The organism is Actinomadura sp. DC4, assembly GCF_030406325.1.
Lineage (GTDB): Bacteria > Actinomycetota > Actinomycetes > Streptosporangiales > Streptosporangiaceae > Actinoallomurus.
On record NZ_JAUEQY010000021.1, the window covers coordinates 57672 to 114887 of the forward strand.

The window sequence follows — 57216 nt, forward strand, 5'->3', positions numbered from 1 at the left end:
CGGGTCATCGCCGGACGGTTCGCGTCCGCGGGCCGGCCCAGCGCGCGGCTGCTCGTGGCCGGCGTCCCTCACCACCGCGGCACGCTCTCGGACGCGCTCATCGTGGACGACGGACGGGCCGCGCTCGAATGTGAGACGCGACAGCACTTCCCCGCCGGCGATCACGAGATCTTTCTGGCAGAAGTCCGTTCTGTCGATTATGTCGCTTTGAAGCGATCTCCGCTCATCCGTGTCGATCACCGTTACCGCTGACAGGATCGGCCGACCGGACAGTTCCGCGCTCCCATCGGCGAACGCCCGAAACCCCCTCCGACCACGTATGTCGCCCTGAATGGCGCGTGACAGCCACCATTACCCGATGTCACTTCCCTGATCCGCTGGGACAAGTTCACGAGCCATTAGTGACACTTGTCCCTAGGTTTCCCCTACCCGGCCTGCGAAGGTCTGTCTCGGAACGAACGGTCGGAATCGACCTTCTCCGAACAGCAGAGGACAGACCCGGTGGAAAAGCAGTACGAAGTGTATTGCCTGAAAGACAGGCTCTTCTACGACGTCCTTGACGGACAGGAGAGCCCGGCTTTCACCATCGTCGATGACCTGCTACCCGAGGGCTGGCAGCGAATCCAGCGTAACGAATGGATCGTCTACGTTCCCCCGGTCAGCGTGATCCCGTCCCAGGGCTGGAAGATCCACGTGTCCACCGGGCACGAGAACGCCTCTGACGTGCTGGTACGCGTCCGTGACTACTGCCTCCCCCGCGGGATCTCCTTCAAGCACCTGCGCAGCGTGAACATGCTCCTCATGCGCAATGCCAAATACTCACCGAGGGGCGCCAGCGGGAAACTCATCACCATTTACCCGCGTGATGACGCCGAGCTCGCGACCATTCTCGAGGAGCTCGGCGCCGAAATCGACGGCGAACCCGGCCCGTACGTTCTCAGCGACCTGCGCATCGGCGCCGGCCCGCTCTACGTCCGTTACGGCGGATTCACCGAGCGCTTCTGTGAGGACGAGACCGGCCGGCTCGTCGCCGCGATCGAGGACGGCGACGGACGGCTCGTCCCGGACCGCCGCGACCCGGTCTTCACGGTCCCGGCCTGGGTGACGCTGCCGGACTGCCTGGCACCGCACCTCGACGCGCGCAACGCCGTGACGATGACCGGAATCCCGTACGTCATCAAGGAGGCGCTGCACTTCTCCAACGGCGGTGGCGTGTACGCCGGTGAGGACACCCGTACGGGCCGGAAGGTGGTGCTCAAGGAGGGCCGGCCGCACGCGGGCCTGGCGGCCGACGGCGCGGACGCCGTCACGCGGGTCCGGCGTGAGCATGACATCCTCCAGCTGCTCGCCGGCATCGACGGGGTCCCCGCGGCCCTCGACTACTTCGTCGTGGGCGACCACCACTTCCTGGTCGAGGAGTTCGTCGAGGGAAAGCCGCTCAACACCTTCTTCGCCGAACGGCACCCGCTGCTGGACCCCGAGCCGGACCCGCAGGACCTGGCCGGCTACGCGGCCTGGGCGATGAAGATCTACGCCGCCACCGAGCGCATCATCCGGAAGGTGCACGCCCGCGGCGTCGCCTTCAACGACCTGCACATGTTCAACATCATGGTGGCGCCGGACGACACGGTCTCCCTGATCGACTTCGAGGCCGCGGCACCCGCGGCCGAGGAGCGCCGGCAGACGCTCGCCAACCCCGGCTTCATCGCCCCGCCGAACCGCCGGGGCACCACGATCGACCGCTACAGCCTCGCCTGTCTCAAGATCGCGCTGTTCGCCCCGTCGACCACCCTGTTCATGCTCGACCTGTCCAAGGCGGCTCACCTGGCGGAGGTGATCGCCGAGTGGTTCCCGGTGCCCGAGGGGTACCTCCAGGAGGCGGTCGACGAGATCACCCGGGGCGAGCCGGGCCGGCCACCGATCCCCCGGTTCGCTCCGGGTCAGCCCGGCTGGGAGGACGCGCGTACCGCCCTGAGCAGGGCCATCCTCACCAGCGCGACCCCGCAGCGCGACGACCGGCTGTTCCCCGGCGACATCCAGCAGTTCGGCAGCGGCGGGCTCGGCCTGGCGTTCGGCGCGGCAGGCGTCCTGTACGCCCTCGACGTCACCGGCGCCGGCGTCCTGCCGGAGCACGTGAACTGGCTGGCCGACCACGCGACCGACCCTCCACAGGGCACCGGGCTCGGCCTGTACGACGGCCTGCACGGCGCGGCGTACGGCCTCGCCCACCTGGGGCGGATCGACGCCGCCTCCAAGACCATCGACATCTGCCTCGGCGAACGCTGGGAGAAGCTCGGCGTCGACCTGCACGGCGGGCTGTCCGGCGTCGCGCTCAACCTGGACCATCTCGCCGACGCGCTGACGGCGCCCGAGCTGCGCGAGGCCGCCACGCGTGCCGCGCAGATCGTCGCGGACCACGTCCTGGCCGCCGAGGGCGTCCCGGCACGGCCCGGGCTGATGCGCGGCATGTCCGGACCGGCCCTGATGTTCATCCGGTTCTTCGAGCGCACCGGCGACACGAGCCTGCTCGCACTCGCGGCGCGCGCCATCGGACTGGACCTGGACGGGTGCGTGACCGACAAGAACGGCGCGCTGCACGTCCGCGACGGCTCGCGCGTCCTGCCCTATCTCGGACGGGGCAGCGTCGGGATCGGCATGGTCATCGACGACTACCTCGCCCACCGTGAGGACGAACGCCTCCGCGAGGCGCAGGACAAGATCCGCATTGCCGCTCTCACGCGGTACTACGCGCAGTCCGGGCTGTTCGCCGGGCGCGCCGGGATGCTGCTCCACCTCTCCCGGCAGCGCGACCCGCGGACCGCCATGCACGTACGCGACATGGCCTGGCACGCGCTCTCGTACGGCGGCGGGCTCGCCTTCCCCGGCGAGAACCTGCTGCGGATGTCGATGGACCTGGGCACCGGCACCGCCGGCGTGCTGCTGGCGCTCGGCGCGGCACTGCACGAGAGCCCGGTCCACCTGCCGTTCCTGACGGCACCAGAGCTTCCCGCGAGATCCCTCGCGGGGACGGCGACGACTCAGGCAAGGGGGTGACATGACGATGGCGCTTCTGGACATGCAGGGGATGGACACCACCCCGGGTGGCGGCGGTGGCGGCGGCGGCGAGAACAACAGCACGCTGAGCCTGCTCTGCCACAGCTCGCACAGCATCACGATCTGCCTCTGACGGGGCCGGTCCGGACCGAACTCTCACCCGACGAGGAGGTGACTTGACGATGGCGCTTCTGGACATGCAGGGGATGGACACCACCCCCGGTGGGGGCGGCGGCGGCGGCGAGAACAACAGCACGCTGAGCCTGCTCTGCCACAGCTCGCACAGCATCACGATCTGCCTCTGATGACTGCCCCGTGGCCCTGAGTGCCATGGCAGGGCCACGACAGCAAGGAGACCGATGACGGCGAGCGGGCTCGTGATTCGGACCATCCGCCACGGCGGGGTCTGGGCGAGCCTGCTCGCCGTCACCTCATTACTCCAGGCCGGGGCGGCCGTCCTCCTACCGGCGGTACTCGGCCGGGCGGTGGACGGCGTACTCGGCGGATCCACCGCCGTGACCTGGCCGGTCGCGTACGCGGGACTGGTCGCCCTGGCCATGACCGGCGACGCGCTGAGCGAGCTGTCCATCGGCGCGAGCACGGCACGGGCGACCGCACGGCTGCGGCACGGGTTCACCCGCCACGTCCTGGGCCTCGGCCCCGCGACCGGCCTGCCCGCCGGCGACCTGACGAGCCGCGCGGTCACCGCCACCGCCGACGCCGCGTACGCCCCGTCGGCCGCGATCCTGACGTTCACCGCGATCGTGCCGCCGCTCGGCGGCCTGATCGCCCTCATCCTTCTCGACCCCTGGCTCGCGCTCACCTTCGCGGTCGGCCTTCCGGTGATCGCCGCGCTGCTGCGGTCGTTCGTCCGCGACACCTCCTCGGTGGTCGCCCGGTACCTGGAGGCCCAGGGCCGGATCGCCGCCCGCCTGGTCGAGACGCTCGCCGGGAACCGTACGGTCGCCGCGGCCGGCACCGCCGAGCGCGAGACCGAGCGGGTCCTCGAACCCCTGCCCGAGCTGGCCGCGCACGGCCACACCACGTGGCGGATCCAGGCGACGATCTCCGGCCGCGGCACGCTCGCCGTCCCGCTGCTGCAGGTCGCGGTGCTCGCCGTCGCCGGCTACGAGCTGGCGCACGGCCGGCTGAGCACAGGCGGGCTGCTGGCCGCGACGCAGTACGCGGGCCTCGGCTCCGACATCGGCCCGGTGATCTCCCAGCTCGGCCGGCTGGCCCGCGCCCGCGCCGGCGCCGCCCGGCTGATCCCGGTGCTGGACCGGCCCCTGCCGGAGTACGGGCCGGCGACGCTGCCGGACGGGCCCGGGCGGCTGGAGTTCCGCGACGTGTCGGCGGCCTCGGTGCTCGGCCATCTGGACCTGGTCGTTCCCGGCGGCGGCTCGGTGGCCGTCGTCGGCCGGTCCGGGGCCGGCAAGTCGCTGCTGGCCGCGCTGGCCGGGCGGCTGGCCGACCCCGACGGCGGGCAGATCCTGCTCGACGGCGTACCGCTGGCGTCGCTGCGGCACGGCGAACTGCGGAACGCGGTCGGGTACGCCTTCGCACGTCCCGCGCTGTTCGGCGCCACTCTCGCCGACGCGATCGGCGGCAACGCCGAGCGCGCCGCGCGGTCGGCCTGCGCGGACCCCTTCATCCGGCGGCTGCCCCTGGGCTATCGCACGCCGCCGGCCGAGACGCCGATGTCAGGCGGAGAGCTGCAGCGCCTCGGCCTGGCGCGCGCCTTCGCTCACCCCGGGCGGGTACTCGTCCTGGACGACGCCACCTCCAGCCTCGACACCGTCACCGAGGTGCAGGTCGGCGATGTACTCACCCGTGACGGCCGCACCCGGTTGGTCATCGCGCACCGGGTCGGCACGGCGGCGCGCGCGGACCTGGTCGCCTGGATCGACGGCGGCCGGGTCCGCGCCTGCGCACCCCACCACGAGCTGTGGCCCGACCCCGGCTACCGCGAGGTGTTCGGTGAGTGAGAACCATCGCGTACGGGCTCGCCGCGTCCTGACCGCGGCGCTGCGCCGCAGACCGCGCGAGCTGTTGCTGTTCGGGCTCTGGTCGGCGCTGGAGGCGGCGCCGGTCCTGGTCTTCGGGCGCGCCGTCGCGGGCGCGACGGACGCGTTCCTCGCCCACCGGATCGAGACGGCGCTGGTGTGGCTGGGCATCCTGGCCGTCGCCGCGATGGCGGGCGCGCTGGGCGCCGCCCGGGCGTACGGGCCGCTGGCGGCCATCGTCGAGCCGCTCCGCGACGCGCTCGTGCGCCACGTCGTACGCGGCGCCGTGCACGAGTCGGTCCGTACGGGACGGCCCGGCGACGGCGCGGTCGCCCGCCTGACCCAGCAGGTGGAGATCGTACGAGACACGTTCGCGGGCCTGCTGATGATCGTCCAAGGGTTCGTGTTCACGCTGTTCAGCGCGCTGATCGGCCTGCTGACGCTGATGCCGGTGACACTCGCGCTGGTCGCGCCGCCGGTGGTGGCCGGGCTCGCGCTGTTCCTCGGCCTCGTCTCGCGCTCGATCACGCGCCAGCGGGAGCTGATCCTGGCCGAGGAGCGGATCGCCGAGTCCGCCACCGCGATGGCCGCAGGGCTGCGCGACATCACCGCCTGCGGCTCGGAGGAGGCGATCGCCGCCTCGGCGGGACGGCTCATCGACCTCCAGGCCGCGGCCGCCCGGTCGATGGCGCGGCTGGCGGCGGGCCGTACGGTGGCGCTCGCGATCGGCGGGCGGCTGCCGCTGCTGCTGATCCTGGCCGCCGCGCCCTGGCTCGTCCGGCACGGCGCCACGCCCGGCGTGGTGCTGGGCTCGCTGACGTACGTGCTGCAGGGCCTGTCCCCCGCGCTGAACACCATCGTCCGTGGCCTCGGAGGCAGCGGGCTGCGGCTGGCCGTGACGCTGGACCGCGTGATGGAGGCGGCCTCGGTCGCGCCGGTCACGCGCCCCGTGCGGCCGGCCGGCGGCGAGCTGTGCCTGCGCGGGGTGAGCTTCGCGTACGGGCCGGACGCCGAGCCGGTGATCGACGACCTGTCGCTGCGCGTGCCGGAGGGCGACCACCTGGCCGTCGTCGGCCCGAGCGGCATCGGCAAGTCCACGCTGTCGCTGCTGGGCGCCGGGCTGCTGACCCCGGCCCTCGGCCGGGTGACGCTCGGGGACGTGCCCGCCGGCGAGGCGGACCCCGACTCGCGCGTGCTGATCCCGCAGGAGGCGTACGTCTTCGGCGGGACGCTCCGGGAGAACCTCCGCTACCTGCGGCCGGGCGCCTCCGACCACGCGCTGGACCGGGCCGCGGCCGCGGTCGGCCTGGGGAAGCCGGCCGAGCGTCTCGGCGGGTGGGACAGCGAGGTGGACCCGGCCACCCTCTCGGCCGGCCAACGCCAGCTCATCGCCCTGACCCGCGCGTACCTGTCACCCGCGCGGCTGATCATCCTGGACGAGGCGACCTGCCATCTGGACGCGCGGTCCGAGGAACGCGCCGAACGCGCGTTCGCGGCCCGGCCCGGCGCGCTCATCGTGATCGCCCACCGGATGACCTCGGCACGACGGGCCCGCCGCGTCCTCGTCCTGGACGGGACCCGTGCGTGGCTCGGCACTCACGAGGACCTGCTCGCCGGCTGCGACCTCTACCGCGAACTCCACGGCCACTGGTCCGCCCCGCAACCCGCCGGCGACGCGAGCGCCTGAAAAAGGGGAAAGCCCCGGGGACCGGCCGGCCCCCGGGGTTCTCCGTTACAGCCAGCCCGCGTCGTCGGCGATGCGAATGGCGTCGACGCGGTTGCGGGCTCCGATCTTGCCGATGACGCGTGAGATGTGGTTGCGGACCGTACGGACCGACAGGAACAGATGGTTGGCGATCTCGGCGGACGAGGCGCCCTCCGCCGCGAGGCGCAGAACGTCCACCTCACGGTCGGTGAGCGGGCTGTCCGGGCTGTCCAGCGCCGCGAAGGCGAGCTCCGAGTCGATGACCCGGTCGCCCTGCGCGACGCGCCGGACCGCGTCGGCGAGGTCGTCCGGGGGTGCGTCGATCAGGAGGTAGCCCATGACGCCGGCGGCGACGGCCCGGCGCAGGTCTCCCGGGCGCCGGCGGTTCGCCATGATCACGACCGCGCAGGTGCGCAACTCGTCGTTGAGCGACTTCGCCACGGCGAAGCCGTCGTCCATGCCCGCCCCGAGCAGGACGACGCCGGGTTCGAGTTCCAGTGCCGCCGGCAGTGCCTTGTCGGCGGATTCCAATGCGGCAACGACCTCCATATCTGGATGTCCGGAAAGCAGGGCGACAAGGCCGCCCCGAATGAGATTCATATTCTCAACGATGAGAACGCGGATCACGTTTAGCCTCGTGGCATAGTCGATTCCGCCGGGGACATTACTCTGCGTCCCGGCGAATCCCCCCAGCAGCAAATGAATGGCTGTTCATCCTGCGTATAACAGAGAGATGGCCACTTGAGGCCGTATTCGATCAAGGACGTGCATCGTGGACTCCCGAGGGGCTAGGGCCAGTGCAGCTCTAACATTGAATGACGACCGGTGATCAGTCAATGTCCAACCGTGGCCGGGAAAGGCCCTAACGTCGGTGAAAGCTTATACAACGGGAGTCGACACTAAGCTCCGGCGATACGCATTCTGTCCGACAACATTCCCTTTGCGGCTATATCGCCTTACCCGAACGCCATACCTGCGCGACCTGGGGAACTCCCGGCCGGTATGCGAGATGGATGTGCGACGGCGCGTCGAGCAGGAGCACGTCGGCGCGGGCGCCGGGCCGCAGATGACCCACGTCCGTACGGCGCAGCGCCTTGGCCCCGCCCTCGGTGGCGGCCCGTACGGCCTCCTCGGGCGTCATGCGCATCTCCCGTACGGCGAGGGCGACGCAGAAGGCCATGCTGGAGGAGTAACACGAGCCCGGGTTGCAGTCGGTGGCCAGCGCGACGTTCGCGCCGGCGTCGAGGAGCGCACGGGCGTCCGGGTACGGCTGGCGCGTGGAGAACTCCACGCCGGGCAGCAGCGTCGCGACCGTGCCGGAGTCCGCCAGCGCGGCGACGTCCTCCTCGGTGAGGAACGTGCAGTGGTCGGCCGACGCGGCGTCGAACTCCACCGCGATCCCTACGCCGGGGCCGGGCCCGAGCTGGTTGGCGTGCAGCCGCGGGACGAGCCCGGCGGCCCGGCCGGCGGTCAGGATCTCCCGCGTCTGGTCGGCGTCGAAGGCTCCGCGCTCGCAGAACACGTCGATCCACCGCGCGTACGGCGCGCACGCCGCGAGCATCGGCCCGGTGACGAGCCGGACGTAGTCGGCCGGGTCGGCCCCGGCGGGCACGACGTGCGCGCCGAGGAAGGTGACCTCGTCGACGATCTCCGCCGCGATCCGTACCGCCCGCTCCTCCTGCTCGACGGTCAGCCCGTACCCGGACTTGCACTCCACCGTCGTCGTCCCCTGCCGGGCCATCTCGGCGACGATCCTGCCCACGTTGGCCCGCAGGTCGTCGTCGGAGGCGCTCCTGGTCCGCTCGACCGTCGTCCGGATCCCGCCGGCGGCGTACGGCCGTCCGCTCATCCGCGCGGCGAACTCCTCGGCCCGCTCCCCGGCGAACACCAGATGGGCGTGGGAGTCCACGAACCCGGGCAGGACGGCACGGCCGCCCGCGTCGTACCGCTCGTCGGCGGCCGGCGCGTCCGCGGCCGGCCCGGCCCAGGCGATCCGGTCCCCGTCGATGACGAGCGCGGCGTCCTCGACCAGCCAGCGCTCCTCGTCCGCCCCGGCCAGCTCCCCGATGTTCGTGATCACGGTGCTCACGTCGCCAGCATTCCACCCGGCGCCACCGCGTACACCGTCCCGGCGCCCGGAGCCGTCTCACATCCGAGACGGCCGCGTGACAGCGGGCTGCCGGTGGGCTGACAGCGACGCCCGGCACGGTGGCTCCCATAAACGAGACCCAAGTGCTCATCGTCGGCGCCGGCCCGACCGGCCTCACCCTCGCGTGCGACCTCGCCCGGCGCGGCGTGGACGTCCGCGTCATCGAGAAGGAGCGGCCCGCGGGGTCACGTGGCAAGGGGCTGCAGCCGCGCACGCTGGAGGTGTTCGAGGACCTCGGCGTGCTGGACGCGATCACGGCGGCCGGCGCGCCGTACCCGCCGCTCCGCTCGTACGCGGGGGGCGAGGTCGTCTGGGAGGGCCGGATGCACGAGCCCAGGGAGCCGACGCCCGACGTCCCGTACCCGACCGTGCTGATGGTCCCGCAGTGGCGTACGGAGGAGATCCTGCGCGACCGGCTGACCGTCCTCGGCGGGCGCGTCGAGCACGCGGCGCTCACCGACCTGACCCAGGACGACGGCGGCGTGACGGCGCTCCTCGGCACCGGCGACCGGATCCGCGCGGCCTACCTCGTCGGCGCGGACGGCGGGCGCAGCCTCGTACGCAAGCGGCTCGGCGTCGCCTTCGAGGGCGAGACGCACGAGGCCGAGCGGATGCTGATCGCCGACGTGCGCACCGGCGACCTCGACCGGGACCACTGGCACATGTGGGCCGACCTGGCCGCCCAGACCCTGCGGGCCGCGCTCTGCCCGCTGCCGGGCACGGACGTCTTCCAGTTCACCTCGCCGCTCGCCGGCGCGGAGACGCCGGAGCCGTCGCTCGCGACGTTCCAGAAGATCCTGGCGGAGGTGTCGGACGTACGGCTGACCGACGTCGGCTGGACGTCGGTCTACCGGGTCAACATCCGGATGGCCGAGCGGTTCCGCGACCGCCGGGTGTTCCTCGCCGGGGACGCGGCGCACGTGCACTCTCCGGCCGGCGGGCAGGGGTTGAACACCGGGGTCCAGGACGCCTACAACCTCGGCTGGAAGCTGGCCGCCGAGCGCGCGCTGGACACGTACGAGGAGGAGCGGCTGCCGGTCGCCGCCGGCGTGCTCGGGCTCAGCACCCGGCTGTACCGCGAGGCGGCCGAGCGGCAGGCCGACGCGCACCGCCGGGGCGAGGAGACCGAGCAGCTCGGCATCGGCTACCCCGGCAGCTCCCTGGCGGTGGGCGGCGGGAAGGCCGGCGAGCGGGCGCCGGACGCGCCGCTGCGCGACGGGCGGCTGTTCGAGGTCTTCCAGGGCACCCACTTCACCCTGCTCGGCTTCGGCGAGGAGCACGCGGCCACGGTCGCGGAGGTCAACGCGCGGTACGGCCCCGCGGTCCGCGCCTACACGGTCGGCCCGGCGGGCGACCTGGCCGACACGGCCGGCCACGCGCGCCGCGCGTACGGGACCGGCGGTCTCGTGCTGGTGCGGCCCGACGGGTACATCGGTGTGTACGACGCCCCGCCCGGGGACTACCTGCGGTCCCTCGGCTGAAGCGCCACCGACTCGGGCCGGGAGAGCCCGCGCCCGCGCTCCCAGGTCGCGGCGAAGCGCTCCTCGCCCAGGTCGGCGCGGCACCGGTCCAGCAGCGCGCGTACGGCGGGGTCGTTGGTGTCCTCAATGCCACGGAGCGTACGGGCCGCGCCCAGCAGGGCCACCGCGTCCTCGGAATCGGGGAGGAACTCGGCCACGCCCTCCAGGACGGTCGCCCGTGCCACGTTGTCGCCCGTGCCCGCGATGAGGGTGAGGGAGCGTTCGCGCAGTTCGGCCGCGCGGTCGTGGTCTCCGAGTGCGGCCTCGGCGCGGGCGGCCGACAGGTGGGCGAGCGCGAGGAACTGCGCCGGCGCCCCGTCGTCCGGGGTCACGGTCAGCGCGGCGCGCAGGTGCGCGGCGGCGGCCGGGAGGTCGCCGGCCGCGTACGCGAGGTCGCCCAAGGCGTGCCGGACCCGGGCGGGGGCGACCGGGTCCACGCCGCGCTCGGCGTTCGCCAGCGCCTGTTCCAGGTCGGCGCGCGCGCCGGCCACCTCGCCCGCCCTCAGCCGTGCCTGGCCGAGCTGGACCAGCAGCATCATCGGCGCCGGGATCTCCTCCACGCCGCCGACCTCGGCGGCGCGTGAGCGGGCCCGTTCGAGGACGCGCACGGTGTCGGCCCACGAGCCGCGGTTGGCCAGGACCAGGCCGAGCGCGAACAGGCAGACCGCCTCTCCCCAGCGGTCGCCCACGGCCACGAAACCGTCGAGGGCGCGGCTCAGGTGCTCCTCGGCGCGGCCCGCGCCGCCGGGGGTGTACTCGAACTGCACCAGCCCGTACGCCATCGCGGCCATGGCACGCAGCCACGGGTCCGGGTGCGCGCCGAACCGCTCGACCACGGCGGCCGCCCGGTCGCGGACGGCCGCCCGCTCGCCCGCGTACCCGCCGGCGATGGTCCAGGCGCCCAGCGCGGCGGGCCGGTCGGAGCTCTGCGTGACCTCCAGCGCCCGCAGGAGCTGGGCCCGGTCGGCGGAGGGCGCGGTCAGGACGCAGATGCCGTGGGCCAGCTCGAGACCGGGGGGCGCCGTGTCGCCGACGAGGCCGAGGACCGCCCGCGCCCACTCGCCCGCCTCGCGTCCCCGGCCGCGGATGACCCACGCCCACGTCCGCGCGAGGATCATCCGCAGGGCCGTCTCCGGGTCCCCGCCGGTGATCGCGTGGTCCAGGGCGGCGTCGAGGTTGCCCTGCTCGGCGTCCAGCCGGCCCAGCACGCGCAGCTGCTCGTGGCCGCGCAGGAGGGGTTCGGCGGTCTCGGCGTACGCGAGGAAGAACGCCGCGTGCGCGTCGCGGGCCGCCGCCGTCTCCCCCGCCTCCTCCAGCCGCTCGGCGGCGTACTCGCGGACGGTCTCCAGAAGGCGGTACCGGACGCCCAGGTCGTCCTCGCTCATGATCAGCAGGGACTTGTCGACCAGGCCGGCGAGCAGGTCGACCGGTTCGTCCCGCCCGCAGACCGCTGCCACGGCGCGTACGGTGGCGCCGCCGAGGAACACCGCCATCCGCCGCAGGACCAGGCGTTCGCCGTCGTCGAGCAGCTCCCAGCTCCAGTCGACGACGGCGCGGAGCGTACGGTGACGCGGCTGGGCGGTGCGGCTGCCGCGTTCGAGCAGCCCGAACCGGTCGCCGATCCGGTCGATGAGCTGCCCGAGCGTCAGCGACCGCAGCCGCGCGGCGGCCAGCTCGATCGCCAGCGGGATCCCGTCGAGCTCACGGCACACGCGCACGACGTCACCAGGACCGGCGTCGGTGACCGTGAACCCGGGTCGTACGGCCGCGGCCCGGTCGGCGAACAGCCGGACCGCGGCCGCCGTACGCGGGTCCGCGCCCGGCTCGGGCAGGCCGAGCGGCGCGAGCGGGAACAGCGCCTCACCGGCGACGGCGAGGGGTTCGCGGCTGGTGGCGAGGAGGGTGACCTCGGGGGCCGCGGCGAGGAGGTGCTCGGCGAGACGGGCCGCGGCCTCGATCACGTGCTCGCAGTTGTCCAGGACGAGAAGCGTCTCGTGGCCGGCGAGCATCGCGGCGAGGCGGTCGAGCGGATCGGCGACGGCGTCCGTGCCGAACACCCCAGCGTCGCCGTCGCCGACCGCCGCCACGACGGCCGGGAGGACGCGGGCGGGGTCGGCGACGGCGCCGAGCTCGACGAGGCGTACCGGCCCCTGCCGGCCGGCGGCGGCCTCGAGGGCCAGCCGTGTCTTGCCGGTCCCGCCGAAACCGGTGATCGTGACGAGCCGCGAGCGTCCGAGCGCGGCGCGCACGCCCGCGAGCTCTTCGGTACGCCCGACGAAGCTCGTCGCGCGCGCCGGCACGCCGCCCCGGCGAGGCGCCGTGCGGAGCGCCGCCAGGTGGGCGTCTCTCAGCTCGGCCCCGGGGTCGACGCCGAGCCGTTCGGCGAGCCGGCCGCGGATCCGCTCGTACGCCTCCAGCGCCTCGGCCCGCCGGCCGGCGGCGTGCAGCGCGCGTACGAGCCGGGCGTGCAGCCGCTCACGCAGCGGATGGGCGCGGGTCAGCTCCTCGACCTCGGCGATCTCCACCGGCGTGCCCGCGGCGAGGTCGGCGGCGATCCGGTCCTCGACCATCGCGAGCCGCGTCTCCTCCAGCCGCGCGACGGACGCGACCGCGAACGTGGCGTCGGCGGCCTCGGCGAGGGGCGTCCCGCGCCAGAGACCGAGCCCGGCGCGGAGCAGTTCGGCGGCGCGCAGGGGATCTCCGGCGTCGAGCGCGGTCCGGCCCTCCTGGGCGGCCTTCTCGAAGGTTCTCACGTCGACGTGCTCGGGCGGGAGGTCGAGCCGGTACCCGGAGGGGTGGGAGGCGATGACGTCCCGCTCGGCGCCGAACGAGCGCCGCAGCCGGGCGACGAGCGTCTGAAGCGCCCCGGCGGGGTCGGCGGGGGCGTCGTCCCCCCAGAGGTCGTCGGCGAGCCGGTCGGCCGTGACGACCCGCCCGGGGTCGAGCGCTAGCCGGATCAGCAGCAGCCGCAGCCGGGCCCCGCGGACCTCGACCGGCCCACCGCCTGCGCCCCAGACCTGCAACGGCCCCAGCATCGCCACCCGCATAACGCGGCGAGCCTATTGCGTAACGGCGGCGATCGTCTCGGCCAATGCGGACGGAACGCCGGCCACGAGCAGATGACGGCCGTCGCGGACGACGTCGCGGCCGGAGATCACCACGTGGGACACGTCCGCCGGGGAGGCCGCGAAGACCACCGACTCGGGCAGGTGGTCCGCCGCCGCTCCGGCCAGGCGGACCGAGTTCGTGTCCACCGTCGTCAGGTCGGCGTAGGCGCCCGGTTCGATCCGGCCCGCCTCCGGCCAGCCCAGGGCCGCGTGGCCGCCGGACGTCGCGGCGGTCAGGAGCTCCCCCGCCGTCCAGTGACCGCGCTGCCGCGTACGGAGGCGTTCGTCCAGCTCGACCGCCCTCGCCTCCTCGAACAGGTCGATCACGGCGTGCTGGTCCGAGCCCAGCGACAGCGGCGAGCCCGCGTCGGACAGGTCGCGCGCCGGGCCGATGCCGTCGGCCAGGTCGCGTTCGGTGGTCGGGCACATGCAGACGCCGGTACGGGTGCCGCCCAGCAGGCCGATGTCGCGCGCGCTCAGGTGCGTGGCGTGCACGGCGACCGTCCTCGGGCCCAGCGCCCCGGCCTCCGACAGCAGGCCGGTCGGGCTCAGGCCGTACGCGGCCTCGCAGGCCACGTTCTCGGCGGGCTGCTCGGACAGGTGGACGTGCAGCGGCGCGCCCTGCAGGCCGGCCCAGGCCACGACGGTGCCGAGCTGGTCGCGCGGCACCGCGCGCACCGAGTGGATCGCGGCGCCGACCCTGGCGTGCCCGGCCGGGCGCAGCGCGGACACCCGCGCCGCCCACGCCTCGGCCGTGCCGTCGCCGAAGCGGCGCTGGTGGTCGCCCAGCGGCTCGCCGACGCCGCCGGCCAGGTAACACGTGTCCAGCAGCGTGATCCGGACGCCCGCGTCGGCCGCCGCCGCCAGCAACGCGTCGCCCATCGCGTTCGGCTCCGCGTACGGGGCGCCGGACGGATCGTGGTGCACGTAGTGGAACTCCCCCACGCACGCGATCCCGGCCAGCGCCATCTCCGCGTACACCGCGCGGGCCAGCGCGTAGTAGGTCTCGGGGTCCAGCCGCGACGCCACCTCGTACATGTGCGAACGCCACGTCCAGAACGTGCCCTGACCGGCCTGCACCCGCCCGCGCAGCGCCCGGTGGAACGCGTGGGAGTGCGCGTCGGCCAGGCCCGGGACGGTCAGCCCGGCCAGGCGCACGGCGTCCGGCGGCGCGGGCACACCGGGGACCACGCGGGAGAAGCGCTCCCCCTCGGTCTCGATGAGCACGTCCGCCGCGACCACGTCGCCGAGCCACACGTACGCGGCGTGGTACCTCACCGGCACACCAGCTCCTCGAGCACATCCGCGAGCGCCGCCACCCCGGCCAGGCAGTCCTCCGGCGACGCGTACTCCGCGGGCGCGTGGGACACCCCGGTCGGGTTGCGGACGAACAGCATCGCGGCGGGCACGTGCGCGGACAGGATCCCCGCGTCGTGGCCGGCCCCGGTCGGCAGCACCGGCGGGTCGCCGAGCGTCTTGGCGAGCCGGTCGCGCAGCTCGGTGTGGAACTCCACGACCTCGGTGGAGGACTCCTCGGCCAGCGCCACCTCGACGCCGTCCCAGCCCGCGGCCTCCTCGGCGGCGGCCAGGGTACGGGCGACCGTCGCGCGTACGGCCGCCTCGGACGGGGCGCGGGCGTCGAGCCACGCCTGGACCTTCGACGGGATCGCGTTGACGCCGTTCGGCGTGATCCGGACCTTGCCCATGGTCGCGACCGCGTCGTGGTGCTCGGCGGCCTCGCGGGCGGCGAGCACCGTACGGGCGAAGGGCAGCATCGGGTCGCGCCGGTCGCCGAGCAGCGTCGTGCCCGCGTGGTTGCCCTCCCCGGTGAAGTCGAACCGCCACCGGCCGTGCGGCCAGATCGCGCTCGCCACCCCGACGGGCGCGTTCAGCGCACGTCCCTGCTCGACGTGCAACTCCACGAAGCAGTTGATCGACAGCAGGTCCGGGTCGGGACCGATCAGCTCGGGGTCATACCCCGCGGCCTCCATGGCCGCGGCCCAGGTGACGCCGTCGGCGTCGCGCAGGCCGCGTGCCCGCGCCGGGTCGATCGCCCCGGTGACCAGCCGCGATCCCAGGCAGGCCACGCCGAATCGCGCGCCCTCCTCCTCGGTGAAGACGGCCACGCCGAGCGGCCGCCGCGGTGTCACGCCGCGTTCGCGGAGCAGGTCGACGGCGGCGAGCGCGGACACGACGCCCAGCGGCCCGTCGTACGCGCCGCCGTCGGGCACCGAGTCGAGATGGCTGCCGGTCAGCACCGCGTCCCGGCGCAGGCGGCCCGCCATCGCGTCGCCCGCCACCCCGCTCGCGGCGATGTTCGCCACGCTGGCGACCATGCCCGCCGCGTCGGCGCCCGGTTCGGGCTCGACGTCCCACCAGGCGAGCAGGTTGCCGTTCCGGTCCTGGTCGAGGGCCAGCCCGCGCGACCGCGCCTCCTGGGCGAACCAGTCGCGGCACTCACGGTCGGCCGCCGTCCAGGAGAACCGCCGGTAGCCGCCGCCGTCGGCGCGGCCGATGGGCAGCAGTGCCTCCCACATCTCCTCGAACGCCATGGATCAGGCCTCGTGCATGGGGACGCGTACGCCGCGCTCGGCGGCCACCTCGTCGGCGCGGTCGTAGCCGGCGTCGACGTGGCGGATGACGCCCATGCCCGGGTCGTTGGTCAGGACCCTCTCCAGCTTCTGCGCCGCGAGGGGCGTGCCGTCGGCCACCGAGACCTGGCCGGCGTGGATGGACCGGCCGATGCCGACGCCGCCGCCGTGGTGGATCGACACCCACGACGCCCCCGATGAGGCGTTGATCAGGGCGTTCAGCAGCGGCCAGTCGGCGATCGCGTCCGAGCCGTCGGCCATGCCCTCGGTCTCCCGGTACGGCGAGGCGACGCTGCCGGAGTCGAGGTGGTCGCGGCCGATCACGATCGGGGCGCTGATCTCGCCGGTCTCCACGAGCTTGTTGAACTCCAGCCCGGCCCGGTCGCGCTCGCCGTACCCGAGCCAGCAGATCCGCGCGGGCAGCCCCTGGAAGTGGACCCTCTCCCCCGCCATCTTGATCCAGCGGGCCAGCGGCTCGTTCTCGGGGAACAGGTCCAGGATCGCTTTGTCCGTACGGGCGATGTCCTTCGGGTCGCCGGACAGGGCCGCCCAGCGGAACGGGCCCCTGCCCTCGCAGAACAGCGGCCGGATGTAGGCGGGCACGAAACCGGGGAAGTCGAACGCGCGCGTGTAGCCCGCGATCTGCGCCTCGCCGCGGATGGAGTTGCCGTAGTCGAAGACCTCCGCGCCGGCGTCCTGGAACCCGACCATCGCCTCGACGTGCGTGGCCATGGACTCGCGTGCCTTGGTGACGAAGCCCTCGGGGTCCTTCTCGCGCGCGGCGGCCATGTCCTCGAAGGCGACGCCGCTCGGCAGGTACATCTGCGGGTCGTGCGCCGAGGTCTGGTCGGTCACGATGTCGATGGGAGCGCCCGCCGCCAGGAGCTCGGGCACGATGTCGGCGGCGTTGCCGAGCAGGCCGATGGAGAGCGGACGGCGCGCGTCCTTGGCCTCCTGGGCGAGGCGAAGCGCCTCCTCGACGCTGTCGGCGCGCACGTCGCAGTAGCGGTGCTCGACCCGGCGGTCGATGCGGGAGGGGTCGCACTCGACGCAGATCGCGACGCCGCCGTTCATGGTCACCGCGAGCGGCTGGGCGCCGCCCATGCCGCCCAGGCCGGCGGTCAGCGTGATCGTCCCGGCGAGGGTGCCGCCGAACTTCTTGGCCGCGACCGCCGCGAACGTCTCGTACGTGCCCTGCAGGATGCCCTGGGTGCCGATGTAGATCCACGAACCGGCGGTCATCTGCCCGTACATGGTCAGGCCGAGCGACTCCAGGCGCCGGAACTCCTCCCAGGTCGCCCACTGCGGCACGAGGTTGGAGTTGGCGATGAGCACGCGCGGCGCCCACTCGTGCGTACGGAAGACGCCGACCGGCTTGCCGGACTGGACCATGAGCGTCTCGTCGGCCTCCAGGTCGCGCAGGGCGCGGACCATCGCGTCGAAGGCGTCCCAGGACCGGGCGGCGCGGCCCGAGCCGCCGTAGACGATGAGCTCGTCGGGGTGCTCGGCGACCTCGGGGTCGAGGTTGTTCATGAGCATGCGCAGGGCGGCCTCCTGCTGCCAGCCCTTGGCGCTCAGAGTGGTGCCACGCGGTGCGCGTACGGGACGGGGGCCCATCTTTTTCTCCTTTTCCTGCGAGGACGGCGGTCGGCTTCTTCTAGGAGAGCGGCCCGATGACGGACTCGGCGGCGGCGACCAGGGAGCCGTCGCGGACCAGGTCCACGGCGGCGGCGATCTCGGGGGCGACGTAACGGTCGGGTCCGGGCGCGGGCACGCCCGTACGGAGGGCGGCCACGACGGCGGCGGTGGCCGGGCCGGGACGCAGCGGCGCACGCAGGCTCAGGGCGCGCGCGGCGGTCATGATCTCGATCGCGACGACCCGGGTGAGGCCGTCGACGGCGCGGCGCAGCTTGCGGGCGCCGCCCCAGCCCATGGACACGTGGTCCTCCTGCATGGCCGAGCTGGGGATCGAGTCGACGCTCGCCGGGTTCGCGAGCCGCTTGAGCTCGGAGACGACGGCGGCCTGGGTGTACTGCGCGATCATGTAGCCGGAGTCGACGCCCGGGTCGTCGGCCAGGAACGCCGGGAGCCCGTGGGACCGCGCGGTGTCGAGCATCCGGTCCGTACGCCGCTCGGCCATCGAGGCGACGTCGGCGACCGGGATGGCCAGGAAGTCCAGGACGTACGCGACCGGGGCGCCGTGGAAGTTGCCGTTGGACTCGACCCGGCCGTCCGGCAGCACGACGGGGTTGTCCACCGCCGAGGCGAGCTCGCGCGAGGCGACGAGCGAGGCGTGGTCCAGCGTGTCGCGGGCGGCGCCGTGCACCTGCGGCGAGCAGCGCAGGGAGTAGGCGTCCTGGACACGGTTACAGTCCGGCCCCCGGTGCGACTCCATGATCGCCGAGTCGGCGAGGAGCGCGCGCAGGTTGGCGGCGCTCGCGGCCTGGCCCGGGTGCGGGCGGAGTTCTTGCAGGTCGGCGGCGAAGACGCGGTCGGTGCCGAGCTGTGCCTCGACGCTCATCGCGGCGCCGATGTCGGCCGCCTGCAAGAGGGCGCGCAGGTCCTCGATGGCCAGGACGAGCATGCCGAGCATGCCGTCGGTGCCGTTGAGGAGCGCCAGCCCCTCCTTGGCGGCCAGGGTCAGCGGCTCGATGCCGGCCTTTTCGAGGGCCTCGGCGGCGGGGCGCTTCACGCCGTCGGCGTCGTGGACCTCGCCCTCGCCGATCAGCGCGAGCGCGACGTGGGACAGGGGCGCGAGGTCGCCGGAGCAGCCGAGGCTGCCGTACTCGTGCACGACCGGAGTGATACCCGCGTTGAGCAGACCGGCCAGCGTCTCGGCGGTGACGGGACGCACGCCCGTACGGCCGGTGGCGAGCGTGCTCAGCCGCAGGAGCATCATCGCCCGTACGACCTCGCGCTCGACCTCGGGCCCGGAGCCCGCGGCGTGCGAGCGGACGATGTTCTGCTGGAGCCGCGCGCGCAGCTCCTCGTGGATATGGCGGGTGGCCAGCGCTCCGAAGCCGGTGGAGATGCCATAGGCCGGGGTCGGGCGCGCGGCGAGGTCTTCGACGTGCGCACGCGCCGTGGCGATCGCCTTCAGCGCCTCGTCGGTGAGCGAGACCTCCGCGCCGTGGCGGGCGACGGCCACGACGTCGCCGAAGGCGAGCGGGCCGGTCCCGACGGGGATGTTCGTCATACCCTCCATTTGACGTGACGGGCGCGGGTGACGGGACCCCGGGTGGCGTGCTTGTGTCTGACATGCGAGACACTCGGTCAGGAGGTGGTCCGGGTTGGCCGGAGAACAGGTGCCCGCGGCGCGGCGCGTCCTCGCCGTGCTCCGGCTGCTGGCGTCCTCCGCGCGGCCCGTCGCCGCCTCGACGATCGCCCGCCAGCTCGACCTGCCGCGGTCGAGCACCTACCACCTGCTGACCGCGATGGCCGAGGACGGGTTCGTCACGTACCTGCCCGAAGATCGGCTGTGGGGCCTGGGCGTGACGTCCTTCGAGATCGGCTCGGCGTACCTCCGGCAGCAGCCGCTGGAGCGCCTGGCCCGGCCCCTGCTCGTACGCCTGGTCGACCGGGTCGGCGAGATCGTCCAGCTCGGCGTGCTGCACGGCCCGGAGACGCTGTACCTGCTGAAGGACCAGCCCAGGCATCACGCCACCCTGGTCACCGACGTCGGCGTGCGGATGCCCGCGTACCTCACCGCCAGCGGCCGGGCGATGCTGACCCACCTGCCGCCCGCCCAGCTCCGGGCGCTGATCCCGCCGGGCGACCTGGTCAACCGTACGGGGGCGGGCCCACGGTCGTTCCGCGAGCTGCGCCGGATGCTGGCCGACGACGCCCGGCGCGGGTGGGCGATCGAGGACGGCCACGTGACGGAGGGCTTCGCGAGCATCGCGGCGTGCGCCTTCGACCACGTCGGCCGCCCGGCCGCCGCGATCACGGTGACGTTCCGCCGCGACGCCCGCCCGGAGGCGGAATGGCCGGAGATAGCGGCCCGCGTCCGCGAGTCCTCCGCCGAACTCACCCGCCGCCTGTCCGGCCACGCCCCGGACCCGGCCCCCTAGGGGTGCCGGGTGCACCCCGAACGGGTGTTCACCCCCACCGACAGGCTGTGGCCCTCCCCAGCAGGATTACTCGTGTCAGCAAGTGATCCTCGGAAAGGGCCCCGGCTGAAATGAACGAAGAACTCGCCCGGAAGTTCACTGGATTCTCCTGCCTCGCCGCCGCCGTCGCATTCATCGTCGAGGTTCCGCTCTACTTCGTCTACGACGGCGCGCCACCGGACTGGAACGTCCTGAGCCGGCTCCTGATCGGCATTCTCGCCCTCGGTCTCCTCCTTCTCTTCGTCACCGGATTCCGCGAGATGATCAAGACTGTGAGCCCCGGAAACGAATGGATCGGCGGGATCGCCGCGACCGCCGGACTCGCATACGTGGTGGTCACGCTGGTCTCCAGCGGTCTGGAGGCCGGCGCGGTGATCGCCGCCGACCACCCGATCGACCCGACCATCACGGTCAGCGGCACATACATTCTGTACGGCTCCATCGGGCGCATGCTGCTGGGAATCTTCCTTTTCGCGGTCGGATACGCGATCGGCCGTACTCACGCGCTTCCCCGCTGGACCGGCCGTTCGGCCTACGTTCTCGCCGCGATCAACTTCGCCTTCATTCCGTCGCTGTTCTTCGGCAACAAGCCCGCGTCCTTCTATGCCGCCAACGGCTGGGGGACGACCGCCTCGATAGGCGCGATCCTCAGCTACTGGCTCCTCGCGCTGAGCGTCTCCCTCCTCCGGAGCGCCCGCCGCCCGGCGCTCGTGGCCGGGCACTGACTGGTTCACGACGGTGGTCCCGGCTCCCCCGGCCGGGGCCACTGCCTCGTCCGGGGCGGGAAATCCCGTTGGGCCGATGCTGCTGGACGAGCGCTCGGCGCCCGCGCGGAGGCGTTACCTCGACGCGTTCGGCAACGCGGCCAACTTCGCGGTCGGCAACCGGTTCCTCCTGTCGCTGATGATGCGCGCCGGGCTGGCCGCCGAGTGCGGCGATCTCGCCTCCGATCTCGTGTACGACGCGCCGCACAACCTCCTGTGGCCCGACGGCGAGGGCGGTGTCGTGCACCGCAAGGGCGCGACCCCGGCGGGCGGGTACGCGGAGACGGAGGGCGGCCCGTACGCGATGTGGGGCGAACCCGTCATCGTGCCCGGCTCCATGGGCGCGGCGAGCCACGTCCTGCGCGGCCACGGCAACCCGCGCTCGCTGGCGAGCGCCTGCCACGGTGCCGGCCGCCGCGTGCCCCGCGGCGCCGCTTCCCGTGGTGGCGACGCCGACCTCGACGCGTTCCTGCGGAAGTTCCGCGTGGTCACGCCGCTGGACCACCGCTCGCCGTCCGTCGCCCGCCGCGCGGACGTGCTGGCCGCCTGGCGCCGCGACCTCAAGCAGGAGGCGCCGTGGGTCTACAAGGACATCGGCCCGGTGATCTCCAGCCTGCGCGCCGCCGGAGTCGCCGACCCGGTGGTCGAGCTGCGGCCCCTGCTGACCGTCAAGGGCTGACTCAGCCGCCGAGGCCGTGGCTTCGCAGCCAGTCCGCGGCGACGGTCCCCGGAGTGACCCCGTCCACGATCCGTACGTTCATGCGCAGCAGATCGGCGGTCGTCAGCCGGGCCGAGACGGCGTCGAGCGCGGCGCGGCCGGTGGCGCTCAGCGACGACCGGTAGACGAGCGGCGTGACGTTCTGCGCGCTGAAGAGGTTCTTCGGGTCCGCCAGCACGACGAAGTCGTTCTGGGCGATGGCCGGCTCGGTCGAGAAGAGGTTGGCCGCCTGGATCCGGCCGTCCTTCAGCTGCCCGATCATCGTGGCGCGGTCGCTGGTCGCGAAGGGCTGGAAGTCGCGGAAGTTCAGCCCGTACGGCCCGCGCAGCCCGACCACCCCCAGGTGCCGGGCCTCGAACTCCGGCGAACCGCCCAGGATCATCTTCCCGGCGACCGGCTTCAGGTCGGCGATGCTGCGCAGGCCGTACCGGTCGGCGGTCGTGCGGGTCACGGTGACGGTGTCCTTGTCCTCGGCCGCCGCCGACCGGAGCAGCTCCAGCTGCGGCGGCAGCACCCGGGCGAGCACTCGCTCCACCTCCGCCCCCGTGGCCGCGTCGCTGGAGGGGGCGAGCGACACGGCGAGCGCGCCGAGGTATTCGGGGATGACGTCGATCTGCCCGGACCGTACCTGCTCGAAGTAGGTCTCGCGGTCACCCAGGCCGAACCTGCGCGTGACGCGGTAGCCCCGGCTCTCCAGCGCCTGGGCGTAGACCTCCCCGAGCAGCGCGCTCTCGGCGAAATCGGCCGAGCCGACCGTGACGGCGGGGGCGGGCACCGGCGGCGTGGCGGCCCGCCCCGGAGATCCGCCGGGCCACAGGACGTACGTCAGGACCGCCGCACCGGCGATGACGGCGGCGCAGCCCGCGACCAGCGGGCGGAACCAGCGCCGTCGGGTGATGAGCGTGCGGTCCGGCCGGGTGAACCGGTCCGGCCGCGTGAGGTTCTCCGGCGGGACGCCCCGGTCGATCGTCAGGCGGTCCGGGCCCCGGATGCCCTCCGGCAGCTCGATCGCGGACGAGGCGGCCTCGACGTCCTGGTAGCCGAGCAGCTGGAGCAGGATGTCGCGCGCCGCGGGCCGCCCGCGCGGGTCCTTGTCCAGGCAGCGGGCGAGCACCTCGCGGTACGGCGGGGGCACGGCGGAGACGTCGGGTTCGTCGTGGAGGATGCGGTGGAAGACCGCGGCGACCGAGTCGGTGCCGAACGCCGGGCGGCCGGTGGCCGCGAACGTCATGGAGACCGCCCAGCCGAAGATGTCGGCCGCCGGCGTGTGGTGCTCGCCGCGCAGGAGCTCCGGCGCGGCGTACGCCGGCGTGCCGACCAGCCCACTCGTGACCGTCGCGGCGCTGTCGAGCGCCCGCGCGATGCCGAAGTCGATCACGCGGGGCCCGTCGGGGCCGATCAGCACGTTGTGCGGGGTGAAGTCGCGGTGCAGGACCCCGGCCCGGTGGATGGCCGCCAGGGCCGAGGCCGTCCCGACGATGAGCCGGGCCAGCGCCCCGCCGCCCAGCGGCCCGTCCCGCTCGACGAGCTCCCACAGAGAGGGCCCGTCGACGTACTCGCTCACGACGTACGAGCGGGCGCCGTCGGTGGCGAGCTCGTGCACCCGCGCGGTGCAGAAGTCCGCCACCCGGCGGACCATCGTGATCTCCTCGCCCAGCCGGGCGTACGCCTGCGCACCGCGGATCAGCCGCGGGTGGAGCACCTTGAGCGCCACCGGCACACCGTCGCCGCCGGCGGCCCGGTAGACGACGCCCTGCCCGCCCTCGCCCAGGCGCCCGGTGAGACGGTACGGGCCGATCCGCTCGGGGTCGCCGGCACGCAATGGGTCGATCTGCCGCATCGCGTCTGCCTCCCCCGGCGTCCGGTCCCGCGTTCCCCACATCGTCTCTCGGTGAAACGGATCAGGCTCTGCGGCATTTGGCGCACAGCGCGCGGGAACGGCCGGACCAGCGGTGATCCATGCCGGCCGGCACGTCGACCGGCCGGAGAATCGGTGCCGGTCAGCCGCTGACGTGGGCGGTGTTGTCGAGCCAGTGCTGGGCGAGGTCGGTGTCGCCGTCGACGCTGATACCGGTGGCCTTGCGGTCGGTGAGAGGGACTCGCCGGGTCAGGGTCAGCAGCAGCGATCCCGCCGGGCCGGTCACCGTCACGTCGGCCGGCCGGGTCGCGGGCCGCCACGTCGCCCCATCAGGCCGCCGTTCGACGAACCAGGCGCCCGCGCCGTCCGCGGTGTCGGTGGCCAGCCACTGCAGGGTCTGCCCGGTGCCCCGGATGGCGTGGGCGGACTCCGGCCGCTGCATCTCCCACGTGGGGGAGGTGAGCATCGCGAAGTGGTTGCCGATGAGCGCGGCTGCGATGTCGGCGTCGACGTCGATCGGCCGGTCCGCCGCGTTGGCCGCGTCAAAGCCGTGGACGACCGCCTCGTTGAGGAGGCTGGACATCCAGAATCGCGTCCCGGACCGCTCGTCCCCCGCAGCGTTGAACACCGGCGCGTCGAGCGCGTCATCGGAGCACGCGCTCGCGAACCGCTGCGCGGACTCCGACAGCCACGCCTGCCACTCGCCGGGGTCGGCGGGGAGCACGGCCATCTCCGCGGGCAGCTGTGCGGGGTCGGTGATGCGCCGCTCGATGATCTCCGCGACCCAGTGCTGGGTCTGGCCCACGTGCCTCACCAGGTCGGTGATGGTCCAGTCCCGGGCCGTCGGCACGGCGGCGTCAGGTCCGGCAGCGGCGGCTGACTCCGCCAGCCGCCGGGTGTGTTCGACGATCGCTCGCCGCACATGGTCCGCATTCAGCTCGGTCATTGGATCGTCCTTTTCGTAGGTTGTGCTGTGTACGACTCGGCGAGCCGGCCGAATTCATCGGTGGCCTGGGGCCGGCATGTCGGCGACCTGCTGATCATCTCCTGATCCGCCGGGTCGCGCGCAGGCGCAGCGCCTGGAGAGCCACGCACACAGCCGCCCGCCGCGGATGGCCGGGCCGTCGGCACATCCGCGGCGGGAGGTTCGGGCGGGCGTCCGTCAGTAAAGGCCCCACAGTTCGTACGAGGACCACGGCGCGGAACTGCCCTTGCAGTCGAAGGCCTGCCAGCCGGAGGCCATGCCGGCCTTGCCGGCCGCCTCGCAGCTCGCGTACCAGTAGAAGCTCTGGCCGGTGTCGTGCCAGGAGGCCCGGTGGGCCTGCCGCTCCGAGGAGGCGAGCGCGCTCGTCGGAGAGCTCGCCGCGCACCCTCCCGTGACCAGGGCGCTCGCGGCCGCGGTCACAACGGCGCCACGCATGATCCGCTCTTTGATTCGCATCTTCGATCCCTTTCGCCGGGTGATTAACCGCAACGTTATGAGGACCCGCGTGAAGCGGTATTGAACAAATGCGAACCGCCGGCGATGCGCCGCGACCGGGCGGGCCGTTAAAGGGTTATGGCCGTATTTGCGGCTGAATATTCGGCACGGAATTCGGTAGGAGTACAACCCGCCAAACCCTTGAAATCCCGGCTGAAATGGGCCTGATCGGCGTAGCCGCAGGTGTCCGCTATCCACGCCAGGGACCCCGCCTGCGGATCGGTCAGCAGGCGCACGGCCCGCTGGAACCGTACGATGCGCGCCATGCTCTTGGGCGGCAGGCCGATCTGCTCGCTGAACCCCAGCTCCAGGTAGCGGCGGGTCACGCCGACCTCCTCCGCCAGCCTGGCGACGCTCACCGAGCCCGAGGCCGCGCGCAGCAACCGCCACCCCCGCTCCACCGCCGGCGCGGGCTCGGGCCCGGCGGAGAGCCACACGAACAGGAGACGGTCGAGGAGCGCGAACCGCGCGGGCCAGTCCGGCGCCTGCCCCAGGCGTTCGGCCAGGTGCTCGCCCCGGCGTCCGAGCAGGTCGGCCAGGTCGACGATGATGTTGACCAGCTCGCGCATCGGCACCTTGAACAGCGCGTGCGCGCCCAGCGGGGTGAGCTCGACGGCCATGCCGTAGTGGCGGCTCTGCTGCTCGAACAGCACGGGACCGTCCCACAGGCCCGTGACATGAGACGTCAGGACCTTCAGGGGCCGGTCGGCCGGGGCGGGGGCCGAGGCCACCAGCCGCGCCGAGGTGATGAAGTCGATGTACAGCGTGATGCCGCCCGTGGGGAGCAGCCGCCCGCGCAACGGCCGGTCCGCCTCCACCTGGAGCCCGGCATAACCCAGGACGTGGGCGCGCAGCCCGGCGGCGGGCCGCGACACCACCATCCGGGACCCGACCCGGGGTCCGCGATGTTCGAGAATGACCCCGCCGACGCTTTTCACCGTTACTGGCCGCCTTCCGCGTGACCAATGGGCCATCACCCATGGTTACACCCGAGACCGCGGCCGGAATCGGGGAAATCCCCGAAAGAAGGGCCCGCAAATTCATCCGCGAGAAGCTTAGCGATGCATATTTCGTGACTCGTGCCGGTTCAATGGTCGACGCACGCCGTACGCGAAAAGGCGACGGCCGCCGTCACGGAGCGTGGCGGCGGCCGTCGACGGGACCGGGCGGGTCAGCTGCCGAGGCCGGCCTGTCCCAGCCAGCCCTTGGCGACCTCGCTCGCGTCATCCTTGTCGGTGATGAGCTTGGTCATCATGCTGAGCAGGTCCGTCGTGGTCAGCTTGGCCGAGACCGCGTTGAGCGCGGCCTGGGCGGTGGCGTTGACGCCGGACTTGTAGATCAGCGGGGTGACGTTCTGCGCGCTGAAGACGTTCTGCGGGTCCTGCAGCACGACGAACTTGTTCGCCGAGATCGTCGGGTCGGTGGTGAACAGGTCGGCCGCCTGGATCGAGTTGTTCTTCAGCAGCTTGACCAGCGTGGTCTGGGCGTTGGCGTCGAAGGACTGGAACTTCTTGAACTTCAGCCCGTACGTCTTCTCCAGCCCGACCAGGCCCTGCTCTCGCGTCTTGAACTCCGACGGGCCGCCGATGGTGACCTGGCCGGCCGCCGACTTCAGGTCCGCGATGGTCTTGAGGTTGTACTTCTGCGCGGTCTGGGGGTTGACCGTCACCGAGTCCTTGTCCTCGGCCTGGGAGGAGTCGAGGACCGCGAGGGTGGCGGGGAGCTTGGCCTTGAGAGCGGCGTTGACGTCGGCGGTGGTGACCGCCTTGCTGGTCTTGTCGACCGAGGTGGTCAGCAGGGCGCCGTTGTACTCCGGCATCACGCTGATGGCGCCCGACTTGACCTGGTCGTAGTAGACCTCACGGCTGCCGATGTTGAACTTGCGGGTGACCTTGACGCCCTTGGCCTCGAGCGCCTGGGCGTACAGCTCGCCGAGCAGCTGGCTCTCGGGGAAGTTCGCCGAGCCCACGACCACGCTTCCGCCTCCGCCGGCGGGCTTCTGGTCGAGGGGGTTGCCGCTGTCCTTCTTGTCACTGCCGCCGCACGCGCTGACGGCCAGCGCGACGACGACGCCGAGGACGGCGCCACGGACTATCCGGATCATTGTTTGTTTCCTTCCCTGTTTCACGAAGTGCGCGATGAACCGCGCAGACCCTGCGACACGAACGCTCTCCGGATGCCGATGAAGGCGAGCTGGACGACGACCGCGAGGAGCACAACAAGTACTGAACCACCCACCACTGACGGATAGTCCTTACGCGACAATCCGTCGATGATGAAGCGGCCGAGCCCGCCGATGCCCGCCTCCGCCGCGATCGTGGCCGTCGCGACGACCTGGATCGCCGCGGTGCGCAGGCCGAGCAGGATGAGGGGCATGGCCACCGGGACCTCGGCCTTGAGCAGGACCCCGAGCCCCTTCATGCCCATCCCCTTGGCGGCGTCCTTGATGTCGGCGTCGACGCCGCGGATGCCCTCGTAGGTGTTCACGAGGATCGGCGGGGTGGCCAGCGCGATCAGCGGGACGATGACCGGTGTGAGGCCGATCGAGGTGATGGTCACGACGAGCAGGAGCAGGCCCAGGGTGGGCACGGCCCGCGCGAGGTTCGCGAGGCTGACGACGACGAACCCGCCGCGGCCGGTGTGGCCGACGAGCGCGCCGAGCGGCAGTGCGATCACCATGGCGATGGCCAGGGCGAGCCCGCTGTAGCCGAGATGTTCGAGCAGGCGGTGCGGGATGCCGTCGCTACCGCTCCAGTGCGAGGACGTGGTGAGCCAGTTCCAGGCGGCGGTGATCTGGTCCGAGAGGTTCATCCGTTGCTCCTGCGGGTGCGCGCCCACGGGGTGAGCAGCCGTTGTGCCGTCACGAGAACGCCGTCGCTGAACAGCGCGAGCACGATGATCAGCACGCAGGAGACGAGGAGCGGTGTGGTGAAGTCACGGGCGTAGCCGTCGATGAACAGCTGGCCGAGCCCGCCGTTGCCGATCAGCACGCCGACGCTGACGAGGCTGATCGAGGCGACGGTCGCGACGCGCGCGCCGGCGATGACGACCGGGACCGCGATCGGCAGCTCGACCTGGACCAGCCGCCGCAACGTGCCGAAACCCATCGCGGTGGCCGCCTGGCGTACCGGATCGGGGACCGACCGCAGCCCGTCCACGACGTTCGGCACCAGGACCGACAGGGAGAACAGCGTGAGCGGCAGGATGATCGTGAAGTCCGCCTTGCCGCCGCTGCCGATGCCGAAGTAGGGGATGAACAGCATGAACAACGCGAGCGATGGCACGCCGTACAGGACGTTGGCGACGCCCAGCGTGGGCGGATAGAGCCAGCGCCAGCGCACGCACACGATCCCGAGCGGGATCGCGATGATCAGGCCGAAGAGGATCGGCAGCAGCGCGAGCTTCAGGTGGTGCAGGGTCAGGGTGGTCAGTTCGTCGGTGTGGTCGCCGATCCAGCTCCAGCGGATCAGCGGCTCGCCGTCGGCGAGTGCGCTCATCGCTCCGCCGCCTCGACCTCATCGGGAGTCTCCTCGAGCTCGCGGTTGAACCGCAGCCGCTTGAGGCCCTTGTCTCCGCCGAGGAAGTCCGTCACGAAGCCCTCGGCCGGGTGGGCGAGCAACTCCTCGGGGGTGGCGTACTGGGCGAGGACGCCGCCGACCTGGAAGACCGCGATGCGGTGCCCGAGCTTGACCGCCTCGTCGATGTCGTGCGTGACGAAGGCGATCGTCTTCTGCAGGTCGGACTGGAGCCGCAGGAACTCATCCTGCAGGCTCTTGCGCACGATCGGGTCGACGGCGCTGAACGGCTCGTCCATCAGCATGACCGGCGGGTCCGCGGCGAGCGCGCGGGCGACGCCGACGCGCTGCTGCTGGCCGCCGGAGAGCTGGAACGGATAGCGCTTGGCCATCTTGGTGTCCAGGCCGACGCGCTCCATCAGCTCCATCGCGGTCGCCCGCGCCTTCTTCTTGTCCCAGCCGAGGAGATAAGGCACGGTCGCGATGTTGTCGATGATGGTGCGGTGCGGGAACAGTCCCGCGTGCTGGATCACATAGCCGATGCCGCGGCGCAGATCCGCCGGATCCTTGGCGCGGATGTCGTCGCCGTCGATCGTGATCGAGCCGGAGGTCGGATCGATCATCCGGTTGATCATTCGCAGCGACGTGGTCTTCCCGCAGCCCGACGGCCCGACCAGCACGGTGATCTGTCCCGAGGGGATCTCCAGGTTCAGATCGTCGACGGCCACGGTGCCGTCCGCATAACGCTTCGTGACGCCGTCAAATTTGATCAAGAGTGGTTCTCCCTCTGGCCTGAAAGCGAGCGGACCCACCCCGACGTCACCGCTTGCCCCAATGGACGTTGCTCCGACTCATTGCACTGGAACGGCGTCAGCGACAGGACCCGACTAATCACACTTCTGTCTGACATACGAGACACTAGACGAAGATCGCCGGGAATTCCCGGCCCTCGCGCCGGTTCCGGCCGAGTGGCGGGCCTTATAGTCCGGAACGAGGGGACGTCCCGCGCCGCGAGCGGCCGCGCCGGCACTCCCCGGAGGGACGCGCCGGCGTGACGTTTCGTGACGTCGTGGATACGCAACAAGTAGGTCCGCCCTCGCATAACCGGGATAAGAGGTCAAGATAGTGGGTTTTGTACTGCCCGTACGGGTTCGCCGATGAACCAAACGGCCATAGCGGTCAACGGTAGCGGGTTGAACTGCGACGTTGTAGGCGCAGTGGCCCGTGACGGCGCCTTCGTTACCGTTACTCCACAAGCGGTCGAACGTGCGCGGCAGGCCTGGGAGGTCGTCCGCGAGGTCGCGGAGCGCCAGCCGGTGTACGGCCGCACCACCGGCGTCGGTGCCAACCGCAACGTCATGATCGAGGACGACGACACACACGGCCTGCGGTTGCTCCGCAGCCACTCGGGCGGCGCGGGGCCCCTCATGTCGGCCGAGAACGTACGCGCGATGCTGGTCGTACGCCTCAACCAGATCGCCGCGGGCGGCTCCGGCGTCGACCCCGACGTACTCGGCGCGCTCTCGGACGTGATCAACCGCTGGCTCATCCCGCCGATCCCGGCGTACGGGGCCATCGGCACGAGCGACCTGACCGCCCTGGCCTCGACCGCCCTCTGCCTGATCGGCGAACGCCCGTGGCAGGGCGGCGTCTCCAGCGCGCGCTTCCCGCTCCGGCCCTCCGACGCGCTGGCCTTCATCAGCTCCAACGCCGCCACACTGGGCGAGTCGGCGCTGGCCTGCCACGACGTCGCCGAACTCCTGCGGGTCTCGATCCCGGTGGCCGGGCTGTCACTGCTGGCCGTCCAGGGCTCGGCCGAGCCGTACGCCCCGCCGGTGCACGCGAGCTGCCCGCACCCGGGCCGCCGCCGCGTCGCCGACGCCGTACGCGGCCTGCTCGACGAAGAGGACCTGAAGCAGGCGCGCATCCAGGACCCGTACGGCTACCGCGCCTTCCCTCAGGTGCACGGCCCGGCCGTGGACGCCGTGGAGTACGCCGAGACGATCGTCACGCGGGAGATCAACGCGCCGTCGGAGAACCCTCTCGTCGACGTCACGAACCGTACGGTCTGGCACAACGGCAACTTCCACACCGCGTACGTCGGGCTGAGCCTCGACGCGCTACGCGCCGCGATGTTCCAGACCGCGGCCCTGTCGGCCGCCCGCCTCGGCACGCTGGTGGAGCCGACCTTCACCGGTCTACTGCCCTTCCAGGCCGCACCGGGCGAGCCGGGCTCGGGAATCATGATCCTGGAGTACGTCGCACACTCGGCCATCGCCGACATCCGCCGCCTGGCGACGCCGTCCGCGCTGGGCAGCGCGGTGCTGTCGCGCGGGGTGGAGGAGCACGCGGGCTTCTCGACGCAGTCGGCCCGCGCGACGACGGAGGCGGTCACGGCCTACCGGATCGTGCTCGCGTGCGAACTCGTCGCCGCCGTACGTGCACTGCGGATGCAGGGCCGCGAGCCGTCGGGACGCCTGGGCGAGGTGTTCGCCCGCGCGTCGGACGTCCTGGACCCCCGCGTCGAGGACCGCGCCCTGGACGGCGACATCAGCGCGGCCACCGACATCCTCTCCCGCATCGCCCCGTACGGAGTCCATTAAGGCCTGTGCCACCACCACCGCCTCCTCCGGCGGGCGGGTTTCCTCTGGTCGGCGCGCTCGTCCAGGTGGTACTTCGTGAGGCCGACGGCCATGGCGATATGTCGCATACTGCGAAGCTAGGAGCAATCTGGCTCAGGGTTATAGTCCAGACGCATGGAGGATCAGTGGGCCAGATTGGGCCTGGACCTGCACCTGACGCTCGGCCCGGCGCACGGGCTGCGGGCCGGGCTGGAGTACGCGCTACGTGAGGCCGTACGCGGCGGACGGCTCACGCCCGGGACGCCGCTGCCCTCGTCGCGGACGCTGGCCCGCGACCTGAACGTCTCGCGTGGCACCGTCACGCAGGCCTACGAACAGCTCGTCGCCGAGGGGTACCTCGCGTCGCGCCCGCGGTCGGGCATCGAGGTGGCCGACCACCCGGCCGCGCCGCCGCCCGCGTCGATCGACCTGGACCCTCCGGTCACGCTCCCTTTCGTCAAGGGCGCCGACCTGAGGTCGGGACTGCCCGACCTGTCGGCCTTCCCCCGCCGCGAGTGGCTGGCCGCCACCCGGCACGTGATGCAGACCACGCCGGGCACCGCCTTCGGGTACGGCGACCCGGCCGGGGCGGTGCCGCTCCGTGAGGCACTGGCGGAGTACCTGGGCCGGGTACGCGGCGTGGTGGCCACGCCGGACCGGGTGTTCGTGTGCGCGGGCTACACCCACGCGCTGCGGCTCGTCTGCCAGGCGCTGAGCCTGCGGGGCGCGGCCTCGATCGCCTTCGAGGACCCCGCCGAGCCGGCCTACTGCTCACTCGCCGGGCAGATGGGCTTGGAGGTGAGCCGTGTCCCGGTGGACCGGGACGGCATGATGGTCGGCCGCCTCACCGGCGAGGACGTCGTGACCGTGACCCCGGCCCACCAGTACCCGCTGGGCGTCACGCTGAGCCCGGCACGGCGCACCCGGCTGCTGGCCTGGGCCGCGCGCACCGGCGCGTACGTGGTGGAGGACGACTACGACGGGGAGTTCCGGTACGACCGCCAGCCGGTGGGCGCCCTGCAGGGCCTGGCCCCGGACCGCGTCATCTACGCGGGGACGGCGAGCAAGACGGTCGCCCCGGGCCTGCGCATCGCGTGGATCGTGGTGCCGCCCGACCTGGTCCGGCCGCTGAGGGAGTCGATGCGGTGGGACGAGGCGTACGTGAACGTCATCGAGCAGCTGGTGTTCGCCCGGCTCATCCGCAGCGGGGAGCTCGACCGGCACCTGCGCCGCTGCCGCATCCGCTACCGCCGCCGCAGAGACCGCCTGGGCGAGGCCATCGCCCGCCACGTGCCGTCGGGCCGGCTGTCGGGCATCGCCGCCGGCCTGCACGCCGTCCTGGAGTTCCCGGGCGCCGCGATCGACGAGAGGCGGCTGCTCGGCCATCTGAGGAGGAACGGGGTCGCGGTGGACGGCATCGCCTACTTCTACCACCGCCCGGCGGACGCCCCGCTGGGCATCGTCATCGGTTATGCGACCCCACCGGAACACGCCTACAGCAGCACCCTCGAAACTCTGATCAGCACCCTGGAGACCATGCCGGGGGCCCTGTCTCGAGATTCCCGTTCGTAGCGCGGCCGGACAGCGGGACCTCGACGAGACAGGCCCTAGTTGACGGTGGGGTCGACGGCGCGGGCGCGGCCGGTGGACTCGCGTTGCAGGAGGCTCGGCTCGCAGACGATGCGGCGGCGGCGGGGTTTGCCCTCGATGGCGCCGATCATCACGCGGACCGCCGAGTGCACGATGCCCTCGATGTCCCAGTCCACGCTCGTCAGCGGAGGCGTCAGCAACGCCGACATCGGGTGGTTGTCGAAGCCCGCCACCGACACGTCCTCCGGCACGGCCAGGCCCAGCTCCCGCGTCGCCGCGTAGACCCCGTACCCGATCGAGTCGGAGAAGCAGAACAGCGCCGTCGGCCGGGGCGAGTCGCCCAGCACGTCGAGCGCCACGTCCGTCGCCGCGCCCAGGGCCTGGGGCGTGGTGACCACGTCCACCCTGACCCCGAGCCGCTCGGCCTCCGCGGTGACGTACACGTCCGCCGGGCGGTCGGGGGTGCGAGAGCCCGTCGAGGTCAGCACGGCGATGTGCCGGTGCCCCAGCGCGTACAGGTGCTCCAGGGCGAGCGTCACCCCGGCGCGGTTGTCGAAGACGACCTCCCCGTACGCGTGCCCGCCCCGCAGGGAGTCGCCGATCGACACGAGCGGCAGGCTCTCGCCCAGCTCGGCCCACAGCTCCGCGGACGGGTCGACCGGCTGCACGATCAGCCCGTCGACCCGCTGGTCGCGCAGCTGGCGCGCGAGCATCAGCTCGCGCTCGGGGTCGTTCGCCGCGTCCAGGATGATCGCGTAGCGGTCGCGGGCGAACAGGGCGCGGCCGATGCCCACCGCCAGCGACTGCTGCCAGAGATCTTCGAGGGAACCGCAGAGCAGGCCCACCATGCCGCTGCGCCCGCTGGCGAGTGCCCGGGCGATCGGGTGGGCCTCATAGCCCAGCTCCTCGGCGGCCTTGCGGACCCGCTCCTGGGTTTCCTCCGACGTCTGGATGCCACGCAGCGCATACGAAACGGCGGCCGGCGATAGCCCCGTCGCTTTCGCCACCTCACGGATCGTCGCGCGCTTTCGCTGCGTCACGCCCCAACCCTATAGAGAGGGTCGGACAAGACTGAGAACGAAATCGCGATCCGTGTCAGTCCACCACTGGTCAATTCCCAGTCCGGCCGACGAGACGGAGGCCTCGAAGCTCTCCCGGCGGAACTTGGCCGAGATCTCCGTCCTCATCTCCTCCCCCGCCGCGAACTCCACGACGAGGTCCAGCGCGCCGACCCGTACGGTCTGGGCCTGGGCCGAGCGCAGCCGCATCTCGATGCGCTCCCGCTCGCGGTCCCAGACCGCGACGTGCTCGAAGCGGGAGACGTCGAAGTCGGCGGCCAGCTCGCGGTTGATCACCCGCAGGACGTTGCGGTTGAACTCCGCGGTGACGCCCCGCGCGTCGTCGTAGGCCCGTACGAGCCGCTGCGGCTCCTTGACCAGGTCCGCGCCGATCAGCAGCGCGTCGTCCTCGCCCATCGAGGCGCGCAGGCCGCCGAGGAAGGACACGCGCTCGGCCGGTTCCATGTTGCCGATCGTGCCGCCGAGGAAGGCGATCAGCCGGCGCGGCCCGGCGGGAAGCTGGTCGAGGTGGCGTTCGTAGTCGGCCACGACGGCCTGCACCCGCAGGCCCGGGTACTCGGCGGCGATCTGGTCCGCCGCCGAGGCGAGGAAGTCGCCGCTGACGTCGACCGGGACGTAGGTCTCCAGCGTCCCGGACAGCGCGTCCAGCAGCAGCCGGGTCTTCTCCCCGGATCCCGCGCCGAGTTCGAGCAGCGTACGCGCGCCGGTCACCGAGGCGATCTCGGTGGCGCGCTCGGTGAGGATGGCGCGCTCGCGCCGGGTCGGGTAGTACTCCTCCAGCCTGGTGATCTCCTCGAAGAGCTCGCTTCCGCGCTCGTCGTAGAACCACTTCGGCGGCAGCGTCTTCGGGAACGCGGTCAGGCCGTCGGCGACGTCCTGGCGGAGCGACTTGCCGAGGTCGTCGGGCGTGAGAAAGCGCTTGATGATCGGCACTGAAGATCTCCTCATCGAGATTCGGTCAGGGACGCAGCGGGCTGACACCGACGCCCCCCGGACCGGCGGTCACGAGTGATCGGTCGGGCACCTCCTCCCATCCGGGCTCGTCGTCGTAGGGCTCGGAGGCGAGCACGATCCCGCCGTCCAGCGCGCGGTAGAAGAGCGTGTCGCCCCAGGTCGTGGCCGCCAGCCGCGTACCGTCGCCGGCCAGGAGGTTGTAGCGTCCGCCGGCCAGCGGGGTGACCGTACGCACCGCGTGCGCCAGGCCGTCGCCCAGCGACTCACCCGCCCGCCACGCCCCGGCGGCCAGGGCGAACAGCAACGCCGAGTCGACGGGCGCACGCGCGTCCGGGACGATCGCCAGGTCCCCGGCCAGCTCACGCAGCTTGGACTCCACCGCGGGGAACCCCTGGATCACCCCGTTGTGGCTGAACAGCCGGTCCCCGTCCGTGAAGGGCTGGGCGCACGACTCGTCGATCGGGAACCCGACCGTCGCCGACCGGACCGCCGCGATCGTGCAGCGCGTACGGACCACGTCGGCGACGTCGGCGAACGACAGGTCGGTCCACATCGGCTGAGAGCGCCGGTAGCGCACCGGCGCGGGGCGGGTCTCGTCGTACCAGCCCGCGCCGAAGCCGTCGGCGTTCAGGATGCAGGAGCGCGACATGCGCGGCGCGTACGCCTGGGTCTCCAGCGAATGCTCCGGCGCGTACAGGAGTTCGTGCAGGCTCCGGGGGTCGCCGAGATAACCCAGGTGACGGCACATCAGGCGTCCCTCGCGCAGCGGAAGCCGGCGAAGATCTGCCGGCGGATCGGGTAGTCCCAGTTGCGGAAGGTGGCCCGGCCCGAGAGCGCGTGCGTCGCCCACGACCCGCCCTTCAGCACCTTGTAGTCACCGCCGAAGAACACCTCTGAGTACTCCTTGTACGGGAACGAGCGGAAGCCCGGATAGCCGTCGAAACCGGTCGAGGTCCACTCCCAGACGTCGCCGATGAGCTGCCGTACGCCGTAGGCCGAGGCGCCCTCCGGGTACGAGCCGAGCGGCGCGGGGTGCAGCAGGCGCTGCCCGAGGTTGGCGTGGTCGTCGGCCTCGCCGGCGTCGCCCCACGGCAGGCGGCGCTTGCGCTCCGCCACGGGGTCCCAGCTCGCGGCCTTCTCCCACTCCGCCTCGGTCGGCAGCCGCCGTCCGGCCCAGCGGGCGTACGCGTCCGCCTCGTACCAGTTGACGTGCTGCACCGGCTCGTCCATCGGGACCGGTTCGACCCGCCCGAGGCGGCGCCGCAGCCACTGGCCGCCCTCGCGGTGCCAAAAGCCCGGCGCCTCCTTGCCCGAGGAGGACCGCCACTCCCAGCCCTTCGGGTGCCACCAGCGGCGGTCGCGGTACCCGCCCGCCTCGACGAACGCGGCGTACGCGGCGTTGCCGACCGGCGTCGTGTCGAGGTGGAAGGACGGGACCTCGACCCAGTGGCCGGGGCGTTCGTTGTCGTAGGCCCAGGGGTCGTCGGTGGTGCCCATGAGGAAGGGGCCGCCGGGGATCAGCACCTCCGGCTCGCAGGTCCCGGCGGCGGGCGACGGGCCCGGCGGGTCGAGCAGGGCCGGGGCGCCCTTGCGGAGCTGGTGGGTGGCCAGCATGGTCTCGTCGTGCTGGTGCTCGTGCTGGATCACCATGTGATAGACGAAACCGTCCCCGGCGAGGGCGCCGGCGAACGGCACCTTCTCCAGAGAGTCGATCACCTGGTCGCGCACGGTGGTGATGTACGCGCGGCTCTCGGCGGGGGTGAGCAGGGGCAGCGAGGGCCGTTCGGCGCGCGGATGCTCGAAGGCATCGTAGATGTCGTCGATGTCCGCCCGGATGGCGGTGGCCCCCGCGGCGGCGCGCAGCAGCCACTGTTCCTCGTAGTTGCCGATGTGCGCCAGGTCCCAGACCAGCGGCGACATCAGCGGGGAGACCTGCGAGGTCAGCTCGGGATCATCCAGTGCTCCCACGGTCAGCCCGAAGCTGCGGTCGCGCGCCGCGGTGAGCTCCGCGATGATCCTTTCCTTTACGTCCATCATTCCTCCTTGCCGGCGGGCACCCGCGTGCCGGCATCCTCGTCGAGGGGTCTCTCGTCGGCGGGGCAGCGGCCGCGCGCGACGAAGCGGTCCGCGTAGTCCGTGACGAGAGGGACGAGCGCCTCGGCGCCGAGCCTGGGCAGCGCGTCGAGCGCCGCCTCGAAGCAGCGGCGTGCGGCGCGCGCCAGGGCGGGGTCGGTGAGGGCGTCGCGAGCCGCCTCGCACCAGCGGTCCGCCACGGGTTCGGCCGCCTCCGCGGCGATGTCGGCGGCCACCGGATCCTCGATCAGCGCCGTGACCACGGCGATCGGCACGGGCCAGTACGGCTCCGGCAGCGCGTCGATCATCCGCAACTCCAGCCAGCCCTGCGGGCGTACCGGCGGGAACAGCGTGGTCAGGTGGTAGGCGAGGTCGTCGGCGTCGGGCCGGCCGTCGGCGAGCCACTCGCGGAAGGTCATGCCGGGATTCGGCACCCAGCCCTGCCGCAGCAGCATGACCCGCGCGTCGAGGGCGTACTTCGCCCAGGCCGCCACCGGGTCATCGCCCACGACCGGAGCCGTACGGCCGCGGTCGAGCCCCTCCCAGATCACCTGCCGCACCGAGCGGCTGCCGTTCCACGGCGAGTTGGCGAACGCCGCCACCAGCACCGGCCCCAGGGCATGCGCGAGCCGCCAGCGCCGCGTCGCGTCCTTGTCGTCGGCGCCGATGTCGAGGCAGACCTGGAGCGAGGCCGTCGCGCACATCATCGCGAGTCCCGCCTCCCCGAAGTACTCCCGCATGCACCGGTAGCGCCCCTCGTCCAGCTGGAAGAAGGGATCCCGCAGGTTGCGCGGGTCGGCGCCGCGGCCTTCCAGAGCCAGGCCGTCCCGCGCCAGGTGCTGCCCGACGTGGGCGATGTCCGCCGCCAGCGCGGCCTGCGCCGTCACCACGCCCCGTTGCGGAAGGGAGCTGAGCTCCAGCTGACCGCCCGGTTCGTAGGTGATGCGGCTGCCGGCCGGCGGTGGGCCCGCCGTCTCCATCACCGTACGCAGCCGGCCGATCGTCACGCGCCGCTCCGGCACCTGCCGGTCGGCGACGAACCACTCGGTCTCCGCGCCCACCTGTCCCGGTGGGCCGGTCTTGAAACACACCCCGCTGATGTGTTCGTACACGTCGTCCAAGGTCAGACGCGTCATAGGCACCTCCGTTCACGCCATGACCGAGGGTCATTCCCTACTGAACCGGATCAATAATCCGAAACTCCGCATTTCGCCGATGACGTGTCGGTGAACACTATGACCGCCTGAACTGGTGAATCGGTTTACTTAAGCGGTACAGTGATACGGTTCAGTAAACCGGTTCACTAGACAGGAGCACCGTGGCCACCGACGTACACCAGCACCTGTGGGGCGGTGCGTTCATCGACGCCCTGCGCGGGCGTACGGAGACGCCGCGTCTCGATGGCTGGACCCTCCATCTCGACGGAGAGGCGCCGTTCGACGCCGACCCCGCCGACCATGATCTTTCCGCCCGGGCCGCCCTGGCCGCCTCGGACGGTTTCTCGCTCGTCCTGACGTCCCTGTCCTCGCCGCTCGGCATCGAGTGGCTGGCGCCGTCGGTCGCCGGGCCGCTGCTGGAGGCCTACCACGAGGACGCGCTCGCGCTGCCCGCGCCGTTCGGTGCCTGGGCGGCCGCCTCGGTGGCGGAGATCGACGCGCCGGGGCTCGCCTCTTTGCTCGACCGTGGTCTCGTCGGTCTCCAACTGCCGGCGAACGCGTTGTCGGACGCCGCGGGATACGGCCATTGCGCGCCGCTGCTGGAGCTGCTGGAGTCGCGGGGGCTGCCGCTCTTCGTGCACCCCGGGCCCGCGCCATCCGCCTCCGGGCCCGCGTGGTGGCCGGCGCTGGTGCCGTACGTCCAGCAGATGCACGCGGCGTGGTTCGCGTTCCGCGCCTGGGGACGGCCGCGCTTCCCGCGGCTGCGGGTCTGCTTCGCGCTGCTCTCGGGCCTGGCCCCGCTGCACGGGGAGCGGCTCGCCGTACGCGGCGGCGGCCGCGGCGAGGTCGACCGCGACGTCTTCCTGGAGACCTCCTCGTACGGGCCGCGCGCCATCGACGCGACCATCCGGGCGCTCGGCATCGACACGATCGTGTGCGGCTCGGACCGGCCGTACGCTCCACCGCCCGGCGACCTCGGCCTCGGCGAGGCCGCCGAGCACGCCATCCGGGTGGCCAACCCGGGCCGACTACTGATGAGAGAGGAGTGATCCGATGTCCTTCGAGTCACTGCCCGCACGGACTCTCGACAAGTCCGAGCTCCGTGAGCTCGTGGACGCGCTGGCGCAAGACGTCTCGTCCTGGCGTGAACACGTGGCCTTCCCCGACGGGCAGCGGCACTATGTGTCCCTCTATCGCGATGACCACGTCGATGTCTGGCTGCTGTGCTGGACCCCTGAAAATGACACCGGCTGGCACGACCACGACATCTCCTCCGGTGCGGTCGCCGTCGTGGGCGGCACGCTGAAGGAGTGCAACCCCCGCATCGGCGGCGCCCACGTCGAGGTCGCGGTCAGCGAGGGCGTCTCCTTCGCCTTCGGCCCCGAACACATCCACCGGCTCGTCGGCGCCGCCGACCAGAGCGTCTCCATCCACGCGTACTCTCCCCCGCTGTGGCGCCTGGGGCAGTACTCCATCGACGAGGGCGGCGTGATGCGCCGGGTCTCGGTGAGCTACGCGGACGAATTGCGCCCCCTGAACGCTGTCGCTTGACCCGGCCGTCCCGCTAGTATCCAGATTTCTAGCGTTACGTCTGGATCCTGTGATGATCCAGTGGTACGGCGGGACTGGAGGAACCGGTGTCCCTTACCGAAGCCCTGCGGACAGGTGCTCCGGAGGCGTTCGGCGTGCTCTATGACGAGCACGCCGAACAGCTGTACGCCTACTGCCACATCATGGTCGGCGACGAGGCGGCGGACTCCGTACGCGACGCGTTCATCGCGGCCGCCCGCCATCCGGGTACGGCACCCTCGGACCCGGCCGCCCTGCCGGTGTGGCTGTTCGCCCTGGCACGCGCGGAGTGTCTCCGGCGCGGCTCGCTGGTACGACGCCCGACGACGACGCCGTCCTCGGACCCGCTGCGGCGGGCGCTGGCACGGCTGCGCCCGGAGCACCGTGAGGCCCTGGCACTGTCCACGACGCTCGAGCCCGTGGAGATCGCCCGGGTCATCGGCGTCGCCGCCGACACGGCGGAGATGCTCGTACGGGTGTCGGCGCGGCGGCTGGAGCAGGCCGCGGTGTCGGTGCTGGGCGGCGTACACAACGAGGCCATGCTGGCCGCGCTGAGTGCCGGCAACCTCGACAAGCTGGTGATGCGGGGATACTCGTTGCCGCCGCGCCAGCGCGAGAGAGTGCTCACGTCGTGCGCGGCGGCCGAACGCGCGCCCGACGGCGCCCTGCTGTTCGACGCGGACGGCATGCCGATCCCGCTCGACGCCCTCTTCGGACGGGCGGAGGAGCCGACACATCCGTTCGCGCAGGTCGAGGACTCGTCTGCTGCTGTTGCCACTGCCGGGGTCGCGACGATCCGGGTGTCGCACGCGCGCCCGAAGAAGGAGCCGTTCCTCAGCCGCCGCCGAGACGGCCTGGTCGAGGTCGCCGGCCTGGCGGCGTGCGTGGCCGCGGCGACGAGCGTGCTGGCCCTGTGGCCGAGCCCGCACAACAACGGTGCGTCCAACATGGACGGCACGAGCCTGTTCATGCACCGCAGCGCACCGGCGAGCCGTTCGGCCCAGCCGGTACCCCAGGGCGGCAACGCGATGCCACCGCCGCAGGCGGCGACCTCCAAGCCGGGCGCGTCCCCGACGCCGTCGAGCTCGAGCGCGGCGCCTGCCGACGCCCCGGCGACGACCCCGCCGTCGCAACCGGCCCCGCCACCGGTGGCGGGCCACGGCCCGAGCCCGTCCCACCCGGCACATCCGACGCACCCGACCCATCCGGCACCGCCCACCAGCCCGCCGGACTCTCCTCCGTCGTCCACACCGACGCCGGACCCGACCCCGACGCCGACGGACTCACCGACCGACCCACCGCCCCCGGACCCGAGCACTCCGTCCACCCCGTGACTCGCCGCCCTGACGGGGCGCCGGGGGCCGTAGCTGTCCCGGCCGGCGGCCGTAGCGTCTCGCCCGGCGACCCGGTCCCTGGGCTCGGCTGCGCGCACGGCCTTGGCCTTTGCGCTCAGGCCGGCCTCAGAGTTTCACGGCAACCACGCGAGCGCGCGACCGCCAACGGTGCCAGATGACGTGGTGGTGGGACCACGTCGTGTGGGACGACACGGTGCGGTCGGTGGCGAGCAAGAGGCACCGGGGGCCACCTTCGAACCGAAGGTCGGGCACGTCCAGCAGCGTGCCGCGGTGTTCCACCATTTCGGTTTCCGGCGTGACGGCTCCGTGGCCAGCTCAAGGACACCGACATCGCCACGACCCTCGCCCCCTCCCGACCACGAGTGCAGAACCGCCCCACCGCCGCACGGCTGCACGGCCACGGACGACCTCCTCGCCCGCAGGCGGGAAGCGGACACGGTCCGCTCCGACATCTACGACAACATCCACCGTCATCTCATCGCTCTGCCCCATGCACCACGCCCGATCGCCGCACTGACCGAGCCGCCGCTGATGGCCACGCGGCTCACGATGTTGCGGACCCGGGTGGAGGCGGCGCTGCAGCCCTTCGACGCCGCGCCGGCCGCCGGGGACCGGGGCCAAGCCGAGGGCCGGGGCCAGATTCAGGGCGAGTCAGACCCGGGGCCGCGAGCATCTGCGGCACCGGTGACGGCGCTCTCTCGCCCGGCGAACGAATGCCTCAGTGGTGGACTACACGGCGGTTCTCACCATGGACTCGCCCTTTCCTCGGGGAGGTCAGTCCGGTTCGACGGGGGTCCTGCTCCCCGGGGAGAGCAGAGCTGAGTCGGAATCTGGGTCATCGGCCCGGTCATGACAGGCGGCGGTGGATCCACCAGGTGGAGAGGCCGGTCAGTGCGAGAGCGAGGGCCAGGTAGATCGTCGTCTCGTACCACTGGAGGGCCCAGAACCGTCCGGCGGGCTGGTAGTAGACCAGTTGCCGGTAGCCGTACTTGTCGAGCCGGGCGAAGCATGCCAGGCCGCCCGTCTCAGGACAGGACATCGCCCAGGACGGCGGACGGGCCGCCTGGCCCGCCGCGTTGACGGTGTGCTGTGAAGTGACCCACGCCCCCGGACGGTCGATGATGACGTGCAGGTTGTCGTGCATGTCGATCAAGGTGAGGTTCTTCGCGGTGATGGCGACGGTCTGGTGTTCGGGGGCCATCAGGAGCGGGCGTACCCACACCGACATGACGACCTGGGCGACCATGAACACCGCCAGGAGGACCGCCATCGCCGGCAACGTCCGGCGGATGAGGATCCCGAGGGTCACGCCGAGGACGAAGGCGAAGGCCGCGTAGCCGACCGGCACGATCCCCCGTGCGTCGAAGATCTCGCGGGACAGCCGGGAGAAGACGAACACCCCTGGCCCCGGCTCACCGTTGCGGCTCGCCACTGCCGCGTCGATCGGGGCGGCCCACCAGCTCACCGCCAGGCTGAGCGATCCGGCCACTGCCATGGCGGCCAGGCCGATGAAGCCCAGCTTGGCGCACAGCCACCGCGTACGAGTCGTCTGCGTCCACGCCAGCCGATGTGTCCCGGCGTCCAGCTCCCGGGTGACCAGCGGTGCGCCCCAGAACATGCCGATGAGCGCCGGCAGAGCGAGCACGGCCAGCCAGGCGAACACGTACAGCGCACTGTCGGTGCCGGTCAGATCGTTGATGAAGGCGTCGCCCCGCGTCCGGTGCAGGTGGACCAGACGCGGACCGGTGGCCGCGAGGATGACGGCGAGGACCGCGACGCCGCCGAAGATCACCATGGCCTGCGTACGGAACTGGCGCCAGGTCAGCCAGATCATCGGTGCACCTCCACGGTGGGCATGCTCATGTAGCCGAGGACGAGGTCTTCCAGGTCTGCCGGGCGCGCGGTCCAGGCGGGGTCGGGCGGGACGGAGCCGCCGCGTACGAGCACGGTCGTCCGGCTGTCGGTATGGCGCACCGACACGACCTCGAGTCCGGGCGGAAGGGCCGCGGGGTCGATCCGTGGCGCGGTGAGCAGGTGATGCTCGGCGAGCAGCGCGCCGACGTCTCCGGCCACCCGTACGCGCGAGGCGACGAGCACCACGAGGTAGTCACAGACCTGTTCGAGGTCGGAGACCAGGTGGGAAGAGTGCACGACGCTGACCTCACCGCCGGCCGCGGCCTCGGCCAGGTCGCCCAGGAAGTCCTGCCGGGCGAGTGGATCAAGCCCAGCGACCGGCTCGTCGAGGATCAGCAGCCGCGGCCGTTTGGCGATCGCCAGTGTGAGGGCCAGCTGGGCGCGCTGGCCGCCGGACAGACTGCCCGCCCGCTGGTCGGGGCGCAGGCCGATCCGTCTGATCCGGTCGCGGGCCAGGCGTGGGTCCCAGCCCGGGTTGAGCCGGGCGCCGAGCCTGAGGTGCTCGGCGACGGTGAGCCTCGCGTACGTCGGGGTGTCCTGGGCGACGAAGCCGACCTTGGCCAGTTGTGCACGGCCGTCGGCGGGGCGGCCGCCGCACACCTCGATCGTGCCCGACGTCGGTGTCAGCAGCCCGGCGGCAAGGCTGAGCAGGGTGGTCTTCCCCGCGCCGTTGGGGCCGACCAGCCCGACGACGCGTCCGGCGGGGATGTCGAGGGCACAGTCCGACAGCGCCCACCGGCGCCTATACCTTTTGCCCAGTCCCTGGGCGCGCAGCACGGCCGTCATGCCATGTCCTTTTGTTGTGGAGCCATGGCAGTACGGTCGCGGGTTGTGGCAGGGCGGGGATACCGGTCAGAAGTACGGTCGGAGCGCCAGGATCGTACTTTTGGCTATTACCCTCACCCCCCACTTCTCCGTACCTTGAACAGCATGAACATGCTCGACCGCCTGGCCAAGCGGCCGGGGACCGCCGCCGACGCCGGGCTCGCCGTCGTGTTCGTGGCCGCCCTCGCCCTCGACGCCCGCATCGTCGTCGGCTATCACGGCGACTGGATCTTCGACCTGGTCGTCGGCGCGATGGTGTGCACGGCCGCCCTGCTGCGCCGATACTCCCGCGTGTGGACGGCGGCGGCGGGTCTGGCGATCTCGGGGGCCGCCGAGCCGGCCGCCTGGCGGTGGGACCTGCCCGGCCAGCCGGGCGGCGCCGCGTGCCTGGCCCTGCTCGTGCTCATCGGCTCCGCGGCCCGGGTGCTGCCCGTCCGTTCCGCGGCGGCCGTCGCGGCCGGGGGCACCGTGGTGGTGGCCGGCACCATGGAGCGCTATATCTCCTTCATCCGGGACGGCACACCCAGCGGATTCGCCGCGACCTGGCTCATGGGCCTCGGCTGGGTCGCCGCCCTGGGGGCCGGGCTGTGGCTGCGGTTCCTCGACAACCATCGCGGGTCCACCGTCGAGGCGATCCGGCGCGGTGAGCGCCTCGAACTCGCCCGGGAGCTTCACGACGCGGCGGCCCACCACATCACCGGCATCGTGGTCCAGGCCCAGGCCGCCCGCATCACCGCCCGCAGACAACCCGAGACGCTCGACGACGCCCTCGCGGGCATCGAGATCGCCGGCGTCGACGCGCTGGCATCCATGCGGCGCGTCATCGGCCTGCTCCGCGACAACAACGACGCCGGCGGGCTCACCCCCGGCCCCGAACAGCTCGCGGACCTGGTCGAACGCTTCGCCGGCCACGGGCCGGCAGTCCAACTCCACCTGCCCGAACACCCGGTCTGGCCCCCCGAGGTGACCACGACCGTCTACCGCGTCGTCCAGGAGGCACTCACCAACATCACCCGGCACGCCCCGAGCGCCTGCGACGTCACCGTCGCCGTCACCCACGAAGGGCGGGCCATCACCGTCGAGATCACCGACGACGCTCCCGCCGGTTCGCCGCGATTCCACCATTCCGACGGGTACGGCCTCGTCGGAATGCGCGAGCGGGTCGAGGCCCTCGGCGGCACCCTCGCTGCCGGTCCTCGACCGCATACCGGCTGGTCGGTGCTCGCCACCCTGCCGGACCCGGGCCGACCATGACCATACGGGTACTGATCGCCGATGATCAGGAGATGATCCGCAGCGGGCTGCGTCTCATTCTCGAGGACCACCCCGACATCACCGTGGTCGGCGAGGCCGCCGACGGCGCCGAGGCGGTCAGCGAAGCCCGCCGCCTGCGGCCCGACGTGTCCCTCGTCGACGTCCGGATGCCGCGCCTGGACGGCATCGAGGTCACCCGCGCCCTGGCCGGTCCCGGCGTGCCCAACCCGCTCCGGGTCGTCATCGTCACCACGTTCGACCTGGATGAATATGTCTACGGCGCCCTCCGCGCCGGAGCCGTCGGCTTCATCCTCAAGGACGCGGGCCCCGCTCTGCTGACGGAGGCCGTACGAGCCGCACAGGCCGGAGACGCCCTGATCTCCCCCTCGATCACCCTGCGGCTCTTCGAACGCCTCACCAAGTCCTCACCCGCCACCGAACCCACCACCCCGCTGTCCGCCCGCGAGATCGAGGTCATCCGAGCCATCGGCCGCGGCCGCACGAACCAGGAGATCGCCGCAGAACTCTTCATCTCGATAAGCACGGTCAAGAGCCACCTGACGAGCGTCCAGACCAAACTCAAACTACGCAACCGCGTCGAGGTAGCCGCCTGGGCCTGGGAGCTGGGCTTCATGGGCCAGAAGAACCCCGCATAGACCATCCCCCGGGACGCGTACCGGTGCGGGGACTCGCCCGTCGAGCGTCGGGTGGGGCGGTGACCTGCGTCAAACGACGCTGCAGAGTGCTGTGGCCCCTGCGAACGCTGACGTCCGCCTGCGTGGGGTACCTATCGGGGACGACCGCCTACGAGCAAGGGAGTCGTCGCGAGTAATCGGCCAGTTGGCCTGCCCGGAATCGAGGGTCGCGTGCGGCTGGATGAGGCCGCCCTCGACCAGAGTGCCGACGACTTCGGGCATCTCGTTCACCATCGGCCTTGGGCGGTCGTTGAGCCCGGTTCTGTGGACGACATCGCCACCGTGGTCCGTCACTGCCAGGCGGATGGCATTCCCGTGGCCGCGCGTGGGCGGGGGCATGGCACCTTTGGGCAGGCTCAGGTCGCCGGCGGGATTGCCATCGACATGGCCTCGCTGCGCGGCATCGAGGTCGGAGCCGACCGTGCGTACGTTCAGGCCGGGGTGCTCTGGAGTGGGCTCCTTCACGCGACTCTTCCCTGCGGTCTCGCGCCTCCGGTGCTCACCGACTACCTCGAACTCTCCGCTGGCGGCACCCTGGCCTCCGGCGGTCTCGGCGGGACCAGTCACCGGTACGGCGCGCAGGCCGACAACGTCCACGAACTCGACGTCGTCACCGGCACCGGAGAGCGCCTTACCTGCTCACCCCGCAGGCACGCGGACCTCTTCCACGCCGCCCTCTCCGGTCTCGGGCAGTGCGCCATCATCACCCGTGCCACCGTACGGCTGCTGCCCGCGCCCGCCTCCGTACGGCGCTACCGGCTCTCCTATCCGACGCTCGCCGCGCTCATCATGGACCAGCGCACCGTCGTACGGGACGGGCGGTTCGACCATGTCGAGGGGCAGGTACGGCCGACCGGCGCCGGCGGCTGGCGTTACCTGCTGGAGGCGGCGACGTTCGGCGGGGCAGCGGATGCTGGGATGCCGGACGTCGGGATACCGGATGCCGGGCTGCTCGGCGATCTCTCGTACACGCGCGGCACCGAGGAGGTCGAGAGCCTCGGCTACTTCGACTTTCTGAACCGCCTCGCCGCCTCGGTGGAGGACTTCACCTCGATCGGCGAGTGGGCACGCCCACATCCCTGGCTGAACCTCCTCCTGCCCGACTCGGTGACCGACGGCCTGGTCGAGGACGTCCTCGCGCACATGACACCCGCCGACCTCGGGGTCAGCGGCGTCATCCTGCTCTATCCCGTACGCCGCCGGCACCTCCGCACACCTCTGCTGCGGGTGCCCGACGAGGAGCTGGCCTTTCTGTTCGCGCTGCTGAAAGCTTCGTCACCCGGCGCCGAGGATCCGGCCGCGATGGTGGCGGCGAACCGCACCTTGTACGAGCGGGCCCGTGCCGCCGGCGGCACGCAGTACCCGGTCGGCGCCGTCCCCATGACCCACGCCGACTGGCGCCGGCACTTCGGCGCGCAGTGGCCACGCCTGGAGACCGCCCGACGCCGGTACGACCCGGCGGGCATCCTCACCCCGGGCCAAGGCATCTTCTAGAGGCACCGCCGGCAAGGCATCGAACGATGGAGGGGCGCCACCGATTGCGACGTGGGGGCGGTGACGGCGTAGGGGCGGTGGCAACGTAGGCGCGGTAGCGGCGTGTGCGCAGGCGGCGGCCGTGTGGAGGCGATGACAACGTGGGCGCGGTAGCGGCGTGGGGGCGATAGCGGGGGGACGGTGGCGGCGCCGACGCGGGGACCGCGGCTGTGGGAGGCGATCGCGGAATGAAGGAGTGGAATCGGGGCCGGGAGATCTCGCGGCGGGGGTTCGGGGTCGTGGAAACGTTCGGTCGCCCGACCGGCGGGGAGCTTGCGGCGGCGGTCGGCCTTCGCGCGGTCGGACAACTCCGGCTGTCACATCTCCGCTGACGAATGACGAAAGTTCAGCCAGCATGCGACCGGCCACGGACAGCCCTTGGCCACCGGACCGCCCTCCCCGCAGAAACCAGAAGCGTCAGCGTGAAGGCAAGGTCGGATGCGGGGCGGTCGGGGCGATGTCGACCATGGCGCTGGTGATCGCCCACCGCTCGTGGTCTCGCCATTCCCCGTCGATGAAGAGCAGGTCCGGCGAGTAGCCCTCATTACGGAACCCTAGACGCTTCACCAGCCGCAACGACGCCACATTGTCCGACTGGATCTGCGCGTCCAGCCGGTGCAGCCGGAGTTCCTCGAACGCGTACCGCACCACCAGGTCAAGGCCCTCGGACAGGTACCCCCGCCCGGCGGAAGGCGCGAACGCCGCGTACCCGAGTGACGCGTTCTGATAGCGCCCACGGATGACGCTGTTGATGTTCACGATCCCCGCGATCGCCGACGAGTCCCGCACGCGGACCAGCAGAGACTCCTCGTCGCCCGAGGTGTACCGCGCGACATAGGCCTGGAACGCCTCCGCCGTCGCGGGCAGGGACATCCACGGATGGTGCAGCTCGGCGCTGACCGCCACGAGTTCGAGGAACTCGTCCTGGTCGTCATGACAGAGCGGCCGCAGCGTCACGCGGGACGGCCGGCCGGCCAGGAACTTCTCAAGAGCCGCCCGACGCTGCGCCACGACCCGATCGCTCGACATCACATCCGGCACCGTATCGAGCGTCCGCAGGCGCCTCGGCAGGGCGGGGCTCCAGCCGTACGAGCAGCAGCCCGACGCCCGCGCCCGTGACGAGGGCGACGAGGTGGCCCACCGCGGCGACGTCGAGGCGGTCCAGGCCCGCGAACAGGTTCGGGGCCAGGAACGACAGGCCGATCAGGGCGCCCAGCCGCCACCAGCGGCTCGCGATCCGGTCGAACAGCCAGTGGCCGTGCCGGGCGGTGCGTATCGCGGGCTCGGCTCCGTAGAGGATCGTCGCGATCAGACCGGAGGCGATGACATAGGACGGCCCGACGTCGTCCAGGAAGCGCAGCGAACCCGGCGCCGCGCCGGTGGAGATCTGCCAGGCGAGCACGCCCTCGCTCACCAGGGTTCCGATGACCTGGGCGGCGAAGACCAGGAGCAGCGCCCGCAGGTTTCCGAAGCGGTGCACCAACGGGAACAGGCCGACGACCGCGAAGCCGATCCAGATCCAGACCGTCGCCTCCGACACGAACGCCGACGCGATGAGCGTGCCGAGCGGGTCGGAGCGCAGGTTGACCAGGTTGGTCGCGGTCGAGGCGATGAAGGATCTCTGGTCAGACGGTTCGAGCCCGTAGGCGTACACCGAGGAGACGGCGCACAACGCCATGATGAAAAGGATGGGCATCGGGAAACGTCTGAGGATCAAGGGCACGCCGGAAGCCTAGGCCGATTGACTGAGTGTTTTCTGACAACTGAGGAATGAGTCAGGCCGCTGTCACCCGGCGGCCACCCCGGCGCTGGCGGAACCGGTGCAGCCGGTACGCCCCGCGGTCGACGGCCGTCGTGACCACTACCTCGCGGAACCTCCCCGGCACCTCGGCCGCCCAGAACGCCCCGGCGACCGTGACCGCCGGCACCGTACGGGACGAGCCGCCGGCCCGGAACTCCACGAGGACCTCGCCGCCCGCCGGAAGCTGGCCCCACGCGACCGAGAACTCCCGCCCGCGTACGGCGCCGCGCACGAGCACGGCTCCCCGTCCGCCGGCCACGGCGACGTCGATCAGGCCGTCACCGGTGTGCACCTCCAGGGCGGGACGGTCCCCGCTCCCCCGGCCGACGCGCAGTTCCCAGCCGCTCCGCGGCAGCGCCGTCGCAGTCTCCATGTCCAACTCCCACGAGCACGAGAAAGGTGCGGGCGGAGCCGTCCTCCGCCCGCACCTGGATCAGATGGCGACGGTGCCCTCGACCGAGGACTCACCGCGCCGTACGAGCAGGGCGGCGCCGGCCGCGGCCAGGGCCACCACCGCGGCCACGGCCATCGACGTCTGGAAGCCGTCCATGAACGCCAGGTGGCTGCCGTTGGTGATCGCCTTCGCGACAGGGCCCGGGGCGCCGGCGGGTACCGGCGCGACGCCTTGTGCGATGTAGGACTTGGCGCCCTCGAGGCCGTGCGCGGCCGGTGCGGGCAGGCCCGCTCCGGTCAGCCGGTCGTAGAGGACGTCGCCCACGCGGGTCGACAGGATCGTGCCGAGGACCGAGGTGCCCAGCACGCCGCCGATCTGGAAGGCGGTCTGCTGCAGGCCGCCCGCGACGCCCGCCAGCTGCACCGGCGCGTTGCCGACGATGGCCTCGGTGCCGGCGGTCATGATGAAGCCGAACGCCAGGCCGATGAGGACGAACCAGGGCCAGATCGCGTTGTACGACGCGTCGACGCCGATCCGCGAGAGCCCGAACATCGCCACGGCGGTGAACACCATGCCGAGCGCCAGCGGCACGCGTGGGCCGAAGCGCTGGGTCAGCGCGCCGCCGAGCGGCGAGGAGACGATGAAGATGCCGGTCATCGGCAGCATCCGCACACCGGCGGCGACCGGGCTCAGCCCGTGCACCTGCTGGAGGTACAGCGTGATGAAGAAGATCGTGCCGAACAGCGCGAACGTGCCGAGCAGGAGCAGGCCGGTGGCCGCCGACAGCGAGACCGAGCGGAACAGCTTCAGCGGCAGCACCGGGTGCGAGGCCATCAGCTCACGGACGATGAAACCGGCCAGCAGCACCGCGAACGCGGCGAACGACCAGAGCGGAACCGGGTCCCCGAAGCCGTACGAACCGGCCTTGATCAGGCCCCAGACCAGCGCGAACAGCGATCCCGACAGCAGCGCGACGCCGGACACGTCGAAGGAGCCGCCCGCCTCCTCGTCACGCGACTCGCGGATCACCCACAGGCCGACGAGCAGCGCGATCAGGCCCAGCGGGGCGTTGAGGAAGAACACCGACTCCCAGTTGACGTGCTGGACGAGGAGTCCCCCGACGATCGGGCCGCCGGCGATCGAGATCCCGACCGTGGCGCCCCAGATGCCGATCGCGGCGTTGAGGCGGTGCACCGGGAAGGTGTTGCGGATGATCGCGAGGCTGGCCGGCTGGAGGAGCGCCCCCGCGACGCCCTGCACGACCCGCCAGAAGATGACCATTCCGATGCCGCCGGACAGGCCGACCATCAGCGAGGCGATGGCGAACCCGACCACACCGGCGAGGAACGTACGCTTGCGCCCGAAGCGGTCGGCGATCTTTCCCGCGGGGATCAGCGTGACGGCCAGGGCGAGCAGGTAGCCGTTGGTGACCCACTGCAGACCGGAGAGGTCGGCGTGCAGGTCCCGGGCGATCGCGGGGTTGGCGATGGACACGACCGTCGCGTCCAGCCCGACCATCATCACGCCGAGCGCGACCGCGAACAGGGTCAGCCAGGGGTGCCCATGGCCGGTACGCGTCGTTCTGTCGCGCGTCCCAGAGGGGGACGCCAGTGTCGCTTGGGACATGAACTTGCCTCCGTGAAGTTCGGTACGCCCAAAAGTGTCACGACGTGACACATGTCGTCAAGCGACTAAAGTCTCACTATGACGACTGTCACAAGATGAAAACTGACCTTGGCTAAGTGAACGGTGTCGGTTACTCTCCTGACATGGAGGCGACCACGGTGGAACAAGGCTGTGCGGAGCCCACGGCAGGCCGGCGTGAGCGAAAGAAGCAGCGCACCCGCGAGGCACTGATCGACGCGGCGTTCCGGCTCTTCCAGCAGAAGGGCTTCGACGCGACGACCGTGGAGGAGATCGCGGACGAGGTCGACGTCTCGTCCCGGACCTTCTTCCGCTACTTCGCGTCGAAGGAGGACGTCGTCCTCACCTTCCAGGAAGAGCAGTTCACCACCATGCTGGAGGCACTGGCGGCCCGCCCGGCCTCAGAGCCGGTGATGACCTCGCTGCGCAAGGCGGCGGTCTCGGTGCTGCGCGCCTGTGAGGACGGCGAGTACGGCTTCGACCCCGAGCGCTTCGGCTGCATCCAGGAGATGATGGAGGCCAGCCCGGCGGTCCTCGGCCGCAGCCTGGAGCACGGCGAGAAGAAGCAGGCCGCGATCACTCAGGTGATCGCCGAGCGCATGGGCGTCGACCTCAAGACCGACCTGCGGCCCCACGTGGTGGCGAGCCTTTCCAACTGCGCGTTCCGCTGCGCCTTCGAGATCATGGGATCCGGGGTGGCGAAGGTCGACCGGTTCTCCGACGCCCTCGACCAGGTCTTCGGTGTGATGGAGGACGGACTCGCCTACGCGCCGCAGACAGCGAAGACGGCCGAGACCCGGCAGACGGCGTAAAAGGGATCGGCCGGCCCACGGAGCGGGGGAGGCTCCATGGACCGGCACGTCCTTTTCGGGGGGACCCAGGGGAGGTCCGCGCGGCGCCTCCAGGGGCCGTGAGGCCGCCTGCGCGGGTACGGGCGGCGGGGGGTCAGGCCGCCGGCGACAGGGGTCGTGCGGGGTGGGGCTCGGTGGTGTGGCCGTCAGGGGCCAGCTCGCCGGTGTCGTCGAAGACGACGACTCCGTTGCAGAGCAGGCACCAGCCCTGTTCTGGGTGGGATGACACGACACGTGCCGCGGTGTGGTCGTTCGCGTCCGCCGCGGGACATGGGGGCCGGTGTTGGCACATGTCACAATCCCCTTTCTCGTCTAGCCGCTCTTCCGTACAACACAACAGTGCCGTCCGGCATGCCCCGGCGTCTGCGCGGCCACCCCCCAATCTCTCCGCCTGCCAGCCGCACCCGCCGTATGCCTGCTAGCAGGTACGTGACCGGGCTCACAGCCCCTCGGCCGCCTCGGCGGCGGCGCGGTATGGCAGGGAGCCGGTACTCACCCGGCGCGGCGCCAGACCAGGACCTCGGTGCCCGGCCGCACCTCGGCGAACCGGCCCGACGGCGAGACCTCACGCAGCAGCCGGAGCAGGTCGCGTTCGAAGCCGGCCCGGCGGTCGCCGAACAGGTGCGGCGCGGAGGAGGAGAGGGAGAAGACCCAGGCGAGGACGTCGGAGGCCGAGCGTTCCAGCACCTCACCGCCGGGCACGACCCTCCGCACGGGCCCGGCGAACCCCGCCCGCGCGAGCACCGCGGCCTCACCGCCGGGAGTGCCCTGCGGCAGGAGCCCCCGTCCGGCCCGCCGCACCGGCCCGAGGTGGCGCCGTACCAGGCCCTCGATGCCCGCGTACGGCGGGCGCGGAAGGCCGCCCCCGGCCGGGCTCTCGCCCTTCACGTCCGAGACATGGACGAACGCCCCTCCGGGCCGCAGCAGGCCGTGGACCGTCGCCGCCACGAGATCGCGCTCCATCCAGTGGAAGGACTGGCCGAACGACACGGCGGAGAACGTCCCCAGCCCCTCCGGCAGGTCCTCGGCGCGAGCGTGGATCCACCGGATCCCGGCGGATCGCCGCGCGGCCTCGACGATCATCCCCGCGTCGGCGTCCACGCCGACGACCTCCCCGAACAGCGGGGCCAGGAGCAGCGCGAGGGTCCCGGGGCCGCAGCCCACGTCGAGCAGGCGTCCCCGCCCGTCGAGCGCGAGCATCTCGGCCAGCGCGGGAGCCAGCCCCGGGGCGTACGGCAGCCGTCCCCGCGCGTAGAACCCGGCCGCGCCCGCGTAGAGGGTCTCGTCCCAGATCACTCGCGGCCGAGGACCAGGCCGCTGGTCGGCACGCCCGTACCCGCGGTGACCAGGACGTGTTCCACGTCCGGCACCTGGTTCACCGATGTGCCGCGAAGCTGGCGTACCGCCTCGGCGATGCCGTTCATGCCATGGATGTAGGCCTCGCCGAGCTGCCCGCCGTTCGGGTTGACCGGGAGCCGCCCGCCGAGCTCGATACCGCCGTCCGCGATGAAGTCGCGCGCCTCTCCCCGGCCGCAGAAGCCCAGCTCCTCCAGCTGGATCAGCACGAACGGTGTGAAGTGGTCGTACAGGATCGCGGTCTGCACGTCGGCGGGGGCCAGGCCCGAGCGTTCCCACAGGGCGCGGCCCACGACGCCCATCGCGGGCAGGGCGGCCAGGTCGGTCTCGTAGTAGCCGAACATCATCATCGGGTTCGGGCCGGCGCCCTGCGCGGCCGCCTTGATGATCGCCGGGGGGTGGGTCAGGTCGCGGGCGCGGTCCGCGCCGGTCACGACGATCGCCACGCCGCCGTCGGACTCCTGGCAGCAGTCGAGCAGGTGCAGCGGCTCGACCACCCACCGGCTCGCCTGGTGCTCCTCCAGCGTGATCGGGCGGCCGTGGAACCATGCGTGCGGGTTGGTGGCGGCGTGCCGCCGCATCGCCACGGCCACGCGGCCGAAGTCCTCGCTCGTCGCGCCGTAGTCGTGCATGTAGCGGCGTGCCTGCATCGCGACCCACGCCGCCGGGGTGGCGAAACCGTAGGGCACGTGCCAGGAGAACTCCAGGCCGGTCGAGGTCGGAGCCCCGGTCGCGGCGGCGTTCGCCTGGCCGAAGCGGCGCCCGGACCGCTCGTTGAACGCCCTGTAGCACACGACCGTCCTCGCCTGCCCCGACGCGACCGCCATCGCGGCGTGCGCGACCGTGCCGCAGGCCGCGCCGCCGCCGTAGTCGACGCGGGAGAAGAAGCTCAGCTCCGGGACGCCCAGCTCACGGGCCACCGCGATCTCGGCGTTGGCGTCCTGGGTGAACGTCACGAGCCCGTCGACATCGGACGGCGTCAGCCCGGCGTCCTTGATCGCGGCGATGCACGCCTCGGCGGCGAGCTGCAGCTCCGAACGGCCCGACTCCTTGGAGAACTCCGTCGCGCCGATGCCGGCGATGGCCGCCCGCCCGGAGATCGTCATACGGGCTCCTTCAGCCGTACGGTCGCGGTCACGTGGTCGCCGAGGCTCACCGCCCCGCGCACCTCCAGGGTGCGGGGATCGGTCCGGCGCGCGTACAGGGACAGCGTCTCCCCGGCGTACGCGGGCACGCCGAGCCGCAGCGCGATGCCCTCCAGGTGCGCGTCCGGCACCCGCAGCAGGGCGCACTGCTGGACCAGGCCGATCGTGGTGAGGATGTTGAGGAAGATGTCCTGCGACCCCTGCGCCCGCGCCAGCGCCGGGTCGTGGTGCACGGGCATGAAGTCCCGGGTCGCCAGGGCCGTGGAGATGATGAAGGTCGGGGTCAGCTCGACCCGCAGGTCCGGCTCGTCCTCCGCGGCGGCCTCCTCGGGTACGGGCGGCGCCGTGCCGGCCGGACGCCACTGCGGCAGCGTCAGCTCGTCGTCCATCCGCTGGAACTCCAGCTCCACCGGCATGCCGACGTACGCGTCCCCGGGCTCGCAGCCGAGCAGGCCGCCGACCATCCGCACGCCTTCCTCGAGCTCGACCAGCGCCACGACGTACGGCGGCGTCAGCCCGGGCACCGGCGGATGGTGGTGCACGACGTAGCTGTGCACGACGCCGCGTCCGGCCGCCGTCACGTGGTCGCGCTTGGTCGCGTGGCAGCGGGGGCACATCGGGCCGGGCGGGTGGCGCAGCTCGCCGCACTCCGCGCAGCGCTGGATCCGCAGCTCACCGGCCTGCACGCCGTCCCAGAAGAAGGCGCTGTCGGGGCCGACCGCCGGGCGCAGCGGGTACCGGCCGCCGGAGGCCTTACCGCCTCCGGGCTTGAACTTCAGCACCCGGAACAGCATCTCCGCGACGCGCTCGTCCCCGGAGTACCAGCGCTGGTGCCAGGTGACGAAGTAGCCCTCGCCGAGCGCGGTCCGCTTGGGCCCGGTCACCTCGCCGAGCCGTACGCTCGGGCGCAGGTGCTCCCCCACCCGTACGTAGCGGTCGTAGGTCTGCTCGCAGTTGGTGGCGACCACGCCGGTGTAGCCCGCCTCCTGCAGCGCCGCCATCATGCGGCTGGCCGGGGTCGGGATCCGGTCCTCCAGGCCGTGCTGCGACCAGACCTGGATCATGGCCGGCGGCACGACCTCCTCCCAGCGCGGGTTCGCGTCGCCGAGCGCGCTCGCCCAGTGGTGGATCATGACCGGGTTCACCGGCTCCGGGCACGGGTCCCCGGGTCGCTCGCCCTGGGCGGTGAACTCCGCGGCGAGCGTCATCAGCCGATCGTGCATGCTCTCTCCCTCTGCCACGGAAACGTCAGCGAGGGGCCCGCGGCAGGCCGAGGCCGATCATCGCGATGATCTCACGCTGGATCTCGTTGACGCCGCCGCCGAAGGTCAGCACCAGGGCGCCCTTCACCCCGCGGTCCAGGCGGTCGATCAGGTCGCGCGTCTCCTCGTCGCCCGGGTCGCCGTACCGCGCCAGCGCCTCACCGACGATGCGCCCGGCGTCCTGCATGCGCTCGGAGCCGTAGATCTTGGTGGCCGAGGCGTCCGGGGCGCCGAGCCAGCCGAGGTCCATGTTCGCGGCGACCTGCCAGTTGAGCAGCTCGTTGATGCGCAGGAAGGAGTGGATCTCGGCGACCGCGCGGCGTACGGCGGGCTGCTCGATCAGGGGGCGCCCGTCGCGGCCCGGTTTGGTGCGCGCCCAGCGGACGAACCGGTCGTAGGTGTGCCCGATGTTGCCGGCCGGGCCGAGGGTGACCCGCTCGTGGTTGAGCTGGTTGACGATGAGGTCCCAGCCCTGGTTCTCGTGGCCGACGAGCATCTCGACCGGGACGCGCACGTCCTGGTAGTAGGTGGAGTTGGTGTGGCGCCGGCCGTCCATGGTGACGATCGGCGTGCACGAGAACCCCGGGTCGGAGGTGTCGGCGATGAGCATCGAGATGCCCTTGTGCTTCTTCGCGTCCGGGTCGGTGCGGACCGCGAGCCAGATGTGGTCGGCGTGGTGCGCGCCCGAGGTGAAGATCTTCTGGCCGTTGACGATGTAGTGGTCGCCGTCGCGTACGGCGGTGGTGCGCAGCCCGGCCAGGTCGGTACCGGCGCCCGGCTCGGTGTAGCCGATGGCGAAGTGACACTCGCCCGCCAGGATGCGGGGCAGGAACCGCTTCTTCTGCTCCTCGGTGCCGTACTGCACGAGCGTCGGCGCGACGGTGTTCAGCGTGATGAGCGGGTACGGCACCTCGGCGCGGGCGATCTCATTGGCGAAGATCTGCTGTTCGAGCGGGCCGAGACCGCGGCCGCCGTACTCCTCCGGGAGCGCGACGCCGAGCATGTGGTCGCTTCCCAGCCGCCGGCAGTGCTCCATGAACGCGATGCCGAACGGGTCCTTGGCGATCAGCTGCCGCTGCTCGTCGTTCAGGCAGCCGCGGAAGTAGTCGCGCAACTCGTCGCGGAACGCCTTCTGCGCGTCGGTCAGGTCGATGAACATCAGGCCACCAGAGCTCCGATCGCGTCGAGTTGCGCCTCGGCGCCGCCGAGCAGGTGGGCGTAGTGCTTGACCCACGCGAAGTGGCGGTGCAGCGGATAGGTGACGTCCAGGCCCAGCCCGCCGTGCAGGTGCTGGCAGATGTAGAGCGCCTTCAGCGCGCCGTCGCAGGCCGCCCAGGCCGCGACGCCGAGCACCTCGGCCGCGTCGTCCTGGCCTTCGGCGAGCCGCCAGACGCCCGCCCACATGGCCACGTCGAGCGCGCGCTTGGCGATGTAGACGTCGCCGACCTCCATCGTGACCGCCTGGAACTCCGCGAGCGGCCGGCCGAACTGCTCTCGCGTCTTCACGTGCTCGGTCGTGATCCGCAGCGCGGCGTCCAGCGCGCCGGAGATCGTGGCGACCGCGCCGGCCG

At 72.1% G+C, this 57216-nt stretch carries 51 protein-coding genes (2 of these 51 running past the window's edge); 19 read left to right on the forward strand and 32 right to left on the reverse strand.

The features are described from left to right. From QWU11_RS30275 to QWU11_RS30300, 6 genes are all read left to right on the forward strand, one after another. A protein-coding gene (locus tag QWU11_RS30275; RefSeq protein ID WP_290117869.1) for a flavin reductase family protein crosses the window boundary here: on the forward strand, positions 1 to 252 show its 3' portion. Its footprint begins 234 nt before the window's first position; only the last 252 of its 486 coding nucleotides appear in the window; its start codon lies off the left edge, out of view; the stop codon is at positions 250 to 252. Positions 253 to 519: 267 nt separating this feature from the next. Next, entirely contained in the window at positions 520 to 3054 is a 2535-nt protein-coding gene (lanKC, locus tag QWU11_RS30280; RefSeq protein WP_290117870.1) for a class III lanthionine synthetase LanKC, read from the forward strand. A gap of 1 nt (position 3055) precedes the next feature. Beyond that, positions 3056 to 3187 (forward strand): SapB/AmfS family lanthipeptide, encoded by a 132-nt coding sequence (locus QWU11_RS30285; RefSeq protein ID WP_290117871.1) that lies wholly within the window; start codon positions 3056 to 3058, stop codon positions 3185 to 3187. A gap of 49 nt (positions 3188 to 3236) precedes the next feature. Then, positions 3237 to 3359 carry a SapB/AmfS family lanthipeptide gene (locus tag QWU11_RS30290; RefSeq protein WP_290118003.1) on the forward strand — a complete coding sequence of 41 codons (123 nt, stop codon included), beginning with the start codon at positions 3237 to 3239 and terminating at the stop codon, positions 3357 to 3359. Between the two features lie 54 nt (positions 3360 to 3413). Beyond that, positions 3414 to 5039 carry an ABC transporter ATP-binding protein gene (locus tag QWU11_RS30295; RefSeq protein WP_290117872.1) on the forward strand — a complete coding sequence of 542 codons (1626 nt, stop codon included), beginning with the start codon at positions 3414 to 3416 and terminating at the stop codon, positions 5037 to 5039. Continuing rightward, complete coding sequence (locus QWU11_RS30300; RefSeq protein ID WP_290117873.1) at positions 5032 to 6744, forward strand: ABC transporter ATP-binding protein; 1713 nt, start codon at positions 5032 to 5034, stop codon at positions 6742 to 6744. The genes QWU11_RS30295 and QWU11_RS30300 overlap by 8 nt, the downstream gene beginning before the upstream one ends. Before the next feature lie 45 nt (positions 6745 to 6789). On the opposite strand, the gene QWU11_RS30305 is transcribed toward QWU11_RS30300, so the two are convergent. Continuing rightward, entirely contained in the window at positions 6790 to 7389 is a 600-nt protein-coding gene (locus QWU11_RS30305; protein WP_290117874.1) for a response regulator transcription factor, read from the reverse strand. 319 nt (positions 7390 to 7708) lie between these two features. Next, positions 7709 to 8851: an imidazolonepropionase gene (hutI, locus tag QWU11_RS30310; RefSeq protein WP_290117875.1), complete on the reverse strand. Its 1143-nt coding sequence runs from the start codon at positions 8849 to 8851 to the stop codon at positions 7709 to 7711. A 143-nt stretch (positions 8852 to 8994) separates the two neighbouring features. On the opposite strand from hutI, the gene QWU11_RS30315 reads away from it, so the two are divergent. Continuing rightward, positions 8995 to 10392 (forward strand): FAD-dependent oxidoreductase, encoded by a 1398-nt coding sequence (locus QWU11_RS30315; RefSeq protein WP_290117876.1) that lies wholly within the window; start codon positions 8995 to 8997, stop codon positions 10390 to 10392. On the opposite strand, the gene QWU11_RS30320 is transcribed toward QWU11_RS30315, so the two are convergent. From QWU11_RS30320 to hutH, 5 genes are read right to left on the reverse strand one after another with little or no spacing between them, the layout of a single operon-like run. After that, a complete protein-coding gene (locus QWU11_RS30320) occupies positions 10371 to 13466 on the reverse strand; it encodes a BTAD domain-containing putative transcriptional regulator (protein ID WP_290117877.1) in 3096 nt (1031 codons plus the stop codon). The genes QWU11_RS30315 and QWU11_RS30320 overlap by 22 nt on opposite strands. Before the next feature lie 24 nt (positions 13467 to 13490). After that, a complete protein-coding gene (locus QWU11_RS30325; RefSeq protein WP_290118004.1) occupies positions 13491 to 14816 on the reverse strand; it encodes a formimidoylglutamate deiminase in 1326 nt (441 codons plus the stop codon). Then, complete coding sequence (locus QWU11_RS30330) at positions 14813 to 16090, reverse strand: allantoate amidohydrolase (RefSeq protein ID WP_290117878.1); 1278 nt, start codon at positions 16088 to 16090, stop codon at positions 14813 to 14815. Before QWU11_RS30330 ends, QWU11_RS30325 begins: the two co-directional genes overlap by 4 nt. A gap of 3 nt (positions 16091 to 16093) precedes the next feature. Then, complete coding sequence (gene hutU / locus QWU11_RS30335) at positions 16094 to 17746, reverse strand: urocanate hydratase (protein ID WP_290117879.1); 1653 nt, start codon at positions 17744 to 17746, stop codon at positions 16094 to 16096. Between the two features lie 40 nt (positions 17747 to 17786). Beyond that, positions 17787 to 19325 (reverse strand): histidine ammonia-lyase, encoded by a 1539-nt coding sequence (gene hutH / locus QWU11_RS30340; protein ID WP_290117880.1) that lies wholly within the window; start codon positions 19323 to 19325, stop codon positions 17787 to 17789. A 94-nt stretch (positions 19326 to 19419) separates the two neighbouring features. Between hutH and QWU11_RS30345 the strand changes: the two genes are divergently transcribed. From QWU11_RS30345 to QWU11_RS30355, 3 genes are all read left to right on the forward strand, one after another. Then, entirely contained in the window at positions 19420 to 20199 is a 780-nt protein-coding gene (locus QWU11_RS30345) for an IclR family transcriptional regulator (RefSeq protein WP_290117881.1), read from the forward strand. Between the two features lie 110 nt (positions 20200 to 20309). Further along, positions 20310 to 20963, forward strand: coding sequence for a hypothetical protein (locus QWU11_RS30350; protein ID WP_290117882.1), 654 nt, complete (start codon positions 20310 to 20312; stop codon positions 20961 to 20963). 76 nt (positions 20964 to 21039) lie between these two features. Further along, entirely contained in the window at positions 21040 to 21681 is a 642-nt protein-coding gene (locus QWU11_RS30355; RefSeq protein WP_290117883.1) for an RtcB family protein, read from the forward strand. Between the two features lies 1 nt (position 21682). Here the strand turns inward: QWU11_RS30355 and QWU11_RS30360 are convergent, their stop codons facing one another. From QWU11_RS30360 to QWU11_RS30395, 8 genes are all read right to left on the reverse strand, one after another. Continuing rightward, positions 21683 to 23560 carry a glycine betaine ABC transporter substrate-binding protein gene (locus QWU11_RS30360; RefSeq protein WP_290117884.1) on the reverse strand — a complete coding sequence of 626 codons (1878 nt, stop codon included), beginning with the start codon at positions 23558 to 23560 and terminating at the stop codon, positions 21683 to 21685. Positions 23561 to 23720: 160 nt separating this feature from the next. Beyond that, positions 23721 to 24524: a maleylpyruvate isomerase family mycothiol-dependent enzyme gene (locus tag QWU11_RS30365; protein WP_290117885.1), complete on the reverse strand. Its 804-nt coding sequence runs from the start codon at positions 24522 to 24524 to the stop codon at positions 23721 to 23723. A 216-nt stretch (positions 24525 to 24740) separates the two neighbouring features. After that, positions 24741 to 24998, reverse strand: coding sequence for a hypothetical protein (locus QWU11_RS30370; RefSeq protein ID WP_290117886.1), 258 nt, complete (start codon positions 24996 to 24998; stop codon positions 24741 to 24743). 128 nt (positions 24999 to 25126) lie between these two features. Further along, complete coding sequence (locus tag QWU11_RS30375) at positions 25127 to 25939, reverse strand: helix-turn-helix domain-containing protein (protein WP_290117887.1); 813 nt, start codon at positions 25937 to 25939, stop codon at positions 25127 to 25129. Between the two features lie 290 nt (positions 25940 to 26229). Then, positions 26230 to 27162 (reverse strand): ABC transporter substrate-binding protein, encoded by a 933-nt coding sequence (locus QWU11_RS30380; protein WP_290117888.1) that lies wholly within the window; start codon positions 27160 to 27162, stop codon positions 26230 to 26232. A gap of 20 nt (positions 27163 to 27182) precedes the next feature. Further along, the gene (locus tag QWU11_RS30385) at positions 27183 to 27869 is read right to left on the reverse strand and encodes an ABC transporter permease (RefSeq protein ID WP_290117889.1); all 687 of its coding nucleotides are present in this window, start codon (positions 27867 to 27869) and stop codon (positions 27183 to 27185) included. After that, the gene (locus QWU11_RS30390; RefSeq protein WP_290117890.1) at positions 27866 to 28555 is read right to left on the reverse strand and encodes an ABC transporter permease; all 690 of its coding nucleotides are present in this window, start codon (positions 28553 to 28555) and stop codon (positions 27866 to 27868) included. The genes QWU11_RS30385 and QWU11_RS30390 overlap by 4 nt, the downstream gene beginning before the upstream one ends. Further along, the gene (locus QWU11_RS30395) at positions 28552 to 29346 is read right to left on the reverse strand and encodes an ATP-binding cassette domain-containing protein (protein WP_290117891.1); all 795 of its coding nucleotides are present in this window, start codon (positions 29344 to 29346) and stop codon (positions 28552 to 28554) included. The genes QWU11_RS30390 and QWU11_RS30395 overlap by 4 nt, the downstream gene beginning before the upstream one ends. 384 nt (positions 29347 to 29730) lie before the next feature. Here QWU11_RS30395 and QWU11_RS30400 point away from each other — a divergent pair, with 384 nt between their 5' ends. Both QWU11_RS30400 and QWU11_RS30405 read left to right on the forward strand, forming a co-directional pair. Continuing rightward, entirely contained in the window at positions 29731 to 31176 is a 1446-nt protein-coding gene (locus QWU11_RS30400; RefSeq protein WP_290117892.1) for an aromatic amino acid ammonia-lyase, read from the forward strand. Positions 31177 to 31329: 153 nt separating this feature from the next. Beyond that, complete coding sequence (locus QWU11_RS30405; RefSeq protein ID WP_290117893.1) at positions 31330 to 32766, forward strand: PLP-dependent aminotransferase family protein; 1437 nt, start codon at positions 31330 to 31332, stop codon at positions 32764 to 32766. A gap of 35 nt (positions 32767 to 32801) precedes the next feature. On the opposite strand, the gene QWU11_RS30410 is transcribed toward QWU11_RS30405, so the two are convergent. The 5 genes from QWU11_RS30410 to egtA are packed head-to-tail and all read right to left on the reverse strand — an operon-like array spanning position 32802 to position 38026. Then, positions 32802 to 33824 carry a LacI family DNA-binding transcriptional regulator gene (locus QWU11_RS30410; RefSeq protein ID WP_290117894.1) on the reverse strand — a complete coding sequence of 341 codons (1023 nt, stop codon included), beginning with the start codon at positions 33822 to 33824 and terminating at the stop codon, positions 32802 to 32804. A gap of 9 nt (positions 33825 to 33833) precedes the next feature. Further along, positions 33834 to 34796: an L-histidine N(alpha)-methyltransferase gene (gene egtD / locus QWU11_RS30415; protein ID WP_290117895.1), complete on the reverse strand. Its 963-nt coding sequence runs from the start codon at positions 34794 to 34796 to the stop codon at positions 33834 to 33836. Between the two features lie 25 nt (positions 34797 to 34821). Next, entirely contained in the window at positions 34822 to 35565 is a 744-nt protein-coding gene (gene egtC, locus QWU11_RS30420) for an ergothioneine biosynthesis protein EgtC (protein WP_290117896.1), read from the reverse strand. Continuing rightward, positions 35565 to 36854 carry an ergothioneine biosynthesis protein EgtB gene (egtB, locus tag QWU11_RS30425; RefSeq protein ID WP_290117897.1) on the reverse strand — a complete coding sequence of 430 codons (1290 nt, stop codon included), beginning with the start codon at positions 36852 to 36854 and terminating at the stop codon, positions 35565 to 35567. The genes egtC and egtB overlap by 1 nt, the downstream gene beginning before the upstream one ends. Next, positions 36851 to 38026: an ergothioneine biosynthesis glutamate--cysteine ligase EgtA gene (egtA, locus tag QWU11_RS30430; protein WP_290117898.1), complete on the reverse strand. Its 1176-nt coding sequence runs from the start codon at positions 38024 to 38026 to the stop codon at positions 36851 to 36853. The genes egtB and egtA overlap by 4 nt, the downstream gene beginning before the upstream one ends. 182 nt (positions 38027 to 38208) lie before the next feature. Between egtA and QWU11_RS30435 the strand changes: the two genes are divergently transcribed. The 3 genes from QWU11_RS30435 to QWU11_RS30445 all read left to right on the forward strand — a co-directional run bounded on the left by QWU11_RS30435 (position 38209) and on the right by QWU11_RS30445 (position 40950). Then, complete coding sequence (locus tag QWU11_RS30435) at positions 38209 to 39096, forward strand: amidohydrolase family protein (RefSeq protein ID WP_290117899.1); 888 nt, start codon at positions 38209 to 38211, stop codon at positions 39094 to 39096. Positions 39097 to 39100: 4 nt separating this feature from the next. Then, positions 39101 to 39598 carry a cysteine dioxygenase family protein gene (locus QWU11_RS30440; RefSeq protein ID WP_290117900.1) on the forward strand — a complete coding sequence of 166 codons (498 nt, stop codon included), beginning with the start codon at positions 39101 to 39103 and terminating at the stop codon, positions 39596 to 39598. Positions 39599 to 39684: 86 nt separating this feature from the next. Then, complete coding sequence (locus QWU11_RS30445) at positions 39685 to 40950, forward strand: sigma-70 family RNA polymerase sigma factor (protein ID WP_290117901.1); 1266 nt, start codon at positions 39685 to 39687, stop codon at positions 40948 to 40950. 868 nt (positions 40951 to 41818) lie between these two features. Here QWU11_RS30445 and QWU11_RS30450 read toward each other — a convergent pair. Then, positions 41819 to 42805: an ABC transporter permease gene (locus QWU11_RS30450; RefSeq protein WP_290117902.1), complete on the reverse strand. Its 987-nt coding sequence runs from the start codon at positions 42803 to 42805 to the stop codon at positions 41819 to 41821. Continuing rightward, complete coding sequence (locus QWU11_RS30455; protein ID WP_290117903.1) at positions 42802 to 43671, reverse strand: ABC transporter ATP-binding protein; 870 nt, start codon at positions 43669 to 43671, stop codon at positions 42802 to 42804. Before QWU11_RS30455 ends, QWU11_RS30450 begins: the two co-directional genes overlap by 4 nt. Before the next feature lie 144 nt (positions 43672 to 43815). Between QWU11_RS30455 and QWU11_RS30460 the strand changes: the two genes are divergently transcribed. The 3 genes from QWU11_RS30460 to QWU11_RS30470 all read left to right on the forward strand — a co-directional run bounded on the left by QWU11_RS30460 (position 43816) and on the right by QWU11_RS30470 (position 47153). Beyond that, the gene (locus QWU11_RS30460) at positions 43816 to 44964 is read left to right on the forward strand and encodes a histidine kinase (protein ID WP_290117904.1); all 1149 of its coding nucleotides are present in this window, start codon (positions 43816 to 43818) and stop codon (positions 44962 to 44964) included. Continuing rightward, positions 44961 to 45620 carry a response regulator transcription factor gene (locus QWU11_RS30465; protein WP_290117905.1) on the forward strand — a complete coding sequence of 220 codons (660 nt, stop codon included), beginning with the start codon at positions 44961 to 44963 and terminating at the stop codon, positions 45618 to 45620. Before QWU11_RS30460 ends, QWU11_RS30465 begins: the two co-directional genes overlap by 4 nt. Before the next feature lie 210 nt (positions 45621 to 45830). Continuing rightward, positions 45831 to 47153 carry an FAD-binding protein gene (locus QWU11_RS30470; protein ID WP_290117906.1) on the forward strand — a complete coding sequence of 441 codons (1323 nt, stop codon included), beginning with the start codon at positions 45831 to 45833 and terminating at the stop codon, positions 47151 to 47153. Between the two features lie 456 nt (positions 47154 to 47609). On the opposite strand, the gene QWU11_RS30475 is transcribed toward QWU11_RS30470, so the two are convergent. From QWU11_RS30475 to QWU11_RS30490, 4 genes are all read right to left on the reverse strand, one after another. Next, on the reverse strand, positions 47610 to 48203 hold the full coding sequence (locus QWU11_RS30475; RefSeq protein ID WP_290117907.1) for a GNAT family N-acetyltransferase: 594 nt from the start codon (positions 48201 to 48203) through the stop codon (positions 47610 to 47612). After that, positions 48178 to 48870, reverse strand: a complete 693-nt coding sequence (locus tag QWU11_RS30480) for a rhomboid-like protein (RefSeq protein ID WP_290117908.1) — start codon at positions 48868 to 48870, stop codon at positions 48178 to 48180. The genes QWU11_RS30475 and QWU11_RS30480 overlap by 26 nt, the downstream gene beginning before the upstream one ends. A 97-nt stretch (positions 48871 to 48967) precedes the next feature. Next, on the reverse strand, positions 48968 to 49366 hold the full coding sequence (locus QWU11_RS30485; protein WP_290117909.1) for a hypothetical protein: 399 nt from the start codon (positions 49364 to 49366) through the stop codon (positions 48968 to 48970). A gap of 60 nt (positions 49367 to 49426) precedes the next feature. Beyond that, on the reverse strand, positions 49427 to 51013 hold the full coding sequence (locus QWU11_RS30490) for an MFS transporter (RefSeq protein WP_290117910.1): 1587 nt from the start codon (positions 51011 to 51013) through the stop codon (positions 49427 to 49429). A 143-nt stretch (positions 51014 to 51156) separates the two neighbouring features. On the opposite strand from QWU11_RS30490, the gene QWU11_RS30495 reads away from it, so the two are divergent. Beyond that, positions 51157 to 51843, forward strand: coding sequence for a TetR family transcriptional regulator (locus tag QWU11_RS30495; RefSeq protein ID WP_290117911.1), 687 nt, complete (start codon positions 51157 to 51159; stop codon positions 51841 to 51843). Positions 51844 to 51976: 133 nt separating this feature from the next. On the opposite strand, the gene QWU11_RS30500 is transcribed toward QWU11_RS30495, so the two are convergent. The 6 genes from QWU11_RS30500 to QWU11_RS30525 form a co-directional block, all read right to left on the reverse strand. After that, positions 51977 to 52174 (reverse strand): DUF5999 family protein, encoded by a 198-nt coding sequence (locus QWU11_RS30500; protein WP_290117912.1) that lies wholly within the window; start codon positions 52172 to 52174, stop codon positions 51977 to 51979. Between the two features lie 200 nt (positions 52175 to 52374). Next, positions 52375 to 53178: a class I SAM-dependent methyltransferase gene (locus QWU11_RS30505; protein ID WP_290117913.1), complete on the reverse strand. Its 804-nt coding sequence runs from the start codon at positions 53176 to 53178 to the stop codon at positions 52375 to 52377. After that, positions 53175 to 54344: a lipid-transfer protein gene (locus QWU11_RS30510; RefSeq protein WP_290117914.1), complete on the reverse strand. Its 1170-nt coding sequence runs from the start codon at positions 54342 to 54344 to the stop codon at positions 53175 to 53177. The genes QWU11_RS30505 and QWU11_RS30510 overlap by 4 nt, the downstream gene beginning before the upstream one ends. Further along, entirely contained in the window at positions 54341 to 55606 is a 1266-nt protein-coding gene (locus tag QWU11_RS30515; protein ID WP_290117915.1) for an OB-fold domain-containing protein, read from the reverse strand. Before QWU11_RS30515 ends, QWU11_RS30510 begins: the two co-directional genes overlap by 4 nt. A 25-nt stretch (positions 55607 to 55631) precedes the next feature. After that, positions 55632 to 56804, reverse strand: a complete 1173-nt coding sequence (locus tag QWU11_RS30520; RefSeq protein WP_290117916.1) for an acyl-CoA dehydrogenase family protein — start codon at positions 56802 to 56804, stop codon at positions 55632 to 55634. After that, positions 56804 to 57216: the final stretch of an acyl-CoA dehydrogenase family protein gene (locus QWU11_RS30525; RefSeq protein ID WP_290117917.1), read on the reverse strand. The gene runs 673 nt beyond the window's last position; only the last 413 of its 1086 coding nucleotides appear in the window; the start codon falls outside the window, past its right edge; the stop codon is at positions 56804 to 56806. Before QWU11_RS30525 ends, QWU11_RS30520 begins: the two co-directional genes overlap by 1 nt.

Excerpts from the sequence above, each read along its gene's own strand:
- QWU11_RS30285 (WP_290117871.1), top strand. The coding sequence starts at position 3,056 with ATGACGATGGCGCTTCTGGACATGCAGGGGATGGACACCACCCCGGGT.
- QWU11_RS30290 (WP_290118003.1), top strand. The coding sequence starts at position 3,237 with ATGGCGCTTCTGGACATGCAGGGGATGGACACCACCCCCGGTGGGGGC.
- QWU11_RS30295 (WP_290117872.1), top strand. The coding sequence starts at position 3,414 with ATGACGGCGAGCGGGCTCGTGATTCGGACCATCCGCCACGGCGGGGTC.
- QWU11_RS30320 (WP_290117877.1), bottom strand. The coding sequence starts at position 13,466 with ATGCTGGGGCCGTTGCAGGTCTGGGGCGCAGGCGGTGGGCCGGTCGAG.
- QWU11_RS30330 (WP_290117878.1), bottom strand. The coding sequence starts at position 16,090 with ATGGCGTTCGAGGAGATGTGGGAGGCACTGCTGCCCATCGGCCGCGCC.
- hutU (WP_290117879.1), bottom strand. The coding sequence starts at position 17,746 with ATGGGCCCCCGTCCCGTACGCGCACCGCGTGGCACCACTCTGAGCGCC.
- hutH (WP_290117880.1), bottom strand. The coding sequence starts at position 19,325 with ATGACGAACATCCCCGTCGGGACCGGCCCGCTCGCCTTCGGCGACGTC.
- QWU11_RS30350 (WP_290117882.1), top strand. The coding sequence starts at position 20,310 with ATGAACGAAGAACTCGCCCGGAAGTTCACTGGATTCTCCTGCCTCGCC.
- QWU11_RS30355 (WP_290117883.1), top strand. The coding sequence starts at position 21,040 with ATGCTGCTGGACGAGCGCTCGGCGCCCGCGCGGAGGCGTTACCTCGAC.
- QWU11_RS30360 (WP_290117884.1), bottom strand. The coding sequence starts at position 23,560 with ATGCGGCAGATCGACCCATTGCGTGCCGGCGACCCCGAGCGGATCGGC.
- QWU11_RS30365 (WP_290117885.1), bottom strand. The coding sequence starts at position 24,524 with ATGACCGAGCTGAATGCGGACCATGTGCGGCGAGCGATCGTCGAACAC.
- QWU11_RS30370 (WP_290117886.1), bottom strand. The coding sequence starts at position 24,998 with ATGCGTGGCGCCGTTGTGACCGCGGCCGCGAGCGCCCTGGTCACGGGA.
- QWU11_RS30375 (WP_290117887.1), bottom strand. The coding sequence starts at position 25,939 with ATGGTGGTGTCGCGGCCCGCCGCCGGGCTGCGCGCCCACGTCCTGGGT.
- QWU11_RS30380 (WP_290117888.1), bottom strand. The coding sequence starts at position 27,162 with ATGATCCGGATAGTCCGTGGCGCCGTCCTCGGCGTCGTCGTCGCGCTG.
- QWU11_RS30385 (WP_290117889.1), bottom strand. The coding sequence starts at position 27,869 with ATGAACCTCTCGGACCAGATCACCGCCGCCTGGAACTGGCTCACCACG.
- QWU11_RS30390 (WP_290117890.1), bottom strand. The coding sequence starts at position 28,555 with ATGAGCGCACTCGCCGACGGCGAGCCGCTGATCCGCTGGAGCTGGATC.
- QWU11_RS30400 (WP_290117892.1), top strand. The coding sequence starts at position 29,731 with ATGAACCAAACGGCCATAGCGGTCAACGGTAGCGGGTTGAACTGCGAC.
- QWU11_RS30405 (WP_290117893.1), top strand. The coding sequence starts at position 31,330 with ATGGAGGATCAGTGGGCCAGATTGGGCCTGGACCTGCACCTGACGCTC.
- egtC (WP_290117896.1), bottom strand. The coding sequence starts at position 35,565 with ATGTGCCGTCACCTGGGTTATCTCGGCGACCCCCGGAGCCTGCACGAA.
- egtB (WP_290117897.1), bottom strand. The coding sequence starts at position 36,854 with ATGATGGACGTAAAGGAAAGGATCATCGCGGAGCTCACCGCGGCGCGC.
- egtA (WP_290117898.1), bottom strand. The coding sequence starts at position 38,026 with ATGACGCGTCTGACCTTGGACGACGTGTACGAACACATCAGCGGGGTG.
- QWU11_RS30440 (WP_290117900.1), top strand. The coding sequence starts at position 39,101 with ATGTCCTTCGAGTCACTGCCCGCACGGACTCTCGACAAGTCCGAGCTC.
- QWU11_RS30450 (WP_290117902.1), bottom strand. The coding sequence starts at position 42,805 with ATGATCTGGCTGACCTGGCGCCAGTTCCGTACGCAGGCCATGGTGATC.
- QWU11_RS30455 (WP_290117903.1), bottom strand. The coding sequence starts at position 43,671 with ATGACGGCCGTGCTGCGCGCCCAGGGACTGGGCAAAAGGTATAGGCGC.
- QWU11_RS30460 (WP_290117904.1), top strand. The coding sequence starts at position 43,816 with ATGAACATGCTCGACCGCCTGGCCAAGCGGCCGGGGACCGCCGCCGAC.
- QWU11_RS30465 (WP_290117905.1), top strand. The coding sequence starts at position 44,961 with ATGACCATACGGGTACTGATCGCCGATGATCAGGAGATGATCCGCAGC.
- QWU11_RS30480 (WP_290117908.1), bottom strand. The coding sequence starts at position 48,870 with ATGGCGTTGTGCGCCGTCTCCTCGGTGTACGCCTACGGGCTCGAACCG.
- QWU11_RS30485 (WP_290117909.1), bottom strand. The coding sequence starts at position 49,366 with ATGGAGACTGCGACGGCGCTGCCGCGGAGCGGCTGGGAACTGCGCGTC.
- QWU11_RS30490 (WP_290117910.1), bottom strand. The coding sequence starts at position 51,013 with ATGTCCCAAGCGACACTGGCGTCCCCCTCTGGGACGCGCGACAGAACG.
- QWU11_RS30495 (WP_290117911.1), top strand. The coding sequence starts at position 51,157 with ATGGAGGCGACCACGGTGGAACAAGGCTGTGCGGAGCCCACGGCAGGC.
- QWU11_RS30500 (WP_290117912.1), bottom strand. The coding sequence starts at position 52,174 with ATGTGCCAACACCGGCCCCCATGTCCCGCGGCGGACGCGAACGACCAC.
- QWU11_RS30510 (WP_290117914.1), bottom strand. The coding sequence starts at position 54,344 with ATGACGATCTCCGGGCGGGCGGCCATCGCCGGCATCGGCGCGACGGAG.
- QWU11_RS30515 (WP_290117915.1), bottom strand. The coding sequence starts at position 55,606 with ATGCACGATCGGCTGATGACGCTCGCCGCGGAGTTCACCGCCCAGGGC.
- QWU11_RS30520 (WP_290117916.1), bottom strand. The coding sequence starts at position 56,804 with ATGTTCATCGACCTGACCGACGCGCAGAAGGCGTTCCGCGACGAGTTG.